We start from the raw sequence: 45,905 nt of genomic DNA, 5'->3' as shown, positions 1-45,905 counted from the left end.
CCGACGGGAGTGACGGGTCCAACGGGAGTAACGGGACCGACCGGCCTACGAGGAATAACCGGGGCAGGAGTGACAGGAGCGACGGGAGTGACGGGAGCAACGGGACCGACCGGCCTACGAGGAATAACGGGGGCAGGGGTGACAGGAGCGACAGGAGTCACCGGTCCAACGGGAGCAACGGGACCGACCGGCCTACGAGGAATAACCGGGGCAGGAGCTACGGGAGCGACAGGAGTCACCGGTCCAACGGGAGTGACGGGACCGACCGGCCTACGAGGAATAACGGGGGCAGGGGTGACAGGAGCGACAGGAGTGACGGGTCCAACGGGAGCAACGGGACCGACCGGCCTACGAGGGATAACTGGGGCAGGAGTGACAGGAGCGACAGGAGTCACCGGTCCAACGGGAGCAACGGGACCGACCGGTCTACGAGGAATAACCGGGGCAGGAGTGACAGGAGCGACAGGAGTGACGGGTCCAACGGGAGCAACGGGACCGACCGGCCTACGAGGAATAACTGGGGCAGGAGTAACAGGAGCGACGGGAGTGACGGGTCCAACGGGAGCAACGGGACCGACCGGGGTAACAGGAGTGACGGGACCGACGGGAGTGACGGGTCCAACGGGAGCAACGGGACCGACCGGCCTACGAGGAATAACGGGGGCAGGGGTGACAGGAGCGACAGGAGTCACCGGTCCAACGGGAGCAACGGGTCCGACAGGAGTAACAGGAGTGACGGGACCGACCGGAGTAACGGGAGTGACGGGACCGACGGGAGTAACGGGAGTGACGGGACCGACAGGAGTAACAGGTCCGACGGGACCGACGGGAGTAACGGGAGTGACGGGACCGACCGGAGTAACAGGTCCGACGGGACCGACCGGAGTAACAGGTCCGACCGGACCAACCGGAGTAACGGGGCTACGTGGCCCAACGGGTCCGACTGGAGCTCTTCCATTTGAAACAACATTTGCTGAATTCTTAGGTTTTGGCTTTACAGGAGTAACGGGAGTAACAGGTCCAACACTTGTTGAATGGGCAAATGTAGGAGCGACAGGAGTTGGTATTTCTCTTGTGGGCAATACGATGATCCAATTAGATCCGACAGCAACTTATTTCGTAAGTGCCACTGTAATGGGAAGTGGTGCGATGGGGATGTTAGGTGCTACTGCGGAAATAGGAATGAATATTAATGTAGATCCGCCACCGCCTACTCAAGTATTGAGGGAAATATCAATGGGAGAAATACTGACGTTTACGCGTTCATTCGTTGTATTGGCAAATACGCAAAAAGAATTGCGAGTGTTATTATTTTCTGGAGGAACATCAGCACAGTTTAATAATATTTATTTAACCATTGTTAGAATTGTGTAGAAGTATTGTGTGGGATTCTATTCAATAATAGTCATAGAAAAAGCTTCTCCCTATTAACAGTCTAATGTTACATAGGGAGAAGCTTTTCTGTTTGTAAAATTACTTTACCGGTCCTGCTTGATAAACATTCGTGTCGACTGAAGAGAAACGTTTAAAGTTTTCTCGGAACTGCTGCGCAAGGTGTGTCGCTGTTTCGTCATAGGCAGCTGTATCTTGCCACACATTTCGTGGGTTTAATAGATGATCGGGAACACCTGGACAACGTACAGGCATGTGCAAGCCGAAAAATGGATCACAAATTGTGTCTACGTGTTTTAATTCTCCTTGAATGGCAGCTTCCACCATCGCGCGTGTGTAGGATAATTTAATTCGTGCACCTACACCGTAACTACCCCCAGACCAGCCGGTATTGACGAGGAACACGCTTACATCATGATGCTCAATTTTTTCACCAAGCATTTTGGCGTAGCATTCAGCTGCACGTGGCAAGAAAGGTGCGCCAAAACAAGTAGAAAAAGTTGTTTCTGGTTTGGTAATGCCTCGTTCTGTGCCGGCAAGTTTACTTGTGTATCCAGATAAAAAGTGATACATTGCTTGTTCTTTTGTAAGTTTACTAATAGGTGGCAATACACCAAAAGCATCGGCAGTTAAAAAGATGATTGTGTTTGGATGTCCGGCGATACTAGGTGTGATCGCGTTTGGAATATGCTCAAGCGGATAGGCAGCCCGTGTATTTTCTGTTTTTATACGGGCGCGATAGTCCGGTTGGCGTGTTTCAGGATGCAAGCACACATTCTCTAGTACTGTACCGAATCGAATAGCATCCCAAATTTGTGGCTCTTTTTCTCGAGATAGATCAATACATTTTGCATAGCATCCGCCTTCAATATTGAAGACACCATTGTCGGACCAGCCATGCTCATCATCACCGATTAAAGAGCGATTATTTGAGGCAGACAACGTTGTTTTTCCTGTTCCAGAGAGACCAAAGAATAATGTCACTTCACCATCACTGCTTGTGTTGGCCGAGCAATGCATTGGTAGTACGGATTCATCAGGTAATAAATAATTCATGACAGAAAAAATGGCTTTTTTCATTTCTCCCGCGTATTCAGTACCGCCAATTAAGACAACACGTTCTTCAAAAGAAATGATCACAAATGCCTCAGAATTTGTACCATCAATGAGTGGGTCTGCTTTAAAAGTCGGTGCGCTTACAATTGTAAAAGAATCTTTTTTTGCTGTTGAATCACTCGTGCGAATAAATAATTGCCGGGCAAATAGATGGTGCCACGCAAATTCATTAATATATGTGATTGGAAGTTGGTAAGTAACATCAGCACCTGCGTATCCTGTTGATACATAGCACCCTTCTTTTTCTTGCAAATAGCATAACACTTTTTCGTATAGTCGTTTGAAGGTAGAGGGATCTATCGGTTTGTTTACGTTCCCCCAGTCAATTGAAGAACGTGTCGCGTCTTCAGAGACAATAAACTTGTCATTAGGGGATCTACCGGTATAAGCTCCTGTCTCCACAGAAAGCGCACCTGTTGGTGTAAGGGTACCTTCTTTGCGAGCGAGTGCATGTTCAACAAGTGTTGGCACAGGCAGGCTGTGTAATGTATGCTGACTTGAGAGTAACTGTTCTAATTGTGTTGAGCCGTTCAAAATGTTCATATTGATCTCCTTCCCTTAATCAGGACAAGTATAACGTATCAGTCTTGATTTAGTATAACACATTATAGTCATTATTCCATACTAAAGTGAGCAAAAATGTAATAAATTTATTCGACACAGGTTAAAAAAGGTTTATCCATAGCAACCTTTCTTTTTTTGTCGAGTTATGTTAGACTAATAGGGCAACATACTGACGTGCTCACGTTAAAGTGGTGAACACTCCAGTAAACGTAGTACTTTTATCAAGAGTCGGCTGAGGGACAGGCCCAACGAAGCCCAGCAACCAACACCTTTTAGAGGTGGAAAGGTGCTAACCTGCAAGACAATATGTCTTGGACGATAAGAGGCGAATGGTAAACATTAGGTACCCTTTTCCTCGCGGAGAAGGTTTTTTATTGTGTACAGGTGTATGTCTCAATATTACTGGAACTTTGAGGCAAACGTTAGCATAGGCTGTTGTTAGTTCCCCTCTAGAACGCTTATGGAGGACTATGGATACGCCTTGTAGACATAAAAAGGAGATACCATAGAGCCAAGCAGTCCGGAGAAATAGAGAGGAGTATGTAAAGTGGAAAAAGAAAGAAGTCGGCATTTATTTACATCTGAATCAGTAACCGAGGGCCATCCTGATAAAATTTGTGATCAAATTTCGGATGCGATTTTAGATGATATTTTGACAAAAGACCCAAATGCTCGTGTCGCTTGTGAGACATCGGTCACAACAGGTTTAGTGCTTGTCGCAGGAGAAATTACAACGAGTACGTATGTGGATATTCCGAGTGTGGTACGTAGAACGATCAAGGAGATTGGTTACACGCGCGCAAAATACGGTTTTGATGCGGACACTTGTGCAGTATTAACATCAATTGATGAGCAATCGGCTGATATTGCCCAAGGTGTGGATGAGGCACTTGAAGCAAGAGAAGGACAAATGACGGATGCGGAGTTAGAAGCGATCGGTGCTGGGGATCAAGGGTTAATGTTTGGTTTTGCGACAAATGAAACGAGCGCGCTCATGCCATTACCGATCTTTTTAAGTCACCAGTTGGCCCGCCGTTTGTCGGAAGTCCGTAAAGACGGCACACTTAATTATTTGCGCCCCGATGGGAAAACGCAAGTGACGATTGAATATGATGAACAAGGTAAGCCGGCGCGTGTAGATACGATCGTCATTTCAACGCAACATGCACCAGAAGTGACCCTTGAACAAATTCAAACAGACTTGAAAAAGTATGTCATTGAAGCGGTTGTACCAAGTAAATGGTTGGATGAGGAGACAAAGTATTTTATCAATCCAACAGGTCGCTTTGTCATTGGCGGACCACAAGGAGATGCGGGGTTAACGGGAAGAAAGATTATCGTTGACACGTATGGTGGTTATGCGCGCCATGGCGGCGGCGCTTTCTCTGGGAAAGATGCAACGAAAGTTGACCGTTCAGGTGCGTATGCAGCACGGTATGTGGCAAAAAATATCGTGGCAGCAGGATTAGCAGAGAAATGTGAAGTGCAGCTTGCTTATGCAATTGGTGTTGCCCAACCCGTGTCTATTTCTATTGACACGTTTGGTACTGGACGTGTCGCTGAAGAGACGCTTGTAAAATTGGTACGGAAGCATTTTGATTTGCGTCCGGCTGGAATTATTAAGATGCTCGATTTACGTCGACCAATTTACAGACAGACAGCGGCATATGGTCACTTTGGTCGTGATGATGTGGCCTTACCTTGGGAAGCGACGGATAAAGCTGAAATTCTCAAGGCTGAATTAGCAACACAATAATTTGGATTAAAAAAGCCTTATGCCGATGATACCGGCACAAGGCTTCTTCTTAGTCAGTCACCGGATAGGCATACGCAACGAAACGCTCGGGCGCATCGCCAACAAAAGAAAATGGGTAACATGTTGTCACAACAAGGACTTCTTCACCCATCTCCCGAATGACAGATGTGTCATCTTCTGAGACGATATCTGTTTCTTTAATTTCATAAGTGTATGATCCATATGGCATGTTAATTGTAAAGGTATCACCAATCTCAATTTTATCAAACTGGCGGAAGACCGTGTCGCGGTGACCGGACATGACAATTTGTTCTCCTTGCCCGGGAAGGACGGAGTCAACTAAATGACCAATTCCTTTATCAAGCGCGTCTGCGTCGGTTCCTTCAACAATAGGTAATGTCTTATCTAATTTAGGAATATCCATTGTCGCGAATGCCTCATACATTTCTGGTTTGTAAGATTGAATATCAAAATTTTCTTCTGGCGCGTTGTTTTTTGACAAGTTCTCTTCTGCTTGCGCCAGTGATTGTTTTTGTTGTTGTTCATTTTTAATAAATAAATAACCGAATACAGCGATAGAGATGACACCAGCGATAATAAGAAGATTGCTGATCCACTTGATCATTGAATTTCCCCCTGTTTCTCACTTTGGATAATTTTATATGCTTGTCCTTTTTCTACATATTCACGGCGAATACGCGCCATATCAGCCTGGTCTTCATCGTTTAACGGACGGATCACTTTAGCCGGACGACCGAAGGCGAGCATACCTGGTGGGATCACTTTTCCCGGAGGTACAAGGCTGCCAGCGCCGATAAAAGCCCCTTCTCCAATTTCAGCGCCATCTAACACGATCGATCCCATACCGATGAGCGCATTTTTGCGAATGACCGCGCTATGGAGCATCACTTGGTGTCCAACAGTGACATCATCTTCAATGAGTAATGTCCGGTTGGGGCTTTGATGAAGCATTGATTGGTCTTGAATGTTGACACGATCCCCAATGATCGTTGGGGCGACATCGCCGCGAATGACCGTGTGAAACCAAATACTTGATTCAGCGCCAATCGTGACATCCCCGGTAACACAGGCATTTTCAGCAATAAAAGCGGATGATGCAATACATGGTGTATGATTGCCATAACGGGAAATCATAGGTGCACTTCCTTTTCGATAAAGTTAAAAAGCGTTATAATGAGTGTAACCTAAAAGAGGTGGATGCGACAAGCGAGATGTCTAATAAGGAATGTTGGGTGTCGTGTTTACAATAGAAGGAGTGTTTTTATTTGTCAGCACCAACAACTGCAATACCGCTGTTGTATCGGATTTATCGAAAGGTGATCCCGACTGTTCATAAACATTATGATGCGTGGATAAATCGCGCGCAAACGATTCCTGATCCGGAATTACGAAGCCAAGCCCTTGATGCCCTGGCGCGGAAAAAGTTTCATTGTGAAGGTGGCGGTGTTTATGGGCTAGCGGCACAAGGTCACTTTGAGGAGCTTATTCAGTTTATTATTTCTTACCAATTGATTTGTGATTACTTAGACAACCTATGTGACCAAAGTGACTCACTGGATCCAAATGATTTTCGGGCGTTGCACAATGCGTTGCTCATTGCGCTTCAACCTGGGGTGGCGCACGAAGATTATTATGCTTATCGCGCGCAGAAAGACGACGGCGGTTATTTACAAGCGTTAGTAGAAAACTGCCAAAAGATTGTCACGACATTTCCGTCTTTTACCGTGTTTCAGCCGCACATGCTGAAAATGAGTGGTTTGTATGGTGACTTGCAAGTATACAAGCATGTAAAAAAAGAGGATCGTGAACCACTCTTAAAAGCGTTTTTTGAGAAACATCGCCATGATCTCCCTGAGGAGATGACATGGTATGAATTTGCGGCGTGCACGGCGTCGACATTAGCGATTTATACGATGGCAACGTATGCGACGAAGCCCGATGTCTCTTGGGAGCTTGCACAAACGATTTGTGATGGCTATTATCCGTACGTTCAAGGGATGCACATTTTGCTTGATTATTTTATTGACCAAAAAGAAGATATCGCGGACGATGAGTTGAATTTCTTGTTTTACTATGACAGCAAGGAGCAAATGGAGGAGCGTTTCCGGTATTTTGTTAGGAAAGCAGAAGAGACCCTTTCTGAGTTGCCGGATCCAAAATTTCATCGGATGTTGATTCGTGGGGTCATTGCGCTATATTTGGCGGACGAGAAAGTCCAAAAGGACCCTGAGCTCAAGGGGCAGTCAAAAGAAATTTTTAAGACAGGTGGACTGCATACGTTTTTCTTTTTCTTAATGAATAGCCGGATTTTTAGGCGGAAGTGAGGTGGATAGAAGCTGGCGAACCTGTGTTAAGCAGGTTACCAGCTTCTATTTAGAACAACGATGAGCTTTCAGATCACGCCTGTAAATCCCGCACCAATAACTCGAGCTCTCCCGTCTCTGGATCAATTACAAGCCCATGGACGCGCACATCGCTTGGGAGGAGCGGGTGGTGGACAATCGTGTCGACACTGTGGCGCACGCTTTCTTTTACATCGTCGAAGCCAGACAAAAATTGGTGAATATCGACACCTGCATATTCTAGTGATGCAATTTGGTCAAGGTCTACCCCGCGCCCTTCTGCTTTTTCAAGGATAGATGGTGCTGATAAACCCGTCATGCCGCAGCCATGATGACCGATGACATACACTTCTTCTGCGCCAAGTTCATAAATAGCGACTAAAATACTACGCATAATGCTTCCGAACGGATGAGAAATGACCGCGCCAGCATTGCGGATAATTTTTGCGTCACCATTACGTAGGTTCATAGATGCGTGCAGCAACTCGACGAGCCGGGTGTCCATGCATGTTAAAATGACAATCTTTTTTTCCGGAAATTTTGTGGTGGTGAAACGTTTATAGTCCTCATTGGCAACGAATGTTTGATTAAAGGATAAAATGTTGTCTAATTGCGTCATGATAATGGCCCCTTCCATTGGTTATCTTTTTTCAATTGCAATGACAAAAGGTGGATCATTTTGTTGGTTGATAAAAGCATACTGTAGTACATGAAAGTCGGTTTGTGATAGGGCAGTGACACGATTTAATACGGTGTCTTTTTCTTGTTTTCCTGTTTCGTGTCCGGAATATATGACAAGGACAACGAGTCCATGTTGCTTTAGTTGTGACAAGATGGTATGAAGTGCGTGGACTGTTGCACTGCCTGTAGTCGTAATGGACTTATCGCCTCTTGGTAAATAGCCGAGGTTAAAAATGGCTCCGGTGATCACCGAATTCCGGAAAGCTGAGATTTCTGCTAATGTTTCGTGGCCTTGGCAATATAAAGATACGCGGTCATTGACACCGGCTGTTTTCAAGCGTTCCGTTGTGCGGGCAATCGCGGCCGGTTGAATATCTGTACCAATTACGTGCCCGGTATCACCGACAATTTTTGCCAAAAACAATGTGTCGTGCCCGTTGCCCACCGTCGCATCAATGACTGTATCACCTGGCTTCACTGTTTGTGCCAGGAGCGTGTGTGCAAAAGGGATCGGACCTAATAGTGTAGTCATACCGTCTCTCCTTATGTTCAGTATGAAGCGTAGTATCTTACAAAAAGAGTGTACCATAATTGCATTGTTTAGGCGAAGTCATTTTCATTGCCTTTTTTAGTTGGAGCAGCTACACTACCATAAGTTAAAGTAAAATGTTGTAAGTAGATAAGTGAGAGGAGGAAAAGACATGCCTAAGTCGATGTGGGTACTCATCATTGCTGTTGTAATCAATGTAACCGGTGCGTCTTTTCTGTGGCCATTAAATGCTGTCATTATGCATGACGTATTAGGGCAATCGTTGACTGCTTCAGGTTTTGTGCTCATGCTCAATGCAGCTGCAGGCGTGACGGGAAATTTAATTGGCGGACGACTGTTTGATAAGGTCGGTGTTTATCCAGGATTAGTTGCAGCAATTACAATTGCCGTCATTTCTTCCATCTCACTCGCGCTTTTTTTTGAAACGTATGCATTATATGCATTATTTCTAGTCGGCATTGGCTTAGGCTCGGGTATGATGATGCCGTCCATGTACGCACTCGCAGGGAGTTTGTGGCCGGACGGAGGCCGTCGTCCATTTAATGCCGTTTATGTTGCCCAAAATGTCGGTGTCTCCCTTGGTACCGCACTGATTGCCGTCATCACATTGGTTCGTCTCACAGATGTGTTCATTGCCAATGCGCTCATGTATGTAGGCCTACTCATTTTTGTGGTCATTTTTTTCCGACCATTTAAAGCGCAGCAACAGACGACAGCGGACGCACGACTGCAACAGGCACGTACGTCCTTTAAAAAGCAATATCGGCTGCATTCTTTGTTACTCATTTGCGCTGCTTTTCTCATTTGCTGGATCGGTTATACGCAGTGGCAAGCGAATGTCAGTGTGCATATGCAAGTGCTTGGATTGCCCCTTCCTTATTATAGTTTGCTATGGACAATCAATGGCTTACTCATTGTATTTGCCCAACCACTTGTGAAATGGCTCATTCACAAAGGAAAGCTGTCGATGAAGGGACAAGTGACTACCGGCATCATTGTTTTTTCTATTTCTTATCTTGTGCTGACGCAGGCAAGTGCCTTTTCGATGTTCCTGTGCGCAATGCTCATTTTGACTCTCGGTGAGATGTTCGTTTGGCCAGCGGTGCCAACGATTGCGAGCCAATTAGCACCACCCGGGAAGTCGGGAATGTATCAAGGGATTGTTGGTAGTGTATCTACGGGGGGACGGATGATTGGTCCTTTATTTGGTGGCATGATTGTTGACCATTATTCTATGCATGTCTTACTCATGATCATCAGTGTGCTCCTTTTATGTGCCTTGCCGCTCGTCCGTTTTTATGATTGTCCATTGAAAAAAGAGAAAACTGAAGATGTACGACTTGTATAAGAGGCTATGGTTACACGACGATAGCCTCCAAGTGTGCATAAAACAAGCGCATTAAAGCCAAGCTTTTTAAAGAAGAAGGCTTGTTTGCTATTTTGTCATACATAAGTATATAAATATGTTGCTTTAGGAAACAAAAAGATCCATAATAGAATTATATTGTGAATTAATTCACAAACTTTTTTCTACAGGAGGGCTCACGAATGAAAGAAAAAGGAACCCGCGTGGTACTCATTGGCACAGGAGCTGTCGGAAGTAGTTATGCATTTGCAATGATGAATCAAGGTGTGGCTGAGGAATTTGTCATGATTGATATGAACCGAGATAAAGCGTTTGGCGATGTGATGGATTTAAACCACGGAAAAGCATTCGCGAATAAACCGACGAATGTATGGCTAGGTGAATACGCTGATTGTAAGGATGCCGATATTGTGTGCATTTGTGCTGGGGCAAGTCAGCAGCCTGGAGAGACACGACTTGATCTTGTGGAAAAAAATATGGTCATTTTTAAAGCCATTGTGACGGAGGTCATGGCAAGTGGTTTTGATGGTATTTTCTTAGTAGCAACGAACCCGGTCGATATTTTAACACAGGCGACGCAAGCATTTAGCGGCTTACCGAAAGGTCGAGTCATTGGAAGTGGGACGACATTGGATACGGCACGCTTGCGGTATATGTTAAGTGACTACTTTGATGTTTCCGTGAAAAATGTGCATGCATATATTATTGGTGAGCATGGTGATACGGAGTTGCCGGTTTGGAGTACAGCGACAATTGGCAACGTCCCATTAGATGAGTACTTGCAACGTCATGATGCGTACTGTCAAGAGGATTTGGATAAAATTTTTCTCGATGTGCGTGATGCTGCGTATACCGTCATTAAGCATAAAGGCGCGACATATTACGGGATTGCGATGAGTCTCGCTCGTATTACAAAAGCGATCTTAGGAAACGAGGCGGCGATTTTAACTGTAAGTACGTTCTTGAATGACGAATTTGGTCAAAATGATGTTTGCATCGGTGTCCCGGCTATTGTTGCCCGGAGCGGCGTCAGAACAGTGGTCGAAATGACGCTTTCAGATGAAGAGCAAGAAAGACTCACGCATAGCGTAAACACATTAAAAGCGATTTATGAACCAGCAATGCATAAAGCGATGCAAAAATAAGGCAAAGTTTTGTTGTTTGACTTGACTTCTTGCCCCTCTTTCGCATACAATAACATCATTCATAATGGAAAACGATGATAGTGGAGTAGTAACGTGTTGCTCGGAAAAAGAGAACTGACGGTTGGTGCGAGTCAGTCAACAGCGCATGTGAACTCGCCATTTAGTATTAAAGGTGAACGCAATTGTAACCTTTGACGGTACACACCGTTATGTGTAAGTGAACAGGCAGTATGTCTGTTAATGTGGGTGGTACCGCGGGAGTCAATAACGCTCGTCCCTTTATTGGGAGGGCGTTTTTTGTGTTTTATATTAACAAAGGAGGCGAAAGACATGTCATTTTCACATCAAACAATTGAACAAAAGTGGCAACGTTATTGGGATGAGTTGCAAACATTTAAAACGAAAGAAGAAGGGGATGCCCCGGCATTTTATGTATTAGATATGTTCCCGTACCCATCTGGCTCAGGATTGCACGTTGGGCATCCAGAAGGGTACACCGCAACAGACATTTTGGCACGTATGAAGCGAATGCAAGGATACAATGTCCTTCATCCGATGGGCTGGGATGCATTTGGTTTACCCGCTGAGCAATACGCGCTTGATACAGGCAACCATCCAGCCGACTTTACGGCAGAGAATGTGGCGACATTCAAGCGGCAAATGAAAGAACTCGGTTTTTCATACGACTGGTCACGGGAAATTAATACGACAGATCCTAGCTATTATAAGTGGACACAGTGGATTTTCATTAAGTTATATGAAAAAGGACTTGCATATATTGACGAAGTGGCTGTCAATTGGTGTCCGGCGCTCGGTACGGTTCTTGCGAATGAAGAAGTCATTGATGGCGTGAGTGAGCGTGGTGGTCATCCAGTAGAGCGCCGCCCCATGAAGCAATGGGTGTTAAAAATTACCGAATATGCCGAGCGGTTACTGGCGGACTTAGATGAGCTAGATTGGCCGGAAAGCTTAAAAGAAATGCAGCGCAACTGGATTGGCAAGTCAGAAGGCGCGGAAGTCACTTTCCCTGTCGAAGATCATGAAGTGCGCGTCTTTACGACCCGAGCGGATACGTTATTTGGGGCAACGTACGTCGTGCTTGCACCAGAGCATGCCCTTGTCGACCAAATCACAACTAAAGCACAAAAAGAAGCAGTTGAGGCATATAAAAAGCAAGTAGCAACAAAAAGTGATTTAGAACGGACAGAGCTAGCAAAGGAAAAAAGCGGCGTCTTTACTGGCGCGTATGCGACAAACCCAGTGAACGGGGAGAAGATTCCGGTTTGGCTTGCTGATTACGTGCTTGCTAGTTACGGTACAGGTGCAGTGATGGCTGTCCCTGCCCACGACGAGCGTGATTATGATTTCGCCCGGACATTTTCATTGCCAATTCGTGAAGTCGTTGCTGGTGGGAACATCAATGAGGCAGCTTACACGGAAGATGGCACGCATATTAACTCCGACTTTTTAAATGGCTTAACGAATGAGGCAGCGATAGCAGAGATGATCGCTTGGTTGGAAGAGAATAAAAAAGGTACACGGAAAGTAACGTATCGTTTGCGCGATTGGTTATTTAGTCGGCAACGTTATTGGGGTGAGCCGATTCCAATGATTCACTGGGAAGACGGTTCGATGACACCTGTCCCTGAAGAGGAATTGCCATTAGAATTGCCGGAGCTCTCCGTCTTTAAGCCGTCAGGAACTGGCGAATCTCCACTAGCCAATGCGACCGATTGGTTAACAGTGACAGATCCAAAGACAGGGATGAAGGGTCGCCGAGAAACAAATACGATGCCGCAATGGGCAGGGAGCTCATGGTACTATTTGCGCTACATTGATCCACACAATGACAAAGCACTTGCTGACCCGGAGAAGCTCAAAAAATGGTTGCCAGTTGATACGTATATCGGCGGGGTAGAGCACGCGGTGTTGCACTTGTTATACGCCCGTTTCTGGCATAAAGTGTTGTACGACATCGGTGTTGTTCCGACAAAAGAACCGTTTCAAAAACTTTTTAACCAAGGAATGATCCTCGGCGAAAACAACGAAAAGATGAGTAAATCAAAAGGGAACGTCGTCAATCCTGATGATATTGTGCGAAGCCACGGTGCGGACACACTTCGGTTATATGAAATGTTTATGGGACCGCTCGAAGCATCGGTGACGTGGTCGACGAACGGATTAGACGGGGCTCGGCGCTTCTTAGAACGGGTGTGGCGCCTCATTGTTCAGGAAGAAACAGGAGAACTGAGTGAGAAAGTGCAAGACACAGAAGGTGAAACAGCGTTTGTGCGTACCTATCATCAAACGGTGAAAAAAGTGACCGAAGACTTTACAGCTTTGCGCTTTAACACGGGGATCTCGCAACTGATGGTGTTTGTGAATGAGGGCAATAAGCAAGCGGTGCTACCAAAAACGTTGATTGAAGGATTTGTCAAATTGCTTTCTCCTGTGGCACCGCACCTAGCAGAAGAACTGTGGCAAAGGCTTGGTTATCGTGAGACGATTGCATATGCGGAATGGCCAACGCATGATGAAGCACTCCTTGTTGACAATGAGATAGAAGTGGTTGTCCAAATTAATGGGAAGGTAAAGGCGAAGTTGACAGTCGCAAAAGACGTGTCACGTGAAGAAATGGCGGAAATTGCGCAAGCAGATGAAAAAGTGCAAACCGCGATTGGTGATAAGTCGATCCGGAAGGTCATTGCGGTACCAGGGAAGCTTGTGAATATTGTTGTTGGATAGAAGGAATGAGGAAGGGGCTGTTGTATGCAGCCTCTTTTTCGAGCGTATTGTAACAAGAATATAACCGCATGTAGTTGCATCATCTTTAGCGATGCTTTGGTTTGAAAGTATGAATCGAGAAAAAATAGGAATGTCCCGAATTCTTTTCCATGGGAGCACTTGCTCTCGGTGATAAAGGGAGAGTTGACCGCTTGGATACAGAAGAAATAGAAAGAAAGGGCTGTGATGAAGATGTCTCTATTTTCCTTCGCGGGTTGCCAAAATCTCTTTTACAAAAGATTCTTTTGCGTTACTGTAATCGTTTTGGTTCGTTGCATGGCGTTCAGCAAGATGTTTTTTCAGCTGCTCATAGCGCAGGCGTGCATCCTCATGAGTACGCAAATAGTCACGGAAATATAAGTGATCTCGCCACCATTGTCCATCTTTTTCTACGATATGTAAAACCATCGTTTTTATTGCTTCTTCCACATCAGAAAATTGTGCATAAACAATTTTCCCTTGGATCTTTACTCTCTCTAAAGGATAAATATGATGTTGTTTGAGTGTTTCCTTAGGGAACCTCTGCGCCATCGTGAGAGACGGTAGTCCAATGAGCACATCGAGCATTGGTTTTGCGCAAATACTGGGAATTGCGGTTGAACCGATATGTTCAATCAAAGGATTGAAAGGTGCCAACATCTGTAGTAGTCTTTCTTTTTCCTCGTGAAACAGTGACTGCCATTTTGGATTGTATGGAGTGAGTTCAATGTGACCATTTTTAAGCCCAAGCATGTAAGTGCCTCCTAAAAATAATAGCATCAAATTATAAAACTAGTAGATACTTAACATATCACATTTAATTGTAAATGAAAAATGTGATGGTTGTGTTGGACGATAATATGAAATCAAAGAGCGCATGCTACTTTCTGCTGTGTTTTCACCATAGTGAAAGGCAATGATTCCGAAACTACCTATAATCCCCTCCCATTATGTAAAATTGTCTAAATGCTCGCGAAAAGCTAGACGTTTACAACAATGTGTCGTATTATGTGTATGAACCGAAAAGTACATACACGATCTGCTATTCTTCTTTACGGTGTGACATATTTGATGATAAACTATTTTCAAGAAGTCTGCACTACTTTTTTGTCACATTAAAGTATCAATAGAAAATAGAGAATCGCGTAGAAAATAATTCAACAAAATAGAAGGGGGAATATAAAGAATGGAACCACTTAAAGAGACAAGGTTTGAGGAAGAGATTACTTTTCCCGAGAAAGCCAATATTTTAACATTTTTAATTAGCCCTGTGAAACAGTTTGTTCGGATGCGGGAAGAAGTGGCTGTGTCTGGTGCAGTTTTATTAATACTTGGGATTGTGTTACTCGGCTTGATTTTTCCAGCATTCATTGGCCAAGGCGGACTGTTCGAGCCGAAAGAGGCGCCGGCGGAAGATAATTTGGGCATGGATATGTATAGCATGGGCGGTATGGGTATGGGTTTTGATGAATTTGGAGGGCAAGGTGGCGCAGACAAAGCTAATCCTGAAGCGGAAAATCTTCTTTTAGGTTTAGGTCTTGGTGTGCTTATTTTAGCTGCTTTTGCGGGAGGTCCAGCATTACTTTCCCTATTGTTTTTGTTAGTCGCTAAAATAGGTGAGCGACCAGTAACCTATTATCAGTTGTATGCGATGACGGTTTTTTCTACGCTCGTGTTGGCAGTTGGATTTTTCCACTTTATGATTATGAACACGGTAAACGCAACGTACTCGTATGTATATGCAGCACCATCTGTTTTTGTTGATGCAGATAGCAATTGGTATTCATTACTTGCGACCTTGAACGTTTTTGCAATTGTATTTGCAGTGCTTATTGCGATTGGTCTAGTAAAGGTGGCGCACATGCGTAAAATTGTGGCGATTTTAGTGGCATTCGGTTGCTTAGTTGGCTACTTTCTGGTCAATCATTTAGGAGGTGCGCTTGTATGATGGTTGTTAAAAAGGTGTTGATAGGGCTTGTACTTGTGGCAGGTCTTGCTACTTTTTCTATGTTTGGAATGAAGAATTCTAAAGAAGCGGCAGGGAATCAAGGGGTACCAGAAGTCATGTTACAACCGGTTTCACATGGTGCTTCAGATATCACAATTCCTGTCTCAGGACAATTAGAATTATCACAAAGACAAGTGGTGACGTTGTCTGAAGATAAGCCGGAGTACAAAATTCTCGTTAAAGTTGGTGATGAAGTAAAAAAAGGCACACCAATTGTGCAGTATTCGACAGAAGAGATTGACCTTGAGATTGAAGCGGCACAAGGAGAATTAGAGACGCATAGAGGAACGTTATCGGAATTATCAACACAAGCAAGTGACATTCAAAAACAAAAGAAAAGTGACGCTGTAAAGCCAAAGAAAGAAGCAGATAAAGATACAGGTGAAGAGATTGAGGTTCCTCCAGATGTGACTGTCAAAGAACTAGATAAAAGTTTAGCAGATCTGGAAAATCAGCGAAAAGCAACAAACCGTGAGCTAAAACAAGCACAGCAACAGCTAGAAACATTGAAAAAGAAAAAAGAAGCATTGACGGTTAAAAGTGATTTTAATGGGACTGTCGTCAAAAGAAATGATCATCCAGGTGAGGCAGTTGATACGTATTCTGGTCAAACAGACCAAACGCTTGTAGAAGTGGCTGATTTAAATAAATTCATTCTGAAAGGAACAATTTCTGAGGATCAGACGTTGCAAGTGGAAGAAGGACAGAATGTTGAGGTCAATGTGGATATAAACGGTTATATGGGTGAAGGAAAAGTCATTGAAGTTGGTTATTTCCCATCCGAAGGCGAAATGGATATGTATCCGGGAGAAGAAGCAGGGGCTACATATCCCATTACCATCGAGATAGGGGGCGAAGATTTATCTGAGCTGCGTCCGGGGTACCAAGCACGCGCGGATATCATTGTTGGGACAAGAGAAGGGATGATGATCCCGCTAGAAGCGTATAAAAATGATGGCATCGACCATGTATATGTATACGAAGACGGTCGGGCTGTTCGCAGGGATATCGTCATTAATCAAGAGAGTTTACCAAGTGAAGGCGGCGCTGACGATGTCATGGAAATTCAAGTTGAAAGTGGCTTAGAAGAGGGGGATCAACTCATATTGTTGCTTGACCCGTCGATTCAACTTGAAGACAATATGAAAGTCAAATTAGCTGATGGTGTTGAAGCGGACGATGGTTTCGGTGATTTGGAAGATTTTGATGATGAAAATGTGGATGAAGAAGGTATAGAGGAAGCAGAAGAGGGCGGCACTGAAGATCAGCAAGAAGATCAAACCGATAATAAGGATGACGACGCATGATCGAGTTAAAGCGTGTTACAAAATCATTTAAAATTGGTCAGACGTATTCACAAGTGTTATCGCCGCTGGATTTAACGATTGAAGAAGGGAGCTTTATGACAATCATGGGTCCCTCTGGTTCAGGGAAGTCAACGCTGATGAATATTATTGGTTGTCTTGATAAACCAACGACAGGGGCATATCTCCTTGACGGGCAAAATATCGGTGCGATGAGTGAGCGACAGTTGGCAAAGATTCGCAATGAGCAGATTGGTTTCGTGTTTCAACAATTTCATCTGTTACCAAAATTATCAGCATGGAAAAATGTGGAACTCCCGTTGGTTTATGCTGGGATGGATAAACGTGAGCGTTATGTTCGGGCTCATAAAGCATTAGCAAAAGTAGGGCTGCTAGACTGGGCTGACTATGTTCCTGCTTCTTTGTCAGGCGGACAAAAACAACGAGTTGCGATTGCGCGTGCGCTTGTGAATGAACCGACAATTATTTTGGCCGATGAGCCGACCGGTGCGCTGGATACAAAGACGAGCGTAACTATTATGGAATTGCTACAGTCTTTGAACGAGTCTGGGACAACCATTGCGATCATTACCCACGAACCAGAAGTGGCTGAATGGACAAATCGGACGGTATTTGTCCGTGACGGACAAATACAAGAGGTTCCTGCCTCTTAATCGTTAGAAAGGATGGGACCGATGAATATCATTGAAAATATTAAGATGGCATTCCAGTCAATTCAAGCACAAAAAGTCCGTTCTTTACTAACGATGCTTGGCATAATTATTGGCATTGCCGCGACAATGGTTGTTGTTGCAATTGGAGAAGGCGCTCGTGCACAGTTGCAAGAGGAGTTAATTGGGACTGAAAATGTCCGAGAAATTCGCATCAATGACATGAAGTTATGGGACGATCAAGCCAATTCTACAAAATTTATGATGATGGGCTATAGAGCATTCACAGATGAAAATTTCGAAAAACTTGCGGAGTTACCTAATGTTGAAGCGGTTGTCCCGATGATGCAAAAAGAAATTGAATTAAAAAAAGGAGAGAAGGGAGAGGAAAACGAGGAAGATTCAGAGTTAGAGTCTGTCATGGTGACGGGGGTAAATCGAGACTATTTTGACGTATATAATCTTGAAATAGCTGATGGTCAGACGTTTCAAGATGCTGATTATTTAATTGGAACGAGAAAGGCAATTGTATCTCCACAATTAGCCGAGCAAATTTTTCCCTCTGAATCTCCGGTAGGAAAAAAAGTACAATTGGGCACAGATCGTGTTGAGATCATTGGTGTGCTTGAGCCGCCGGAAAGTGTCATTCAGAAAGAAGGGATGATGCAAAGTTTGTTTGTAACTCAAGCGCTTTGGAAGAACATATCGTCGATGTGGGGTTTTGAAGAAATCAGCAATGTATTGATTTCAAGTGATTCAGTGGAAAATGTAGAATCTGCTGCTAAAGAAGCAGTGAAGCTATTGCATCAAGAAAATGAGATGACGGATGTGTATGAAGTGGTTGATAAGGAAAGTGAAGTCAAAGCCAACAGCTCTATTGACAGCACCATGACCACCATCGTCGGCGGCGTCGCCGCCATCTCCCTCATTGTCGGCGGTATTGGTGTTATGAATATCATGCTTGTCTCAGTGACAGAGCGGACGCGTGAAATAGGGATTCGGAAATCAATGGGCGCGACAAGGGGACAAGTGTTATTTCAATTTCTCGTTGAATCAATCGTCCTTACAATTGTAGGGGGAATTTCCGGCGTCTTACTTGGCGGCATATTATTACCGATTGTTGAGCCGTTCTTAAATGGTGCAGAAGTAAAACTGTCGCTACCGGTTATCGGTATTGCAACGGGTTTCTCAGCTTTCGTTGGAATTTTGTTTGGTATTTTGCCAGCACACAAGGCGGCAAACCTCGACCCGGTCGAAGCATTACGCCATGAATAATGAACGTGTATGTGTGGCTGCATTTATCTTGCAGGCACACATACGTAAAAAATCCCGTTGACATCTCTCTCTCCTCATGCTATAGTATTAAAGTGTAAGTTTCATAAAGCAAGAAGAAGCGCCTGCTTCTCACCTGTTTGACGTTCGTTGCCAGGTTAGTCATTCATTATGTATGTTTTCGTAGCGAATGAAATGTGGGCGTCTTGCGTCCACATTTTTTGTGTGTTGATGTTGCACTTACATCTTATTGGAGGTGGCCCATTATTAGCAAAGATATGTTCGTTAACGAAGGGATTCGAGCACGAGAAGTTCGGCTTGTTGGCGCAAACGGTGATCAAATTGGTGTCAAATCAAAATTTGAAGCGTTAGAGATGGCGCAAAATGCCAATCTCGATCTTGTATGCGTGGCACCAAATGCAAAACCGCCCGTGTGCCGGATCATGGATTACGGCAAGTTCCGTTATGAGCAGCAAAAGAAAGACAAAGAAGCACGGAAAAAGCAAAAGGTCATTACTGTAAAAGAAGTTCGGTTAAGCCCGACAATTGAAGATAATGATTTTAACACGAAACTGCGCAATGCGCGTAAGTTCTTAGAAAAAGGCGATAAAGTGAAAGCGTCGATTCGCTTCCGTGGTCGAGCGATCACCCATTCTAGCATTGGACGTGACGTGTTAGAGCGTCTAGCGAAAGAATGTGAAGATATCGCAGTGATTGAATCGCGTCCGAAGATGGAAGGACGTAGCATGTTTCTCGTCATGGCACCAAAGCCAGAGAAATCATAGGTTTATGAATAAGGGAGGACAATTGTTATGCCTAAAATGAAAACGCACAAAGGCGCTGCAAAGCGTTTTAAAAGAACAGGATCTGGCAGCTTGAAGCGTGCACGCGCATATACAAGCCACTTGTTTGCAAATAAATCAACAAAGCAAAAGCGTAAGCTCCGTAAAGCAGCAATGGTGCATAGTGGAGACTTTAAACGCATTCGTCAAATGCTTACGTACAAGAAAAAATAACCAGTTCGGTATAGACCAAGGAGGGATTTGCGATGCCAAGAGTCAAAGGCGGTTATGTCGCACGTCGTCGTCGTAAAAAAATATTAAAATTAGCCAAAGGGTATTACGGTTCGAAACACACGTTATTTAAATCAGCCCAAGGACAAGTAATGAAGTCCTTGCTGTATGCATACCGTGATCGTCGTCAAAAGAAACGTGACTTCCGGAAGTTGTGGATCACACGTATTAATGCAGCTGCACGGTTGAACGGACTTTCTTATAGCCGTTTAATGCACGGCTTGAAGTTAGCCGATATTAATGTGAATCGTAAAATGCTAGCAGATTTGGCAGTGCACGATGAAAAAGCATTTGCTGAGTTAGCAACAAAAGCAAAGGCTCAGTTGAAATAAGAAAAAAGATGTCGTCCCCATGTGACGGCATCTTTTTTTAATGCTTTCGTAAAAACTCTTTGATAGGAGAGGGCCAAATCATTTGTGCTTTTGGATAGCGCAATCCAATCTCTTGTTCGATAAAATGGAAATCATCATGGTCGAATCCTTGTAAATCATGCTTTTCTGCTTTCATGTAAATATGTTCAACCGAAAAAGAACCTTGTGTTGCAGATAAATATTTTTCTCCTTCAAACAAAACACCTTTATACGTTAATTGAAAGTTTTTCCGAACGTTTTTCTCGTCATCTAGAAAATAAAACTGCTTCGTCTCGTGAGCTTTTTGTAGTTTTCGATTTGGATGCATGAAATAAGTAACAATACTATACACAAAGATGACAGCAATTGCGATAAGTAACAGACGGAAAATGTAAACAAGCAATGTCGCGTCCTCCTTTCTCTTTTAGATAGATTTGGTGTGAAAAAAGAGACCTTTGTGCGTATATACGATGATGCCACAAGATTGGTTTCAAAATAACAATAAAAATTTGTTTCAACGCGTTCTTTTCTGTATACTAAAAGAAGAATTGAGTGCTGAGGAGTGTGGAATGTGGACGAAAGATTAAAGATGTTAAAAGCATTAACAGATGCGAATGGAATTTCTGGGTTTGAACAAGAAGCACGTGATGTCATGAAGTCTTATATCGCACCATATGCCGACGAAGTGACGACGGATCAACTTGGCAGTTTGGTCGCAAAGAAAGTCGGTGCTGAAGACGGGCCAAAAATTATGGTGGCTGGTCATTTAGATGAAATTGGATTTATGGTAACAAAGATTGATGATAAAGGTTTTATCCGCTTCCAGACGATTGGTGGTTGGTGGGGACAAGTCATGCTTGCGCAACGTGTGACTGTGATGACGAAAGCCGGAAATATTGATGGTGTCATTGGTTCAACACCGCCGCACGTGCTATCACCTGAAGCACGGAAAAAACCAGTTGATATTAAAGATATGTTTATTGACATTGGTGCGTCTTCAAAAGAAGAAGCCACTGAGTTTGGTGTGAAACCGGGTGATCCAATTGTCCCGGTATGTGAATTTACAGTGATGAAAAATGACAAATTACTTATGGCAAAAGCATGGGATAATCGCGTAGGCTGTGCGATTGCAATTGATGTATTACGAGAATTAAAAGACGTAGCGCACCCAAATACCGTTTATGGTGTTGGCACCGTCCAAGAGGAAGTCGGTCTACGCGGGGCGAAAACAAGTGCACATATGATTAAACCAGACATTGCTTTTGGTGTAGACGTCGGCATCGGTGCGGACACACCGGGAGCAAAAGGTGAAGGAAAACTTGGAGATGGGCCACAAATCATTTTATATGATGCGTCAATGATTGCCCACAAAGGGTTGCGTGACTTGGTTGTACAAGTGGCAGATGAGCAAAAAATACCGTATCAGTATGATGCCATTTCTGGAGGCGGAACGGACTCTGGCGCGATTCATTTAACAGCAGATGGCGTGCCGGCACTATCCATTACAGTGGCAACCCGCTACATCCATACACATGCGGGCATTATGCATCGGGATGACTATGAAAATGCTGTAAAACTAATCGTTGAAGTCATTAAGAAGCTTGACAACGATACGGTGAAGGCGTTGACGTTTCAGTAAAGGCACATAAAACCGCTCCCTCATGGATTGGGGGAGCGGTGCTTATGCCTTTAGCTACCTTGTAGTCCTTTACTAATGTCGGCGCATAATGCATCTTTTTTCGCTTTATCAGCATGTTCCCAATAAACTTCGAATAGGACACCCAGCCCAGGAAGCATTTTTTCTTCGCCCTTTTCAATTGCGTCAACAACGGTTGCTTCGACTTCATCTTGACTACTTCCTTGAATGTTGGCCATGATGGCACTGCGTAAGTTGAAGCTCATGTCTGTGACCTCCTTTTTTCGGTTTTAACAAAAGCTTAAATGACAAATCTGTTTGTAGTATGTCGTAAACTAAACTCAATTATGTGTGGAGAAATGGGGATACTGTTGGAGATGGAAAAAATGATACAGATTGAGTCGCCAAAAAATGAACAAGTTATAAAGTGGAAAAAATTACATACGAAAAAGGGGCGCGCGCAGACAGGATGCTTTTTAGTAGAAGGGATCCATCTTGTCGAAGAGGCATTGCGGTCAAGCTGGATTGTGGAGACAATTTTGACGACAAATGTAGCACCATTTCCAGGCGAAAAGACAAGGGTGGTCCATGTAAGCGAGCGTGTCATGAAGGAACTGTCTGAGACAAAATCACCACAAGGTGTGATCGCGATTTGTCGCAAGAAAGAGATGACGCCCCAATCTAAATTAACGGGCATATATGTCTTATGTGATCGTATACAAGATCCAGGTAATGTCGGGACGATCATTCGCACAGCACTGGCTGCAGGTGCAAGTGGTGTCGTGCTTGGCGCAGGTTCAGTTGATCTGTTTCATGCGAAAGTGATTCGCGCAACACAAGGGGCTTTTTTCCATTTACCTGTGTATCATGGGGTGCTTACTGAATGGATTGAATCATTTCAAACACAGCGTGTGCCTATATACGGGACATCATTACACGATGCGGTTTCCTACAAGCAAGTAAGCCCCATTTCGGATGTAGCGCTTCTTTTAGGAAACGAAGGAGAAGGGGTGGACGCGTCCCTGTTGAAACAGGTAGATAAAAAAGTATATATCCCGCAACATCCTAAAGCAGAGTCATTAAATGTTGCGGTTGCATGTGGCATTTTTTTATATCACTTCATGAAAGACATGCCGGTAAAATGAATTTGAAATGAGAAGGAGGAATCAACGGTGCGAGATCAATTAGAAGCATTGAAGAATGCGGCGCTTACAAAAGTCGCACAAGCAGAAGATGAGCAACAGTTACAAGAGATACGTGTCGCTTATTTAGGAAAAAAAGGTCCAATTACGGAGGTGTTGCGGGGAATGGGACAACTTTCTCCGGAAGAGAGACCTAAAATTGGTGCACTTGCAAATGAAGTACGTGACCAAATTCGGATTGCGATGGAAGAAAAAGGATCAATTTTAAAAGAGAGAGCTGTCGCAAAACAATTGGCAAGTGAAACCATTGATGTGACATTACCTGGTCGCCCTGTTTCTCAAGGAACAGCACACCCTTTAAGTGCAGTCATTGATGAATTGGAGACGATCTTTTTAGGGCTCGGCTTTTCGATTGAGGAAGGACCAGAAATTGAAAGTGACTATTACAATTTTGAAGCAATGAATTTGCCAAAAGATCACCCTGCGCGAGATATGCAGGATTCATTTTATTTCACGGACGAGCTATTACTTAGGACGCAAACATCACCTGTACAAGCGCGCGTGATGGAAAAGCATGCAGGTCGCGGTCCAGTGAAAATTATTTGCCCCGGGAAAGTGTTTCGTCGCGATGATGACGATGCAACGCATTCACATCAATTTATGCAAATGGAAGGTCTCTATGTGGACCACCACGTAAGCATGAGTGATTTGAAAGGGGTGTTGTCTTTATTTGTGAAGCAATTCTTTGGTGCGGAGCGCTCCATCCGTTTGCGTCCAAGCTTTTTCCCGTTTACCGAACCGTCGGTAGAAGTGGACGTTTCATGTGGAATTTGCAGCGGACAAGGATGCCGGGTATGTAAACAATCAGGGTGGATTGAGGTACTTGGTGCAGGAATGGTTCATCCGCGTGTCCTAGAGATGAGTGGCTTTGATCCAAATGTATACAGTGGGTTTGCATTTGGTATGGGCATTGAACGTTTAGCGATGCTCAAATATGACATTGATGATATCCGTCATTTTTATACAAATGATGTGCGTTTTTTACGGCAATTTAAGGGCGTCTAAAGGAGGGGATTCGTATGCTGGTTTCATATAAATGGTTACAGGAGTATGTAGATGTGTCTGATCAAACACCGCAAGACATTGCAGAAAAAATGACACGCGGTGGGATAGAGATTGATTTTGTTCATGCGAGAAACAGTGGTGTGAGCGATGTCGTCGTTGGCTATGTCAAAGAGATCGCGCCACATCCAGATGCTGATAAGCTGCGTGTATGTCAATTAGATATTGGCGCAGAAGAGACGGTGCAAATTGTATGTGGGGCTATCAATGTTGACGCAGGTCAGTTTGTTGCGGTTGCAAAAGTTGGGGCCCGCTTACCTGGTGGAATGAAAATTAAGAAAGCAAAACTGCGTGGACAAGTGTCGCATGGCATGATTTGTTCTTTGCAAGAGTTAGGGATTGACAGTGCACTTATACCAAAACATGCGGCAGAAGGTATTTACGTATTTGCCCCAGACGCAGAAGTTGTTGTTGGGCAAGATGTGTGCGCATTGTTTGCGCTAGATGATGATGTGCTAGAGCTCGATTTGACGCCAAATCGGTCCGATTGTATGCATATGCTTGGTGTTGCGTATGAAGTGGCTGCATTGTATGACCGTACAGTGCATGTTCCCGAAGTGAGCACACCGGAGCGCACTGAGACAACCAATATTTCTGTGTGCGTTGATAACCGAGATGACACGCCGTACTATCAGGCGACAGCTATTATAGGTGTTACGGTTGCCCCATCGCCTTTATGGTTACAAAATCGTTTAATGGCAGCGGGCATTCGTCCGATTAATAACGTTGTTGATGTGACTAATTATGTATTGTTAGAGTATGGTCAACCATTACATGCGTTTGATCATGAAGCGTTTGGATCGAAAGAAGTGCTCGTCCGCCGGGCACAAGAAGGAGAACGTTTTACAACGTTAGATGGTGTGGAACGTTTACTGACTGAAGAGCAATTGGTTGTGACGAACGGTACGACTCCGGTCGCTTTAGCTGGAGTGATGGGTGGACGTGATACAGAAGTGAACGAAAAGACGACATCCATTTTACTTGAAGCAGCGGCGTTCCATCCAACGGTTGTGCGTCATTCCGCACGTACTGCTAGTTTACGTACGGATTCTAGTGCGCGCTTTGAGAAAGGGATCAATGAAGCACGTGTGGCCGAAGCCGCCCAGCGCGCAGCGGCGCTCATTCAAGAACTGGCAGGAGGCACTATTTTAGCATGTGCCGCCGCAGACCATCGGCAGTTAGCGCAGGTAGTTGTTTCACTCAATATTGACGCGATGAATAAGCGTCTCGGCACGTCTTTATCATTTGCTGATGTAGGTGACATGATGAGACGGTTACAGTTCTCTTATGAGGAGTGCGGAGAAAATTTAAAAGTGATGATCCCTGCTCGTCGTGCTGACATTCGAATTCCAGAGGATTTGTACGAAGAGATTGCGCGCATCTATGGTTATGATCGTCTGCCGGTAACGCTGCCTGAGGGCGTAATGGCACAAGGGAAACGCACAATTTATCAAGAGAAGCGACAACGAGCGAAACGTTTCCTTGAAGGTGCAGGTTTGTCGGAAGTCATTTCATATTCACTCACAAGTAAAGAAAATGCTGTCCATTACATGGAGGAAGACTGTAAGCCAATTCAATTGTCGATGCCAATGAGTGAAGCGCGTAGTACGATGCGAACAAGTTTGTTGCCGCATCTGTACGATATTTGTACGCATAACTTGAACCATAAAAACAACGATTTGTTCATTTATGAAACCGGTTCGGTCTTTTTAACGACAGAAGCAACATTAACAGCGTCACCGAAGGCAACTGAGCGTTTGGCTGCACTCGTGACCGGACGGTATCTCACGCATCCGTGGCAAGGAGAAGAAAAGCAAGTGGACTTCTTTCTGTTAAAAGGGATATTAGAAGGGTTGTTTGCTGCGCTACGAGTAGAAAAAGAGATCACATTCACCGCTTGTACACGTGATGGTTTTCATCCTGGACGGACAGCGCGCATTGCGTTGCATGGAACAGAGATCGGTTTTCTAGCGCAAGTACATCCATCCGTTGCCGAACAACTTGATTTAAAAGAGACATATGTGTGTGAACTTGACCTTGAAACGTTGCTAACATGTGAACAGACACAAAATGTGTTTGCAGGTGTCCCTCGTTATCCAGCAGTGACGCGTGACATCGCGCTTGTTGTTAATACAACGGTTGCAACAGGTACATTACAATCGCTTATTTACAGTGCAGGTGGGGCATTGCTCACAAATGCAGCTTTGTTCGATGTGTATGAAGGAGAGCATATGGACGAGGGGAAAAAATCGGTTGCATTTGCGCTCACATACCGCCATGCTGAACGAACGCTAACCGATGAAGAAGTAACGAATGTCCACGAGCAAGTGTTAGCAGTACTGGAAAAAGAAGCAGGCGCAACGTTGCGTGCAATGTAAAAGCAGTGCTGAAGTTCACCTTTGAGGAGAGAGGGAGGAATTGTCTATGTGACAGTCTGCCCTTTTTCTATTTCTGGAGTCGTAGCGATATATGAACATGGATAACCTTTTGATGAGCAGCGGTTGGGTTTTCATTTTTCGTGCTTCATGGTATGATAAACATCAGTTTATGAGTATGATAAGAAGTGTTAAAGGAGGTTTTTTCATGTCAAACGACGCTGAGAAACAGCGAACGAAAGTTCATATTCAAGGACAAGTGTATCACGTCGTAAGTCATGAAGAGCCAGCGTCTGTACAAGAAGCTGCCACTTATATAAATGATAAAATGGCACAACTCAAGACGAGGAATCCTTCTTTAGACACAACGAAACTGTCTGTACTTACTGCTCTAAATATTGCAGATGACTATTTAAAATTGAAGCGTCAGCAAGAAGGAGAGAGAAATGGTTAGTTTAATATTAATACTTCTACTGATCTTTGGCTTTTTTATTGGGAGACGCCGAGGATTTATTTTACAGTCTATTCATTTAGCAGGCTTTTTTGTTGCGATATTCATTGCTTACCGTTATCATGCAGCACTCGCAGAAAAAATTCGCCTATACATCCCATATCCGGAGCTTTCTCCTGATAATACATTTGGGATGCTCATTCAATCGTTTGGGGCTGAGCGAATTTATTATGCGGCCATCGCTTTTGCCATGCTGTTTTTTGGGACAAAGATTATTTTACACATCATTGGGTCAATGCTAGATTTTGTTGCCCACTTGCCGTTTCTGCATACAGTCAACAAACTGCTTGGTGGCATTTTAGGATTTCTAGAGTTTTATTTAATTACGTTTGTGGTTGTTTATGTAGCGACGGTTGTTCCGATTGATGGTGTACAAACGGCGCTGCAGCAATCGACGGTGGCGAAGTGGATGGTTTATCACACACCTTATTTATCGGACTGGCTCCAGTCATTATGGACGAATTTTAATTTTTAACGATTGGCTCGCTCAAGGGAGCGAGCTGTTTTTCTTGTCATAGGATCGTATGGTCACGGACTCAAGGAGTGAGAAGGATGGATAAAAAGCAAGCAATTCATGTATTGGAGCTTATCGCGCTTTATCTCGAGATCAAAGGCGAAAACCCATTTAAAATTGCCGCATATCGGAAAGCAGCACAAGCACTTGAGCGTGAAGTGCGAGCATTGTGGGAGATTGAAGATGTAAGTACGTTAAATGGGATTGGCAAAGCGACAGCTGAAGTGTTGACAGAGCTGCAAGAGACAGGAACGTCATCACTGCTTACTTCGCTTGCAGAAACGTTACCAGAGAGCCTCCTTACCTTGCTACGATTACCTGGGCTTGGTGGTAAAAAAATAGGCAAACTGTACCGAGAATTAGGTGTGATAGATGAAAAAACGTTACTTTCGGCATGCGAACAAGGAAAAGTCCGTTTACTAGCTGGGTTTGGCGCAAAGTCAGAGGAAAAAATTATTACCGTACTCAAGGAGCAACAAAAAGGACCAGACCGTTTCCCAATCGAAGTGGCACTGTCTGTTGCAGCAACAATTGAAGTTCAGTTAGAAAGGATGCCAGGAGTGGCGCGATTCTCACGCGCAGGTAGTTTGCGGCGTATGCAAGAAATGGTGAAAGATATTGATTTTGTCATTGCGACAGACGACCCGCACACTGTTCGGACACATTTGTTACAATTGTCTAACTTAGTGGATGTTATTGCCCAAGGAGAAACAAAAGTTTCTGTATCTCTTCAATTAGAGCGTGGCGTCATTTCTGTTGATTTTAGGCTTGTGACTGTCGCGGAATTTGCAACAGCGCTCCATCACTTCACTGGCTCGAAGACGCACAACATTTATATGCGGCAACTTGCCAAGAAACAAGGGGAAAAGATTAGTGAGTATGGCGTAACAAATGTAGCGACAAATGAAACGATGACTTTTCAGGATGAGCAAGCGTTTTTTTCCCACTTTAATTTGCCGTATATGCCACCTGAGGCACGGGAGGACGAGTCTGCCTTTTCACGTTATGCCGAGTGTCAGACTGATGTTTGGGCGAGTGATGCGAAAGCGGATTTACATATGCATACGGTTTGGAGCGATGGTGCGAATACAATTGAGGAGATGGTGGAAGCCGCACGGTCCAAAGGTTATACACACATTGCCATTACAGATCATTCGCGATCTTTAAAAGTTGCACATGGATTATCCACGAAGCAATTACAAGAACAACATGAAAAGGTTCGTCGCTTAGATGAACAATACACAGATATTCACATATTGACTGGTGTAGAAATGGACATTTTGCCAAATGGTACACTCGATTATCCAGATGAAGTATTAAAAGAAATCGATTTTGTCATTGCTTCTATTCACTCAGGATTCTCACAAAGCCGGTCAGACATCATGTACCGTATGCGGCAGGCGATGGAAAACCCGTATGTTCACTTGATCGCGCATCCAATGGGTCGGCTCATTGGTCGGCGCCCTGGCTATGACATCGATGTGGGAACATTAATTGATTGGGCCGAGGAGACAGGGAAGGTACTTGAGCTCAATGCGAATCCAAGACGGCTTGATTTAGAAGTGAAATGGTTGAAGCAAGCAGCTTTACAAGGCGTTCCAATTGCAATTAACTCTGATGCACACCGGGTGTCAGGTCTGGATGTGGTTGATTATGGTTATGCATATGCGCGGAAGGCGATGTTGACCCCTGATAATGTGTTGAATACATGGAGCTTTGAGAAATTCCGGCAGGAGATCCTTTTGCGAGGAAAATAACCGTTTACAAAACGGCAGTATATGTTGGGGGGATATTAAATGATGGAGCGCGTACAACGCGTATTAGAATACGACAAAATGAAGCAACAATTATTAAGTTTTGTCGCTTCCTCTCTAGGGAGGAGGAAAGTAGAAGCCCTTATACCTTCTCGTCAGATTGACGAAGTGATCGAGTGGCAACGTGAGACGGCTGAAGCTGTTGATGTGCTTCGATTAAAAGGTGCTGTCCCTTTAGGGGGAATTACAGATATTGGTGCTCATGTGAAGCGGGCACAGATCGGGGGAGGGTTGTCAGCGACGGAGTTGACTGAAATCGCCGCCACTTTATACGGAGGGAAGCGGACAAAACAGTTTTTTACTAACATCATTGCTGATGAGCTTCTGTCGTTACCATTGCTAGGCGCATATGTGGAACAAATTGTGCCATTAACGCCGTTAGAACAAGCAATTAAGCAATGTATTGATGACCACGGATATGTACTCGACCAAGCGAGCGGGACGTTACGAACAGTACGCGCCCAAATCCGCACGTTTGAAACAACAATTCGGACAAAATTAGAGCAATTTACAAGGTCATCACGAAGTATGTTATCGGATGCACTTGTGACAATTCGGAATGATCGTTATGTAATCCCGGTTAAACAAGAGTATCGCTCGTCTTTCGGAGGCATTGTCCATGACCAGTCTGCCTCTGGCGCAACCTTATTTATTGAACCAGGTGTCATTGTTTCTTTGAACAATCAGTTAACAGAAGCAAAGTCACGGGAAAAGCGAGAAATCGAGCGTATCTTAGCTGACCTTTCAAATCAAGTGGGCGTTGAAGGTGCGTCATTGTTGTTAAATCTTGAGATGCTTGCGCAGATTGATTTTGTCGTGGCGAAAGCGCAGTACGCCAATGCAATAAGAGCAGTCCAACCAAAATTAAATGACCAAGGATATATTCATTTAAAACAAGCTCGTCATCCACTTTTATCCGCAGACGAAGTCGTACCCATTGAAGTAGCGATTGGCAATGATATTCGCTCCCTCGTCATCACCGGTCCGAATACAGGCGGTAAAACAGTGACATTAAAAACGATAGGGCTGCTTTCTTGTATGGCCCAGTCTGGATTACACGTGCCAGCGGAAGAAGAAACAGAACTAGCGGTCTTTGCGCACATTTTTGCGGACATTGGAGACGAGCAATCAATTGAGCAAAGTTTAAGCACCTTCTCCTCCCATATGAAAAACATCGTTTCCATTCTTGAACAAGTGAATGAACAAAGCCTCGTCCTCCTAGATGAGCTCGGCGCTGGTACAGACCCGACAGAAGGTGCGGCATTGGCCATGGCCATATTAGATCATCTTTATGGACTCGGTGCACTTGCGGTGGCAACGACGCATTATAGCGAGTTGAAAGGCTATGCCTACGAACGGACAGGTGCGTTGAATGCAAGTGTTGAATTTGATGTGGAGACGTTGCGTCCGACGTATCGCTTACTTGTCGGTGTACCCGGGCGAAGTAATGCATTTGCCATCTCTAAACGACTTGGATTGAATGAAGGAATTATTACGGCAGCTAAAGTTGAGATGACGCGTGAAGCGGGTCAAGTGGAAAGAATGATTGCGTCACTTGAACAACGGCAAAAGGAAGTTGAGCAGGCACGAGAAGAAGCGCTTGCTGTGCAACAGGACGCAGAAACATTAAAAAAGCAGCTAGCGCGAGAATTTGCTCGTTTTGAGCGGGAAAAACAGCTTCGTTTACAGGAAGTAGACAAAAAGGCAGCACAGGCGCTTACAGAAGCGAAGGAAGAAGCTGAAATGATCATTGCTGAACTTCGGGACTTACAGAAGCAAGGGACTGCTGTGAAAGACCATCAGCTTATTGAAGCACGTAAACACTTAGAAGAAGCAGCTCCGAAGCTCTCTCAACAAAAGCCAACATCAAAAGGACAGATGGAGAAAATGACGGAACGAGCACCACAACCGGGTGATGAAGTAAAAGTGTTAAGTTTAAACCAAAACGGGAGTATTGTGAAGAAAGTCGATGACAAAACGTTCCTCGTTCAGCTCGGTATGATGAAGATGTCCGTTGCAACAGATGATATGCAGCTTTTGAAGAGCAGCAAAAAAGAGACAAATACAGCGAGCACAACATCACTTAAACGCACAAACATGCACGTGTCACCGGAACTTGATTTACGTGGTGAGCGCTATGAAGAAGCAATGAGACGCGTAGAGAAATACATTGATGACGCGCTCCTGGCCGGTTATAGCAAAGTATCAATTATTCATGGTCACGGTACTGGCGCGCTTCGAAAAGGTGTAAAAAAATTGGTTGCAGCACATCCACGCATTAAAACAACGCGAGATGGTGGCATGAATGAAGGGGGACTAGGTAATACTGTGATTGAATTTATGTAATGTGATGGAATGAGAGAGGAAGAGTGTATTGAAGAATGCATTGGAGAATTTACTGGCTAATGAGTGGATAAATACAGTAGCAATTTATAGCGTGACGATTTTGGCACTCGTTGTCTTTCTTGCCATCTTTGAGACTGTCACAAAATATAACAATTGGACAGAAATTAAACGTGGCAATATCGCTGTGGCGATGGCAACAGGAGGAAAGATTTTTGGTGTTGCCAACATTTTTGCAAATTCGGTGCGACACTTTGATTCGTTGCTTATGACGCTCATGTGGGGAGCATTCGGCTTTTTGTTGCTATTAATTAGCTATTTTATGTTTGAGTTTTTAACACCCGGATTTAACGTTGATGATGAAATCCAAGAAGATAACCGCGCAGTTGGTTTCATAGCGCTTGTTGTCTCGGTTGGATTATCGTACGTGGTTAGCGCAGGACTGGCGAGTATATAACAAAGGAGCGGACAGTATGAATTTGCTCATCAAAATTTTATATATCTGCTGTGGTATTTTCTTACTGGCAGGAATGATTTTCTTGATTTTCTATTGAAAAGAGCGGCGCTGTTTTACGGTGCCTCTTTGCGTTTTTTGTTCATGTTTTTAACTTATAAGGAAAATAAATACATAAAAGATACAATACGGTAAATATAAAGAGAAAATCGTGCATTTTTTTTAGGAAAAAGCAAAAAAACCTATTTAATTGTGTAAGCGATTACATTACAATAGAAGGGAGGAGCATTTTTTGCGAGAGGATTTTATGAACTGAAGGAGGCGAATCATGGAGTCTGTACAAAAGAGATGGGTGGCTCATTATCCAGAATCAGTGAAAGAGTCAATGGAATATGAAGCGTTGCCGATGCATGCGTTTTTCAAAAGAACGACTGAAAAATACCCGAATCAGGAAGCGGTTCATTTTTTGGGAAAGAAAATGACATTTGGAACGCTGTATGAGCAAACATTACGCTTTGCCAATAGATTGAAAGCGCTTGGTGTAAAAAAAGGTGACCGAGTGGCAATCATGTCAGCAAATTGCCCGCAAGCCGTCATTGGTTATTACGCAACATTAATGGTAGGCGGTGTCGTTGTCCAAACGAATCCACTTTATGTCGAGCGTGAGTTGGAGCATCAATTAAATGATTCTGGTGCAAAAGTATTGATTTGCCTAGACCTTGTTATGCCAAGGGTACGTAATGTGCGTAGTAAGACACCTGTAGAAACTGTCATTGTCACAAGCATAAAAGATTATTTGCCTTTTCCTAAAAACCTGTTGTTTCCGCTTGTACAAGAAAAGAAAGGCATGCCGAAAGTGAAGGTGACGTATGATGAGCGGACGTTACGCTTTACACAAATGATTAAAGAAGGTCAGGTTGAAGAAGCCAATGTGGTTGTTGAAATTGATGACTTGGCGTTGCTACAGTATACGGGAGGAACGACCGGTCCTGCAAAAGGCGTCATGCTCACCCATCGGAACCTTGTTGTCAATACGCAACAATCAAAAGCTTGGTTATATAAAACGAACCCATCTGAAGAGCGGATTCTTGGTGCGTTACCATTTTTCCATGTATACGGGATGACAGCGGTGATGAACCAATCGATCCTCACAGGTGCCGCAATGGTACTTGTCCCGAAGTTTAATCCAGAGGAAGTATTAAAGACGATTGAAAAGCAACGTATCACATTATTCCCCGGTGCGCCGACGATGTATGTGGCATTAATTAATCACCCTGATATTGGAAAGTACGATTTGTCGTCTATTAAAGCATGTTTAAGTGGCTCGGCACCATTGCCATTAGAGGTACAAGAAACGTTTGAGGAAATTACAAAAGGTCGTATTGTTGAAGGGTACGGGCTAACGGAAACGTCACCCATTGCGTGTGCGAACCCGGTATGGGACAAACGGAAGCCAGGTAGTGTAGGCATTCCTTGGCCAGATACAGAAGTGATGATTTATTCTGTAGAAAAAGACGGAGAAGCCGACATTGGCGAAGTGGGGGAAATTTGGATTAAAGGACCTCAAGTCATGTCTGGATACTGGAATCGCCCAGAGGCAACAGCCCAAGTTTTCCACGGGGAATGGTTTAGAAGTGGCGATATGGGACGGATGGATGAAGAAGGCTATGTTTACATTGTCGATCGCCAAAAAGAGCTCATTATTGCTGGTGGCTTTAATATTTATCCACGTGAAGTAGAAGAAGTGTTGTATAGCCACCCTGCAGTGATGGAAGCAGCAGTTATTGGCGTACCTGACGAATACCGTGGTGAAACGGTGAAAGCATTCATCGTACTGAAACCGGAGATGGAAGTGACAGAAAAGGATTTAGAAACGTATTGCCGCAAAAGCCTAGCTGCTTTTAAGATTCCACGTCTATATGAATTCCGCGAAGAATTGCCAAAAACGTTGGTCGGCAAGATCTTGAAACGGGCATTGATAGAGGAAGAGATGAATCAAAAAGAAGGAACAGAAAAGAAAGAAGCATAAAAAGGGCGATGCGCCCTTTTTTCTTTCTGAAAAATAATGGCTAAAAACACACTTGTCGAGCTGAACAGCGATACATATAATGTTAGATCCTAGTATTGCTATTGCACATAATTTTAGAGAAAAAAATGATTAAGTAGGGTCGCGAACAATGAATAAAAATAAATCAAGGCGACAACTGCCCATTGACAATTACTCTCACTCGTATTATACTACACATATATGAATGAACACTCATTCATATATGTGTTAAGGAGCGATGAAGTTGAGTAAAAAACGGGGCCAAAAATATGACCGGATTATTGAGGCGGCTGTGACCGTCATTGCAAAATACGGTTTTCACCAGGCGCAAGTAGCAAAAATTGCAAAAGAAGCTGGGGTCGCAGATGGCACCATTTATTTGTACTTCAAGAACAAAGAAGATATTTTAATTTCCTTGTTTGAAGAAAAGATGGGCGCTTTTGTGGCTGAAAGTAGAAGGAAAATTGGTTTAGAACAAACAGCGAAAGAGAAATTGCGTGTGCTTGTGCATGCCCATTTTACACAACTTGAAGCCGATTTTCATTTAGCAGTCGTGACGCAATTAGAGTTGAGACAGTCAAAGCCAGAGTTGCGTTTGAAGATTAATCATGTATTAAAAGGATATTTGTCACTTCTAGACGAATTAATTCAAGAGGGCAAAGATAGTGGTCTATTTTCTTCAGAACTAGATCGTTTGCTCGCTCGCCAAATGGTATTTGGAACATTGGATGAAGTCGTCTCAAACTGGGTGATGGCAGAAGGGAAGTTCTCTCTTGCGAAACAAACCGAGAAAGTGCAAAAAATGTTGCTGGACGGTTTGGTAGGTAAAGCCACATAGTATGGTCTTTGATGATGCTTTCGTTTCCAAATTTCTTGAAGGTGAATATGAAAGGAGGATGACATGATGTCATATACAGCATGGAAAGTAGAAGATGGGATTGCTTGGATTACATTAAACCGGCCACCAGCAAATGCGCTTGCGCGAGCTGTCATGGATGAGCTTGATGACCATTTTGAAACCGTATACAAAGATGAATCGATCAAATGTGTCGTTATTCATGGTGAAGGACGTTTTTTTGCAGCAGGGGCTGATATTAAAGAGTTTATTGATGTCGCTGACGCAAAAGAGTTCGCCAAGCTTGGAGAAAAAGGGCAAGAGACATTTAATAAAATTGAGCAGTCACCGAAGCCAGTCATCGCGGCAATTCATGGCGCTGCGCTTGGTGGTGGCTTGGAACTAGCGATGGCTTGCCATTTGCGTGTTGCTGCAGATGATGCAAAGTTTGGTTTGCCGGAGCTAAACCTCGGTTTAATCCCTGGTTTTGGAGGGACGCAGCGCTTACCACGACTCATCGGGCAATCAAAAGCGTTAGAACTCATGCTTACGAGTGAGTCAATTACTGGGACTGAGGCACACGCGTATGGCTTAGTCAATCGCGTTTGTGAACCAGCAATGTTACTAGAAGAGGCACGCAAGCTCGCCCAAGTCATTGCGGCGAAAAGTCCACTCACTGTTGCGCGTACACTGACACTAGCAAAGATGAGTGAAGGTGACTTGGCAGTTGGATTGGCAGAAGAAATTGCTTCTTTTGGTGATGTGTTTGCACGGGAAGATCGTGTTGAAGGGGTCAACGCATTTTTAGAGAAACGCAAGCCTGTATTTACAGGGAAATAATGATGAAGATACTTTAGGAGGGATTTAGCAATGAACATTTATGTGATTTTAAAACGCACATTCGATACAGAAGAAAAAATCACCATCGCTAACGGCAGCGTGCAAGAAGAGGGCGCAGAATTTATCATTAATCCTTACGACGAATATGCGGTTGAAGAAGCGCTCGTATTGCGCGACGAACACGGTGGTGAAGTAACGGTTGTCACTGTTGGTGAAGAAGATGCAGAGAAGCAATTACGTACAGCACTTGCGATGGGTGCCGATAAAGCGGTTTTAATTGACCGTGAGGATGTGGAAGAAAGTGATCCGTATACGACTGCTTCACTCCTACATGCTTATTTTGCAGACAAAGAAGTGGATATGATTTTAGCTGGAAATGTTGCGGTTGATGGTGGGTCAGGACAAGTAGGACCGCGGCTTGCGGAGTTACTTGATATCGCCCAAGTGACAACGATTACAAGTTTAAAAGTTGAAGGAAAAACAGCAACGATTGTCCGCGATGTTGAAGGAGACGAAGAAACTGTTGAAGTATCGCTTCCGCTCCTTGTTACTGCGCAACAAGGATTAAATGATCCACGTTATCCTTCATTACCAGGGATTATGAAAGCGAAGAAAAAACCGCTTGAAACGTTGGATTTAGACGATTTAGATGTAGATGAAGATGATGTTGAAGCAAAAACAAAGACAATTGAAGTGTTTCTCCCACCAGCAAAGCAAGCGGGCAAGAAGTTAGAAGGTAGCCCTGAGGAGCAAGTGAAAGAACTCGTCTCACTATTAAAAACGGAAGCGAAAGTACTTTAAGGAGGGCCTTTTCATGTCAGCGAAAAAGACGATCGTTTTAGCAGAAGTAAAAAACGGAGAGTTGCGCAACGTTTCATTTGAAGCAATCGCAGCAGCAAAACAGCTGTCTAACGGTGGAGAACTCGTCGGAGTTGTGGCTGGTGAATCTGTACAATCACTAGCAGGTGAACTATTTGCTTATGGTGTTGACCGTGTGATTGCTGTAGAGGACGCACAATTAAAACATTATACGACAGATGCATATAAACAAGCTTATTTGCAAGTATTTGATAAAGAAAAGCCAGAAGTTGTTGTACTTGGACATACGTCAATCGGAAAAGACGTGTCACCACGACTAGCAGTGAAACTTGATGCTGCACTGATTTCTGATGTCATTGCGCTTGAAGGCGATGAGGCACCAATTATGATTCGCCCAATTTATTCAGGGAAAGCATTCGAGAAAAAGCAACCTGCCGCTGAGGATGGCGCATTGATCGTGACCATTCGTCCGAATAACATTGTGGCTGGAGAAAAAGATGAGTCGGCAACGGGAGAAGTAGAAGTGATGTCTGTTGATATTACTGACTTGCGCGCAGTTGTGAAAGAAGTGGTGCAAAAAGCAACAGGCGGCGTTGACTTGTCTGAAGCGAATGTCATTGTTGCTGGTGGACGCGGTGTGAAAAGTGCAGACGGATTTAAACCTTTACAAGAACTAGCTGATGTACTTGGCGCAGCAGTTGGGGCATCGCGTGGTGCATGTGACGCTGAATACTGTGATTACTCATTGCAAATCGGTCAAACAGGTAAAGTTGTGACACCTGATTTATACTTTGCCATCGGTTTGTCGGGCGCAATTCAGCATTTAGCCGGCATGTCTAACTCAAAAGTCATTGTTGCAATTAATAAAGATCCAGAAGCACCGATTTTTGAGATTGCGGACTATGGCATTGTGGGAGATTTATTTGATATTGTACCGTTGTTGACAGAAGAGCTGAAAGCGGTGCTTGTGAGCAATTAAATTATTGTAAAAATGATGCGGGTGTATCGATACACTTCCGCATCTTTTTCGTTCTCTTTTCATCATATCAACCCATTTAAGCGCATAAACTGTGTGGACAAAAGGTTGATAGGTGTGAAAGGGGAATGAACATGCATAGTAGAAAAATGAAGTGGATATTCGGTGGTATGGAAGCATTTTTAGGAATTCCGCTCATAGGTGGTTTGTTCATAATTGGCATGTATTACACGCCGCTTGCGTTGATGCTCGTGCTACATATTATCGGGCTAGTTTTTGCTGTAAAGGAAGCGCGCGCAAAAACAGGACATGTTTTAGGAATTGTCGCCTCAACAATTGGTTGGATTCCTATTGTCGGAATGATTTTACACATCTTAACAGCAACCTTTCTTATGGTGGAAGCCTCTAAAGACCAATAATTAATCACGTTGAAGTCCCCCTTGTTTGTTTAAGACTCCGTTGGATGGGTAATTTAAATTGTATGGAGGTGCCGTGAGCAACTTTCTTTCCTTTCCTCGAATAACGGTGATATACTAAAGAGGAAGTGTTGGTTTCCGTAAACAATTTGAATGTGCTCCCTTTGTATAACAGAAGGTCTTTGATCATGAGGTCTGGAGCCAACGGATGTGGAGCAATGAAAGGGGATATAAAAAATGGCAATTGTTAATGCAACAGATCAAACTTTTACTGAAGAAACGAAAGATGGGGTTGTTCTCGTTGATTTTTGGGCAACTTGGTGTGGCCCGTGTAAAATGATTGCACCTGTGTTAGATGAGTTAGAAGCAGAGCTTGGAGAACGGGCAAAGATTGTCAAGGTAGATATTGATCAAAACCAAGAAACACCTGGAAAGTTTGGTGTGATGAGTATCCCAACATTGATTGTGCTAAAAAATGGTGAAGTTGTGGATAAAGCTGTCGGCTTTCAACCGAAAGAAGCGCTAGCTGAATTGGTCAATAAACATTTGTAAATGCTTCATCCGCCTTTCTTTCAGAGGGGCGGATTTTTCATCACGCAGGGAGGGAGGATTAAATGAACGAGACAATAAAAGGGAAAGTTGCACTCGTTCCTGTGCAACCAGGCTGTTATTTGATGAAAGATCGTCACGGAACGATCATTTATGTTGGGAAAGCAAAAGCATTGCGACAGCGTGTGCGTTCTTATTTTACAGGGAGTCATGATCGAAAAACGCAGCGTCTTGTGGCAGAGATTACAGATTTCGAATACATTGTAACATCAAGCAACATTGAAGCACTCATTTTAGAGTTGACGTTGATTAAAAAACATGAGCCAAAGTATAACGTCTTATTAAAAGATGACAAGACGTATCCATATATTAAAGTGACAAATGAAAAACATCCGCGATTGCTTATCACCCGTCAAGTGAAAAAAGATGGTGGGAAATACTTTGGACCTTATCCAAATGCGGGCGCTGCTAATGAGACAAAGAGACTGCTCGATCGTCTATATCCATTGCGTAAGTGTAACAAGATGCCGAACAAAGTCTGTTTATACTATCATATCAACCAATGTTTGGCACCATGTGTATATGAAGTGACCGATCAGCAAAATGGGAAAATGGTGCAAGAAATTACTCGCTTTTTAAAAAGTGGACATGCAGAAGTGAAGAAAACACTGACGAAGAAAATGCTTGAAGCATCAGAAGCACTTGATTTTGAACGGGCAAAAGATTTACGTGATACAATTGCCCAAATGGATCAAGTGATCGAGAAGCAAAAAATGGCGTTCAATGACCAAACAGACCGGGACGTATTTGGGTATACGTATGACAAAGGATGGATGTGCATTCAAGTTTTTTTTATTCGGCAAGGGCGTCTTATTGAACGAGATGTATCAATCTTTCCCATTTATCAAGAGCCAGCAGAGGAATTACTAACATTTATTGCTCAGTTTTATTTAGAGAAGAATTACTTGAGACCAAAAGAAGTGCTTGTATCTAAAGATGTTGATGCTGACATATTAGCTGAGTTACTTGAGGTGCGCGTCTATCAGCCGCAACGTGGACAGAAAAAGGCGTTACTTGATTTAGCAGAGGAAAATGCAGTGATTGCGTTACGTGAAAAATTTGCTCTAATTGAGCGTGATGAGGAGCGGACGATGCAAGCGGTGGAACGTCTTGGTGAGGTACTTGGCATTCCTATTCCGTATCGCATTGAAGCATTTGACCATGCGCATATTCAAGGTGTTGACCCTGTATCAGCAATGGTCACATTTATTAATGGCAAACCTGAGAAAAAAGCGTACCGGAAATATAAAATTAAGACATTAGATGGTCCAGATGATTATGAAGCGATGCGTGAAGTGTTAAGGCGTCGTTACGTCCGTTTATTAAAGGAGGAAGGTCCTCTCCCAGATTTAATCATTGTCGATGGCGGGGTAGGTCATATAAATGTTGCAACAGAAGTAATTGAAGATGAATTAGGCTTACACATCCCGATTTGTGGTCTAGCCAAAGACGATAAGCATCGAACATCGCAGCTGCTTATGGGGACACCACCGGTCGTGATCCCGCTGGAGCGAGATCAGCCAGTGTTTTATTTGTTACAGCGTATTCAAGATGAAGTGCATAGGTTTGCAGTGACATTTCATCGCAATACTCGTTCAAAACAGTTCTTTCGTTCTGTTTTAGATGACATTCCTGGTGTCGGTGAGAAACGGAAGCGTACATTGTTGAAAGCGTACGGATCAATTGCAAAGATGAAACAAGCTACAATTGTGGACTTGCAGCAATATGTCCCACAGAAAGTAGCAGAAGCAATTGTTGCAAAATTAGATAAAGAAGATGAATAGAGTGGGTACCTTTTGTCTCGGGTCACGAGATCGGAAAGTGCGAGCGTTGCACCCTAAAATGTATTAATCAATGAGTAGCGTTTCACTTTTGTCTATGTGAACAGTGAACATCGTGCTTTTCTTTTTAATCGTGCAATGAACAATGACTGTATGCTCAAGCCATCTTTCAAATTGTTCTGCTAGAAAACCAGCTTCAAGTTGATAACAGCGCGTATCGTCTTTTCCCATCCATTCACCTTCAAGCAAATAGGTGTATTCGTTTCTTTTCTGTTTAATAAGTTGAAGGGTTCCCCACTGTGCTTGCCGAAAAAAGTCAGGTAATGCTTCTTGTGACGGGAGGGAGTGTGTACGTGCAAGCGCTTTGCCTGTCCAATAAAGGAGCGCATCATGTTCTTTTCCAAGTATGTGTCGCAGCACATCATTGCGAATTAAGTTGTAAGCGAATTGTTGTTCCTCTACGTTGTTCATAGTCACACCTCAAATTCCGGAATACAGATCTCAGTTACATGAACGATATTCATGTGTAGGATGTTTCCTGTGTATTCCATTTTCTATTGTGTCCGTATTAACGGCTCAGGTCTCTTCTTTACTATCTTACCGTGCGATATTGATTTTGTCAGCTATTGTTTTTCTTTGAAAAAGGATGGTAGTAAATGATGAGTTCGGGTGATATACTAGATGGGATTAGGAAGATTTGAGAAATGTGAATGTCCAACTTCTAACCTCCAATATGACATTCAACAGCGAGGTGGGGAATGAAAAAACCAAAAGTACATGCGTGGAATCCCTTTCAACTCATTGTCGTTTCGTATTTAGCTGCAATGCTTTTGTTTAGTGTACTTCTATATTTGCCGATTTTTCATTTAGAAGGTGTGCAGGTGACCTATACGGAGTCGTTGTTTACTGCGGTGAGTGCAGTAAGTGTAACAGGCTTGGCGACGATATCTGCAGTAGATACGTTTAATGGCATGGGAATTATCGTATTAGCGTTAGCCATTCAATTAGGTGGGATTGGCATTATGACGTTAGGAACCTTTACGTGGCTAATTTTAGGAAAGAAAGTGAATCTGGCGCAACGTATGCTCATTATGGTTGATCAGAACCGGGTTCAAAACCAAATGAGCGGTTTAGTCCGGTTAATGCAAAGCTTACTCATGTTAGCAATGATTATCGAGATTATTGGTGGACTTATTTTAGGAACATATTATTTGAAACACTTTGATACGGTAGGTGAAGCGTACAAACAAGGGTTTTTTGGTGCGCTGAGTGCATTTACAAATGCAGGTTTTGATTTGACAGGTCAGTCTTTGCTTCCATTTGTTAATGACCATTTTGTTCAATTATTTACCATCTTATTGATTATTATGGGTTCGATTGGTTTTCCTGTCTTGATCGAGTGTCGTGAGTATATCGCAAAACGTGGGAAAGGCTTCCGCTTTAGTTTATTTACAAAATTAACGGTTTCCACGTACATGATTGTACTTGTTGTTGGCACGTTATCTATTTGGCTGTTTGAAGCGCGTGAGGCCTTTGCGAATATGTCTTGGTACGATCAGTGGTTACATGCGCTGTTTCAATCTACAACAACAAGAAGTGCTGGACTTTCTACACTTGACTTAAATGCCTTCGCCTTCCCAACTTTGTTGCTCATGTCGGGGTTGATGGTCATTGGCGCAAGTCCTTCTAGTGTCGGAGGTGGCATTAGAACGACAACACTTGCTGTCATGGTGTTAACGGTGAAAAACTTTGCGCTTGGGCGACGTGAAGTGAAAGTATTTGGTAGACAAATACATAAAGACGATCAAGATAAGGCATTTATGGTGTTAACGATTTCTGTAATGCTTTTAATTGTGTCATTGATTTTGATTAGTTTTTTTGAACAAGGCAATGGAATCCCGTTAATGGCCATGATTGTCGAAACGACATCAGCCTTTGGGACGTGTGGTCTTTCAACTGGCATTACACCAGAATTGACGCTGCCTAGCCAAGCGATATTGATGATGCTTATGTTTATGGGGCGTGTTGGGATTGTCGCGTTATTATTCTCTCTTCGTAAAAAAGAACAACAAAGCCATTTTCAATACCCGACAGAGAGAATCATTATCGGTTAGAGGGGGAGTTTCGTGCTCTTTCCTCTTTTTTTATGAAATTCGCGGTAAATTGAATCCGTTTTCTTGACGAGGCATTTTAAGGAGAGTAAAATGGACGTGTTCAACCAATTTTCACAGAGGTTATTTTGACACATGATTACATAGCAGGAGGTTCGGCCTATTGATCACTAGAGGAACATAGATGAACATTGTCTGCATCTGATCGAAGTAAAATGATAGTGGAGGGAAAACATGTATGGCTGTAGATCGCGCGTATTTTAATCGTAGGATTCATTCCTTATTAGGGGTGATTCCAATTGGGATTTTCTTGATTCAACACTTTATCGTCAATCACTTTGCAACAAGGGGACCTGATGCATTCCAACAAGCAGCACATTTTATGGAGAATCTGCCATTTCGTTATGCACTAGAGTTGTTTGTTATTTTCATTCCAATTATTTTTCATGGTGTTTATGGGGTGTATATTGCTTTCCAAGCGAAGAATAACACTGCCCGTTTTGGTTTTTTCCGGAATTGGATGTTCCGTATTCAACGCTTTACAGGTGTGTTTTTACTTATTTTTATTGCTTGGCATGTGTATCAGACACGTTTACAAGCCGCGCTTGGTGCCGAAGTAAATTACAATATGATGGCAGATATTTTATCAAGTCCATACATGCTTGCTTTCTATATTGCTGGCGTCGTCTCAGCGACGTTCCACTTTGCCAATGGTCTGTGGTCTTTTGCAGTCTCTTGGGGGATCACGGTGTCACCTCGCTCACAACAAGTCATGACGTACGTTTCACTTATTGTGTTTATCGTCCTGACGTATATCGGGCTTGCTGCAACGTTTGCGTTTATTTAAAATCTAAGTTTTGCTAACGGTTAGGGAGTGTATTGAATGAGTAAAGGAACAATTGCTGTTGTCGGTGGTGGTTTAGCCGGTTTAATGGCAACGATTAAGATCGCTGAACAAGGCGTGCCAGTCAATTTATTTTCACTTGTGCCAGTAAAGCGCTCGCATTCAGTATGTGCACAAGGTGGAATGAACGGCGCTGTGAATACGAAAGGTGAGGGTGACTCACCTTATGAGCATTTTGATGATACCGTATACGGTGGCGACTTTTTGGCAAATCAGCCACCAGTAAAAGCCATGTGTGAAGCTGCACCGGGTATCATCCATTTGATGGATCGAATGGGCGTAATGTTTAACCGAACAGCAGAAGGATTACTTGACTTCCGTCGTTTTGGTGGTACACAATATCACCGGACCGCGTTTGCTGGTGCAACAACAGGACAACAGCTGCTTTATGCTTTGGATGAGCAGGTCCGTCGTTTTGAAGTACAAGGACTTGTAACGAAGTACGAAGGATGGGAGTTTTTATCGGCGATTGTTGATGATGGTGGTGTGTGTCGCGGGATTACAGCACAAGAACTACATTCATCTGAGATCAAGAGTTTCCCAGCTGATGCAGTCATTATGGCTACTGGTGGTCCAGGAATTATTTTTGGAAAGTCAACAAACTCGGTCATTAATACCGGTTATGCAGCTGCGAAGTTGTATGAACAAGGTGCTGCGTATGCGAACGGAGAGTTTATTCAAATTCACCCGACAGCAATTCCAGGCGATGATAAACTACGCCTCATGAGTGAATCGGCTCGGGGTGAAGGTGGACGTGTCTGGACATATAAAGACGGTAAGCCATGGTATTTCCTTGAGGAAAAATATCCGGCGTATGGAAACTTGGTTCCGCGTGATATTGCAACACGTGAAATTTTCCACGTATGTGTGAATGATGGGCTTGGCATAAACGGCGAGAACATGGTTTATCTTGACCTTTCACATAAAGATCCGAAAGAACTTGATATTAAGCTCGGTGGGATCATTGAAATTTATGAGAAATTTATGGGTGATGATCCACGAAAAGTCCCAATGAAAATCTTTCCTGCTGTGCATTATTCAATGGGTGGTTTGTGGGTCGATTACGATCAAATGACGAATATTCCAGGCTTGTTTGCTGCTGGAGAATGTGATTACTCTCAACATGGTGCGAACCGGTTAGGTGCAAATTCGTTGTTGTCAGCCATTTATGGTGGTATGGTAGCCGGTCCAAAAGCCGTTGAATACGCACAAGGGCTGCAAACAACTGTAGAGGGGCTTTCTTCTACATTATTTGAGAACGAGATGAAGAAAGAACAAGACATATATGAGTCAATTTTACAGATGGATGGTACGGAAAATGCCTATGTCTTACACAAAGAGCTGGGTGAGTGGATGACAGACAACGTGACAGTGGTTCGTTATAATGACAAGCTACTGAAGACGGACGAAAAAATTCAGGAGCTCATGGAACGCTACAATAACATCAATATCCATGATACGGCGCGCTGGTCGAATCAAGGTGCGTCATTTACACGGCAATTAAGTGGGATGATGAGCTTAGCACGCGTGATGACGCTTGGTGCGTACCACCGTGATGAGAGCAGGGGCGCTCATTATAAGCCTGATTTCCCAGAGCGTAATGACGAGAAGTTCTTAAAGACGACAAAAGCAACGTACAACCCACAAACTGCAAGTCCTGACTTTGCATATGAGGAAGTCGATACATCGTTGATCAAGCCTCGTAAACGAGACTACTCACAGAAAAAGCAAGGAGCGAATTAAGAATGAGCGAAAAAACAATTACGTTTTTAATTACCCGGCAAGATGGTCCGGATGGCAACACGTATGAAGAAGAATTTAAGTTGCCGTATCGTCCAAATGCCAATGTGATTTCTTGCTTAATGGAGATACGTCGGAACCCTGTCAATGCGCGTGGCGAAAAAACCACACCGGTTGCTTGGGATATGAACTGTTTAGAAGAAGTGTGCGGCGCATGTTCCATGGTCATTAACGGCAAACCACGGCAATCATGTACAGCATTAGTGGATAAATTAACACAACCGATTCGTCTTGAACCAATGAAAACATTTCCGGTTGTACGTGACTTAATCGTTGATCGTCGTCGCATGTTTGATTCACTTAAAAAGGTAAAAGCGTGGATTCCAATTGACGGGACATATGACCTCGGTCCCGGTCCGCGCATGGCTGAAAAGCGCCGTCAATGGGCGTATGAGCTGTCAAAATGTATGACATGCGGTGTCTGTTTAGAATCATGTCCAAATGTTAATTCTAAATCTGATTTCATTGGTCCTGCCGCACTT

The 45,905-nt window shown here is 43.7% G+C and carries 42 protein-coding genes, 1 pseudogene, 1 riboswitch and 2 other annotated features (1 of these 46 running past the window's edge); of the genes and pseudogenes, 34 read left to right on the top strand and 9 right to left on the bottom strand.

Annotated elements, in window-relative coordinates; all coding sequences use genetic code 11:
* A pseudogene (locus BLT29_RS13480) lies at positions 1-1,374 on the top strand (hypothetical protein); the annotation flags it as partial.
* Positions 1,375-1,473: 99 nt separating this feature from the next.
* Here BLT29_RS13480 and pckA read toward each other — a convergent pair.
* Positions 1,474-3,051, bottom strand: a complete 1,578-nt coding sequence (gene pckA / locus BLT29_RS08130; RefSeq protein WP_090775820.1) for a phosphoenolpyruvate carboxykinase (ATP) — start codon at positions 3,049-3,051, stop codon at positions 1,474-1,476.
* A 236-nt stretch (positions 3,052-3,287) separates the two neighbouring features.
* A riboswitch (SAM riboswitch) is annotated at positions 3,288-3,397 on the top strand.
* Positions 3,398-3,619: 222 nt separating this feature from the next.
* Between pckA and metK the strand changes: the two genes are divergently transcribed.
* Complete coding sequence (gene metK / locus BLT29_RS08125; RefSeq protein ID WP_090775819.1) at positions 3,620-4,828, top strand: methionine adenosyltransferase; 1,209 nt, start codon at positions 3,620-3,622, stop codon at positions 4,826-4,828.
* A 49-nt stretch (positions 4,829-4,877) separates the two neighbouring features.
* On the opposite strand, the gene srtD is transcribed toward metK, so the two are convergent.
* Positions 4,878-5,450 carry a class D sortase, LPxTATN-specific gene (gene srtD / locus BLT29_RS08120; protein ID WP_245701168.1) on the bottom strand — a complete coding sequence of 191 codons (573 nt, stop codon included), beginning with the start codon at positions 5,448-5,450 and terminating at the stop codon, positions 4,878-4,880.
* Positions 5,450-5,983, bottom strand: coding sequence for a gamma carbonic anhydrase (locus tag BLT29_RS08115; RefSeq protein WP_090775817.1), 534 nt, complete (start codon positions 5,981-5,983; stop codon positions 5,450-5,452). Before BLT29_RS08115 ends, srtD begins: the two co-directional genes overlap by 1 nt.
* A 131-nt stretch (positions 5,984-6,114) precedes the next feature.
* Between BLT29_RS08115 and BLT29_RS08110 the strand changes: the two genes are divergently transcribed.
* A complete protein-coding gene (locus BLT29_RS08110) occupies positions 6,115-7,173 on the top strand; it encodes a tetraprenyl-beta-curcumene synthase family protein (protein WP_090775816.1) in 1,059 nt (352 codons plus the stop codon).
* 73 nt (positions 7,174-7,246) lie between these two features.
* On the opposite strand, the gene BLT29_RS08105 is transcribed toward BLT29_RS08110, so the two are convergent.
* Both BLT29_RS08105 and mnmM read right to left on the bottom strand, forming a co-directional pair.
* Positions 7,247-7,810, bottom strand: coding sequence for a beta-class carbonic anhydrase (locus BLT29_RS08105; protein ID WP_090775815.1), 564 nt, complete (start codon positions 7,808-7,810; stop codon positions 7,247-7,249).
* A 21-nt stretch (positions 7,811-7,831) separates the two neighbouring features.
* Positions 7,832-8,404 (bottom strand): tRNA 5-(aminomethyl)-2-thiouridylate-methyltransferase MnmM, encoded by a 573-nt coding sequence (gene mnmM / locus BLT29_RS08100; RefSeq protein ID WP_090775814.1) that lies wholly within the window; start codon positions 8,402-8,404, stop codon positions 7,832-7,834.
* Between the two features lie 169 nt (positions 8,405-8,573).
* Between mnmM and BLT29_RS08095 the strand changes: the two genes are divergently transcribed.
* The 3 genes from BLT29_RS08095 to leuS all read left to right on the top strand — a co-directional run bounded on the left by BLT29_RS08095 (position 8,574) and on the right by leuS (position 13,678).
* Positions 8,574-9,770 (top strand): MDR family MFS transporter, encoded by a 1,197-nt coding sequence (locus tag BLT29_RS08095; protein ID WP_090775813.1) that lies wholly within the window; start codon positions 8,574-8,576, stop codon positions 9,768-9,770.
* A 200-nt stretch (positions 9,771-9,970) separates the two neighbouring features.
* Complete coding sequence (locus BLT29_RS08090) at positions 9,971-10,933, top strand: L-lactate dehydrogenase (protein ID WP_090775812.1); 963 nt, start codon at positions 9,971-9,973, stop codon at positions 10,931-10,933.
* Between the two features lie 65 nt (positions 10,934-10,998).
* Positions 10,999-11,215 (top strand) — a binding site (T-box leader).
* A gap of 48 nt (positions 11,216-11,263) precedes the next feature.
* Positions 11,264-13,678 carry a leucine--tRNA ligase gene (gene leuS / locus BLT29_RS08085; protein WP_090775811.1) on the top strand — a complete coding sequence of 805 codons (2,415 nt, stop codon included), beginning with the start codon at positions 11,264-11,266 and terminating at the stop codon, positions 13,676-13,678.
* 237 nt (positions 13,679-13,915) lie between these two features.
* Here leuS and BLT29_RS08080 read toward each other — a convergent pair whose 3' ends face one another.
* Positions 13,916-14,449 carry a GrpB family protein gene (locus tag BLT29_RS08080; RefSeq protein WP_176763864.1) on the bottom strand — a complete coding sequence of 178 codons (534 nt, stop codon included), beginning with the start codon at positions 14,447-14,449 and terminating at the stop codon, positions 13,916-13,918.
* 433 nt (positions 14,450-14,882) lie between these two features.
* Here BLT29_RS08080 and BLT29_RS08075 point away from each other — a divergent pair, with 433 nt between their 5' ends.
* From BLT29_RS08075 to rplT, 7 genes are all read left to right on the top strand, one after another.
* Positions 14,883-15,644: a YIP1 family protein gene (locus tag BLT29_RS08075; protein ID WP_090775809.1), complete on the top strand. Its 762-nt coding sequence runs from the start codon at positions 14,883-14,885 to the stop codon at positions 15,642-15,644.
* Positions 15,641-17,011, top strand: coding sequence for an efflux RND transporter periplasmic adaptor subunit (locus tag BLT29_RS08070; protein WP_090775808.1), 1,371 nt, complete (start codon positions 15,641-15,643; stop codon positions 17,009-17,011). The genes BLT29_RS08075 and BLT29_RS08070 overlap by 4 nt, the downstream gene beginning before the upstream one ends.
* Entirely contained in the window at positions 17,008-17,682 is a 675-nt protein-coding gene (locus BLT29_RS08065; protein ID WP_090775807.1) for an ABC transporter ATP-binding protein, read from the top strand. The genes BLT29_RS08070 and BLT29_RS08065 overlap by 4 nt, the downstream gene beginning before the upstream one ends.
* Positions 17,683-17,703: 21 nt before the next feature.
* Entirely contained in the window at positions 17,704-18,954 is a 1,251-nt protein-coding gene (locus BLT29_RS08060) for an ABC transporter permease (protein ID WP_176763863.1), read from the top strand.
* A 104-nt stretch (positions 18,955-19,058) separates the two neighbouring features.
* Positions 19,059-19,181: a sequence feature (ribosomal protein L20 leader region), on the top strand.
* A 48-nt stretch (positions 19,182-19,229) separates the two neighbouring features.
* Positions 19,230-19,736, top strand: coding sequence for a translation initiation factor IF-3 (gene infC / locus BLT29_RS08055; RefSeq protein ID WP_141769871.1), 507 nt, complete (start codon positions 19,230-19,232; stop codon positions 19,734-19,736).
* Between the two features lie 27 nt (positions 19,737-19,763).
* Positions 19,764-19,967 (top strand): 50S ribosomal protein L35, encoded by a 204-nt coding sequence (gene rpmI, locus BLT29_RS08050; RefSeq protein WP_090775805.1) that lies wholly within the window; start codon positions 19,764-19,766, stop codon positions 19,965-19,967.
* A gap of 32 nt (positions 19,968-19,999) precedes the next feature.
* Positions 20,000-20,356, top strand: coding sequence for a 50S ribosomal protein L20 (gene rplT / locus BLT29_RS08045; RefSeq protein ID WP_090775804.1), 357 nt, complete (start codon positions 20,000-20,002; stop codon positions 20,354-20,356).
* Between the two features lie 37 nt (positions 20,357-20,393).
* Here rplT and BLT29_RS08040 read toward each other — a convergent pair whose 3' ends face one another.
* The gene (locus tag BLT29_RS08040; protein ID WP_090775803.1) at positions 20,394-20,777 is read right to left on the bottom strand and encodes a sigma-w pathway protein ysdB; all 384 of its coding nucleotides are present in this window, start codon (positions 20,775-20,777) and stop codon (positions 20,394-20,396) included.
* A gap of 168 nt (positions 20,778-20,945) precedes the next feature.
* Here BLT29_RS08040 and BLT29_RS08035 point away from each other — a divergent pair, with 168 nt between their 5' ends.
* A complete protein-coding gene (locus tag BLT29_RS08035; protein WP_496196933.1) occupies positions 20,946-22,013 on the top strand; it encodes a M42 family metallopeptidase in 1,068 nt (355 codons plus the stop codon).
* Positions 22,014-22,063: 50 nt separating this feature from the next.
* On the opposite strand, the gene sspI is transcribed toward BLT29_RS08035, so the two are convergent.
* On the bottom strand, positions 22,064-22,276 hold the full coding sequence (sspI, locus tag BLT29_RS08030) for a small acid-soluble spore protein SspI (protein ID WP_090775801.1): 213 nt from the start codon (positions 22,274-22,276) through the stop codon (positions 22,064-22,066).
* 120 nt (positions 22,277-22,396) lie between these two features.
* On the opposite strand from sspI, the gene BLT29_RS08025 reads away from it, so the two are divergent.
* The 16 genes from BLT29_RS08025 (at position 22,397) to uvrC (ending at position 40,611) form a co-directional block, all read left to right on the top strand.
* Complete coding sequence (locus tag BLT29_RS08025) at positions 22,397-23,155, top strand: TrmH family RNA methyltransferase (RefSeq protein ID WP_090775831.1); 759 nt, start codon at positions 22,397-22,399, stop codon at positions 23,153-23,155.
* Positions 23,156-23,182: 27 nt separating this feature from the next.
* Complete coding sequence (gene pheS, locus BLT29_RS08020) at positions 23,183-24,217, top strand: phenylalanine--tRNA ligase subunit alpha (protein WP_090775800.1); 1,035 nt, start codon at positions 23,183-23,185, stop codon at positions 24,215-24,217.
* A 14-nt stretch (positions 24,218-24,231) separates the two neighbouring features.
* Complete coding sequence (pheT, locus tag BLT29_RS08015; protein WP_090775799.1) at positions 24,232-26,652, top strand: phenylalanine--tRNA ligase subunit beta; 2,421 nt, start codon at positions 24,232-24,234, stop codon at positions 26,650-26,652.
* Between the two features lie 205 nt (positions 26,653-26,857).
* Positions 26,858-27,103, top strand: coding sequence for a cell division protein ZapA (locus BLT29_RS08010; protein ID WP_090775798.1), 246 nt, complete (start codon positions 26,858-26,860; stop codon positions 27,101-27,103).
* A complete protein-coding gene (locus BLT29_RS08005) occupies positions 27,096-27,635 on the top strand; it encodes a CvpA family protein (RefSeq protein ID WP_090775797.1) in 540 nt (179 codons plus the stop codon). The genes BLT29_RS08010 and BLT29_RS08005 overlap by 8 nt, the downstream gene beginning before the upstream one ends.
* Before the next feature lie 77 nt (positions 27,636-27,712).
* Positions 27,713-29,431 (top strand): DNA polymerase/3'-5' exonuclease PolX, encoded by a 1,719-nt coding sequence (gene polX, locus BLT29_RS08000; RefSeq protein ID WP_090775796.1) that lies wholly within the window; start codon positions 27,713-27,715, stop codon positions 29,429-29,431.
* Between the two features lie 42 nt (positions 29,432-29,473).
* The gene (locus tag BLT29_RS07995; RefSeq protein WP_176763866.1) at positions 29,474-31,834 is read left to right on the top strand and encodes an endonuclease MutS2; all 2,361 of its coding nucleotides are present in this window, start codon (positions 29,474-29,476) and stop codon (positions 31,832-31,834) included.
* A 40-nt stretch (positions 31,835-31,874) separates the two neighbouring features.
* Entirely contained in the window at positions 31,875-32,288 is a 414-nt protein-coding gene (locus tag BLT29_RS07990; RefSeq protein WP_090775830.1) for a DUF350 domain-containing protein, read from the top strand.
* Between the two features lie 325 nt (positions 32,289-32,613).
* Positions 32,614-34,314: a long-chain-fatty-acid--CoA ligase gene (locus BLT29_RS07985; RefSeq protein WP_090775794.1), complete on the top strand. Its 1,701-nt coding sequence runs from the start codon at positions 32,614-32,616 to the stop codon at positions 34,312-34,314.
* Positions 34,315-34,576: 262 nt separating this feature from the next.
* Positions 34,577-35,170 carry a fatty acid metabolism transcriptional regulator FadR gene (gene fadR / locus BLT29_RS07980; protein WP_090775793.1) on the top strand — a complete coding sequence of 198 codons (594 nt, stop codon included), beginning with the start codon at positions 34,577-34,579 and terminating at the stop codon, positions 35,168-35,170.
* 66 nt (positions 35,171-35,236) lie between these two features.
* A complete protein-coding gene (locus BLT29_RS07975) occupies positions 35,237-36,007 on the top strand; it encodes an enoyl-CoA hydratase (protein WP_090775792.1) in 771 nt (256 codons plus the stop codon).
* Between the two features lie 30 nt (positions 36,008-36,037).
* Entirely contained in the window at positions 36,038-36,808 is a 771-nt protein-coding gene (locus tag BLT29_RS07970) for an electron transfer flavoprotein subunit beta/FixA family protein (RefSeq protein WP_090775791.1), read from the top strand.
* Positions 36,809-36,821: 13 nt separating this feature from the next.
* The gene (locus BLT29_RS07965) at positions 36,822-37,805 is read left to right on the top strand and encodes an electron transfer flavoprotein subunit alpha/FixB family protein (RefSeq protein WP_090775790.1); all 984 of its coding nucleotides are present in this window, start codon (positions 36,822-36,824) and stop codon (positions 37,803-37,805) included.
* Between the two features lie 125 nt (positions 37,806-37,930).
* Positions 37,931-38,221 (top strand): G protein-coupled receptor family protein, encoded by a 291-nt coding sequence (locus BLT29_RS07960; RefSeq protein WP_090775789.1) that lies wholly within the window; start codon positions 37,931-37,933, stop codon positions 38,219-38,221.
* A gap of 234 nt (positions 38,222-38,455) precedes the next feature.
* Positions 38,456-38,770, top strand: coding sequence for a thioredoxin (gene trxA, locus BLT29_RS07955; protein ID WP_090775788.1), 315 nt, complete (start codon positions 38,456-38,458; stop codon positions 38,768-38,770).
* Between the two features lie 62 nt (positions 38,771-38,832).
* Positions 38,833-40,611 carry an excinuclease ABC subunit UvrC gene (gene uvrC, locus BLT29_RS07950; protein WP_090775787.1) on the top strand — a complete coding sequence of 593 codons (1,779 nt, stop codon included), beginning with the start codon at positions 38,833-38,835 and terminating at the stop codon, positions 40,609-40,611.
* Between the two features lie 63 nt (positions 40,612-40,674).
* Here the strand turns inward: uvrC and BLT29_RS07945 are convergent, their stop codons facing one another.
* On the bottom strand, positions 40,675-41,079 hold the full coding sequence (locus tag BLT29_RS07945; RefSeq protein WP_090775786.1) for a DUF2507 domain-containing protein: 405 nt from the start codon (positions 41,077-41,079) through the stop codon (positions 40,675-40,677).
* Positions 41,080-41,366: 287 nt separating this feature from the next.
* On the opposite strand from BLT29_RS07945, the gene BLT29_RS07940 reads away from it, so the two are divergent.
* The 4 genes from BLT29_RS07940 to sdhB all read left to right on the top strand — a co-directional run.
* Positions 41,367-42,722 (top strand): TrkH family potassium uptake protein, encoded by a 1,356-nt coding sequence (locus BLT29_RS07940; protein ID WP_090775785.1) that lies wholly within the window; start codon positions 41,367-41,369, stop codon positions 42,720-42,722.
* Between the two features lie 235 nt (positions 42,723-42,957).
* Positions 42,958-43,566 carry a succinate dehydrogenase cytochrome b558 subunit gene (locus BLT29_RS07935; RefSeq protein WP_090775784.1) on the top strand — a complete coding sequence of 203 codons (609 nt, stop codon included), beginning with the start codon at positions 42,958-42,960 and terminating at the stop codon, positions 43,564-43,566.
* Positions 43,567-43,602: 36 nt separating this feature from the next.
* On the top strand, positions 43,603-45,366 hold the full coding sequence (sdhA, locus tag BLT29_RS07930) for a succinate dehydrogenase flavoprotein subunit (RefSeq protein WP_090775783.1): 1,764 nt from the start codon (positions 43,603-43,605) through the stop codon (positions 45,364-45,366).
* Between the two features lie 2 nt (positions 45,367-45,368).
* On the top strand, positions 45,369-45,905 hold the 5' portion of the coding sequence (gene sdhB, locus BLT29_RS07925; RefSeq protein WP_090775782.1) for a succinate dehydrogenase iron-sulfur subunit. 216 nt of this gene lie beyond the right edge of the window; only the first 537 of its 753 coding nucleotides appear in the window; it begins with the start codon at positions 45,369-45,371; the stop codon falls past the right edge of the window.

The sequence above is a fragment of the Shouchella lonarensis genome (assembly GCF_900096965.1).
Taxonomy (GTDB): domain Bacteria; phylum Bacillota; class Bacilli; order Bacillales; family Bacillaceae_D; genus Shouchella; species Shouchella lonarensis.
The sequence above is the reverse complement of the archived record's forward strand: the minus strand, read 5'-3'. Positions and strand labels throughout refer to the sequence as shown.

Coding starts and splice junctions, on each gene's coding strand:
- BLT29_RS07965 (WP_090775790.1), top strand. CDS start 36,822: ATGTCAGCGAAAAAGACGATCGTTTTAGCAGAAGTAAAAAACGGAGAG.
- leuS (WP_090775811.1), top strand. CDS start 11,264: ATGTCATTTTCACATCAAACAATTGAACAAAAGTGGCAACGTTATTGG.
- sdhA (WP_090775783.1), top strand. CDS start 43,603: ATGAGTAAAGGAACAATTGCTGTTGTCGGTGGTGGTTTAGCCGGTTTA.
- BLT29_RS07975 (WP_090775792.1), top strand. CDS start 35,237: ATGTCATATACAGCATGGAAAGTAGAAGATGGGATTGCTTGGATTACA.
- pheT (WP_090775799.1), top strand. CDS start 24,232: ATGCTGGTTTCATATAAATGGTTACAGGAGTATGTAGATGTGTCTGAT.
- BLT29_RS08025 (WP_090775831.1), top strand. CDS start 22,397: ATGATACAGATTGAGTCGCCAAAAAATGAACAAGTTATAAAGTGGAAA.
- pckA (WP_090775820.1), bottom strand. CDS start 3,051: ATGAACATTTTGAACGGCTCAACACAATTAGAACAGTTACTCTCAAGT.
- trxA (WP_090775788.1), top strand. CDS start 38,456: ATGGCAATTGTTAATGCAACAGATCAAACTTTTACTGAAGAAACGAAA.
- BLT29_RS08095 (WP_090775813.1), top strand. CDS start 8,574: ATGCCTAAGTCGATGTGGGTACTCATCATTGCTGTTGTAATCAATGTA.
- mnmM (WP_090775814.1), bottom strand. CDS start 8,404: ATGACTACACTATTAGGTCCGATCCCTTTTGCACACACGCTCCTGGCA.
- BLT29_RS08070 (WP_090775808.1), top strand. CDS start 15,641: ATGATGGTTGTTAAAAAGGTGTTGATAGGGCTTGTACTTGTGGCAGGT.
- uvrC (WP_090775787.1), top strand. CDS start 38,833: ATGAACGAGACAATAAAAGGGAAAGTTGCACTCGTTCCTGTGCAACCA.
- BLT29_RS07935 (WP_090775784.1), top strand. CDS start 42,958: ATGGCTGTAGATCGCGCGTATTTTAATCGTAGGATTCATTCCTTATTA.
- BLT29_RS08105 (WP_090775815.1), bottom strand. CDS start 7,810: ATGACGCAATTAGACAACATTTTATCCTTTAATCAAACATTCGTTGCC.
- infC (WP_141769871.1), top strand. CDS start 19,230: ATGTTCGTTAACGAAGGGATTCGAGCACGAGAAGTTCGGCTTGTTGGC.
- rplT (WP_090775804.1), top strand. CDS start 20,000: ATGCCAAGAGTCAAAGGCGGTTATGTCGCACGTCGTCGTCGTAAAAAA.
- BLT29_RS07995 (WP_176763866.1), top strand. CDS start 29,474: ATGGAGCGCGTACAACGCGTATTAGAATACGACAAAATGAAGCAACAA.
- BLT29_RS08010 (WP_090775798.1), top strand. CDS start 26,858: ATGTCAAACGACGCTGAGAAACAGCGAACGAAAGTTCATATTCAAGGA.
- BLT29_RS08065 (WP_090775807.1), top strand. CDS start 17,008: ATGATCGAGTTAAAGCGTGTTACAAAATCATTTAAAATTGGTCAGACG.
- BLT29_RS07985 (WP_090775794.1), top strand. CDS start 32,614: ATGGAGTCTGTACAAAAGAGATGGGTGGCTCATTATCCAGAATCAGTG.
- BLT29_RS08080 (WP_176763864.1), bottom strand. CDS start 14,449: ATGCTTGGGCTTAAAAATGGTCACATTGAACTCACTCCATACAATCCA.
- BLT29_RS08115 (WP_090775817.1), bottom strand. CDS start 5,983: ATGATTTCCCGTTATGGCAATCATACACCATGTATTGCATCATCCGCT.
- BLT29_RS07940 (WP_090775785.1), top strand. CDS start 41,367: ATGAAAAAACCAAAAGTACATGCGTGGAATCCCTTTCAACTCATTGTC.
- BLT29_RS07970 (WP_090775791.1), top strand. CDS start 36,038: ATGAACATTTATGTGATTTTAAAACGCACATTCGATACAGAAGAAAAA.
- BLT29_RS07945 (WP_090775786.1), bottom strand. CDS start 41,079: ATGAACAACGTAGAGGAACAACAATTCGCTTACAACTTAATTCGCAAT.
- rpmI (WP_090775805.1), top strand. CDS start 19,764: ATGCCTAAAATGAAAACGCACAAAGGCGCTGCAAAGCGTTTTAAAAGA.
- sspI (WP_090775801.1), bottom strand. CDS start 22,276: ATGAGCTTCAACTTACGCAGTGCCATCATGGCCAACATTCAAGGAAGT.
- BLT29_RS08090 (WP_090775812.1), top strand. CDS start 9,971: ATGAAAGAAAAAGGAACCCGCGTGGTACTCATTGGCACAGGAGCTGTC.
- BLT29_RS08060 (WP_176763863.1), top strand. CDS start 17,704: ATGAATATCATTGAAAATATTAAGATGGCATTCCAGTCAATTCAAGCA.
- BLT29_RS07960 (WP_090775789.1), top strand. CDS start 37,931: ATGAACATGCATAGTAGAAAAATGAAGTGGATATTCGGTGGTATGGAA.
- BLT29_RS08005 (WP_090775797.1), top strand. CDS start 27,096: ATGGTTAGTTTAATATTAATACTTCTACTGATCTTTGGCTTTTTTATT.
- BLT29_RS08075 (WP_090775809.1), top strand. CDS start 14,883: ATGGAACCACTTAAAGAGACAAGGTTTGAGGAAGAGATTACTTTTCCC.
- polX (WP_090775796.1), top strand. CDS start 27,713: ATGGATAAAAAGCAAGCAATTCATGTATTGGAGCTTATCGCGCTTTAT.